Raw genomic sequence first — 57,671 nt, forward strand, 5'->3', positions numbered from 1 at the left:
AAACGCGCCGGAATAGTCCAGAACACGCCCGCAGCCGATTGCAGGAAGAATCCGCAGCCGACCAGCGCGGCATAAGCCAGCCAGACGTTATTTTTCAGCGCCACAGAGAGGAACATGCACAGGGCAAAGCCAATCAGCGGCAGGCAGACGAACAGCTTGCGTTTACCGGTGCGGTCAGAGAGAGAAGAGAACAGGAACATCCCGGCAATTGCGCCGACGTAAGGCAGAATGGCGAGCATGCCGACCTGCCCCATGCTGCTGTGAGTCAACTCTTTGAGAATGGTCGGCAGCCACAGGGTGTAACCGTAAATCCCGGTCTGATAGAAGAAGTTCAGCGCGATTAGCTGCCACATAGTTTTATCGGAAAGTACTGCGCCCAGAGAGGCATTTTTGACTTCGGTTCCGGCAATGGCTTTTTGCTCGGCGGCCAGCGTTTCCACCAGGTAATTTTTCTCGGCGTCAGAGATCCAGCGCGCTTCCTGCGGACGGTCGTAAACGGTATAGGCCCACAGCACCAGGACGACGACAGACAGTAAACCTTCAATGATAAACAGCCAGCGCCAGTCGAGCACGGTGATGATCCAACCCGAGAGCGGGGCGGTAATGATCCCGGCAATCGGCACAAACATAATCACAATCGCATTGGCGCGACCGCGTTCGGCATCGGGGAACCAATTACTGATCATCGTCAGCACGACCGGCAGCATGCCGCCTTCGGCAACGCCGAGTAAGAAGCGCAAAACCAGCAGTTGATACTGATTCGTGATCAACCCCGTCAAAACGGAAATGACCGCCCAGGCAACCAACGACCAGCCGATAAATTTCTTGCCGCTGCCGTGTACGGCAATTTTTCCGCCGGGAACCTGTAAAAACAGATAGCCGATAAAGAAAATACCACCGGCCAGACCGGCCATGGTGGCGGAAATACCTAATTCCTCATCCATTCCGCCGGGCATCGCGAATGCGATATTGACGCGGTCCATATAAGAAATAATACAGGCGATGAGAATAGGTGGAATAATCCGTAGCCAGCGCTGACGGGGTATATCTTGAAGTGTAGGGCGAGAGGTCATGTTCATATTAATATTCTCGTAGAGTAGTATTTTATTTTTATAGTTTTGCTTTATTTAATGCGGCGATACCGTCGCGCAATATTGCTACACGATGAGCCACATCTGCATTGGCATTTATTTCCAGTAATTTAATGCCGGCAAATTGCAATGGCTCGGTTCCTGCGCAGGCGAATAATTCGCGGGCATGCTCTGTGGCCATCAAACCTTCTGGACAGAAAGGGGCAAACGGTGCGTGTAAGTCCTGCCACTCGCCGTATTCCCCCGCAAGCGTGGTACCGGAAAACATCAGTGCGCCCAGTTTTCCAGCCCGTTGGGCCTGCTGCGTGTGGGTCAGCGGTAGGGTGAGGTTCCGTCCTTCAATGGCCGATCGCGCCCAGTTAATGCACACGCTGATGTCATACCCGGCAATGACCTCCAGCACGTTGTCCAACGGCAGAAAACCTTTGCGCGGCGCAATACCGGTCATGGCATCACAATGTTCAAGCACCAGATCGCAGGACCAGTCCCAATTGGCTATCTCTTTAAGCGAACGGGCGAATGCGTCGGTGGCCTGCGCAACATCTGGATTGCTGGCACGGGGGGCGGCATGCAGCTCCAGCGCAATCACTTTTCCGGCGTGGGACGCATTGATATGGTTGATTTTCTGCTGCAGATGACGGTAATACGCCACGCAGGCTTTACGTTGTTCTTCGTCGCTGGAAGCCAGCCCAAAAGCGCTGTTTGCGCCACGACGGCGCATGGTTTCCATTATAGCTGTGACCACGATTTGCCAGTCGCCCGGTGTATGACGTAATAACCATTCGTCGCCTAACGGGTGAAGATGTTCAAGGCAGGGCTGCTCCAGTCCGCGAATATCCGGGGTATCGGCGAGTTGTCGCCAGAAATCCTTCTCTTCCTCTTCACTCTTTTGGTGAAATGAGGGTGCACAGGGGTACGCACCGATAATATAACCGGCATTATTAACGCTCATGTTGTGCTCCTTTTTATAAAACTGAAATAGCGACCTTCACAACTATTTTACGGATCGGCGTGGCGACAGTTTTATGACATGCAGGGCGGTGAACATCCTGCGGGAAAAATATGGCATAACTTCCCGGAATCATTTCAATGAAAGATTCATTTTCGCTGGCGTGATAAAAAATAATATCGCGCTGTTCTAATAACGATTCACTGGTTTGGTTATTCCCGGTATCAATGGCGATCCCGATTTTCTCTTCACCCCAGGCCAGAAACTGAATATCCAGATAGCGGCGATGCACCTCAGGACGATTTTCGGCAACGTCACGGGTGGTTAAATCGATAATTTGCGCGAAGATATTTTTACCGTCGATCTCCACCACGCCCGGCTCCAGTTTTTGAAAATCTGTGGTGCGCAGAAAGTCGAGCGCCCTTTCAATCGCAGCGGGCAAACGGCATGGGTTAGGTTGAGCAATATGTCCGAAGATCATGGTGTTGCTCCTTACAGGGCCTGAATTTTTGCCCAGACGCTGTCGTCAACGGTGATACCGTTCCGGCGATTTTCTTCCAGTAGCTTTGTAAACTCGTGGCCCGGCAGACGGACAGGCGTGTTTTCATCTGCGCGTTCGGCGGTAGTGATGAAATCCATAATCCGCTGTAGCTTGGCATCGCGGGTGGCACCGTCGATCAGCTTATCCACTTCAATGGCGATAAAAATCTGTGAAACGCCATATTCATCGCTGTTATCCTGGGTGACTTCCGCAACGGAGGAGCCATCAGAAAGCAGGGTGGCAATCATATCCAGCACAATCGACAGACCTGAACCTTTCCAGTAGCCCATTGGCAAAATGCGGCGGTTTTTTTCGATAACGCCCGGCTCTTTGGTGAGATTGCCTTCATCATCAAAGCCACCATCTACCGGCAGTTGGCGACCGGCCAGGCGATTCACTTCCAGCATGCCGTAGGAGAACATCGACATCGACATATCAACCATGGTGATTGGTGATGAGGGGATCGCGACGATCAGCGGGTTAGTACCAATGCGGCACTCTTTCGAACCCCACGGTGGCATGACGGCAATCGAGTTAGTCCAGCAGATACCGATGTAACCTTTCTCCGCCGCCTGCCAGCCATAGCTACCGCCGCGCATCCAGTGGTTGGCGTTACGCAGTGCGACCAGGCCAATACCGTGATCGGAGGCCAGCTCAATGGCTCTGTCCATCATCTTTTTCGCCGTCAGGTTGCCGATCGAACGCTGGGCATCCCATTGTTCAATCGCCCCCAGGCTGGTAATGCGTTGCGGTTTGGCCTCAGGAATGATGTCGCCGTTATCCAGTTGCTGAATAAAACGAGGAAAACGATTCACACCGTGCGAATAAACGCCGGACTCGGTGGTGCGCGCAAACATTTCGGCACAGGCATCGGCGGTTTCAACGGCAATACCGCGTGCCAGCAGTACCCGCTTGAACGCATCTTTCAACTGCTCAAAAGTGACTTTCATTCCTGTTTCCTTGTTTAAATTTGATCGCTTTTTTATCTCTAAATTTCACTATGCGAAATCTGATTTCAAATATAGCGATCAAATTTTGACAGATCAACGGGGTGGTCTATTTTTTAAAATCATCAAAATCAAATAGTTGTGTTTTTTCGGTTCAGATCGTGAACTGAAACACACTTTGCGCTACCATCAGAGCGCGACGAAAAGGGGAGCGGAAGCGATGGGCACAAAAGAGAGTGAAATGACGCAAGACAAAGAGAGGCCAGCCGGAAGTCAGAGCCTGTTCCGTGGTTTAATGTTGATTGAGATTCTGAGTAACTATCCGAATGGGTGCCCACTGGCCCATCTGTCTGAACTGGCCGGGCTGAACAAAAGTACTGTGCATCGACTCCTGCAAGGGCTGCAGTCCTGCGGATATGTCACGCCTGCACCTGCTGCGGGTAGCTATAGGTTAACCACTAAATTTATCGCCGTGGGTCAGAAGGCACTATCCTCACTGAATATCATCCATGTTGCCGCACCGCACCTCGAAGCGTTGAATATTGCCACGGGTGAAACAATCAACTTCTCAAGCCGTGAAGATGACCACGCGATTCTGATTTATAAGCTGGAACCGACGACGGGCATGCTGCGTACCCGCGCTTATATCGGTCAACATATGCCGCTGTATTGCTCCGCGATGGGTAAAATTTACATGGCGTTTGGACATGCGGATTATGTGGAATCTTATTGGGAGAGCCATCAGGATCTTATTCAGCCGCTGACCCGCAATACCATTACCGGTTTGCCGGCGATGTACGACGAATTGGCGCAGATCCGCGAAAGCAGTATGGCGATGGATCGTGAAGAGAACGAACTGGGCGTTTCCTGTATTGCTGTACCGGTGTTTGATATTCATGGTCGGGTGCCGTACGCGGTGTCAATTTCACTCTCTACTTCGCGACTTAAGCAGATAGGGGAAAAAAATCTACTCAAGCCGCTACGGGAAACCGCGCAGGCGATTTCCAATGAGCTGGGCTTTACCGTTCGCGATTAGGCGGATCGCCATAGTTGTTCAGGCACCTGACAATATTTAACCGTTTCCCCTGTCCGATCAAGGCGTCAGGGGCAACCTCTCTGGCACTCTGTGGTTTTCACGCAGACGGAGGGAGCAATGAACGAGTTTATTATGGCGGATGCGGCAAAATGTATTGGGTGTCGTACCTGCGAAGTTGCTTGCGTCGTCGCGCACCAGCAAAACCAGGACTGCGCGTCGGTCTCTTCCACTGCGTTTACCCCGCGCATCCGCGTGATCAAAGACGACGCCTTTACGACGGCAGTCGCCTGCCATCAATGCGAGGACGCTCCCTGTGCAAATGTCTGCCCGACGCACGCAATTCGTCGTGAACATGGGCATATCTTCGTTGAACAGACGCGTTGTATTGGCTGTAAAAGTTGTATGCTGGCCTGCCCGTTTGGGGCAATGAATGTCGTCGCCCGCTCGTCACGGGTGCAGGCGATAAAATGCGATTTATGCTGGCACCGTGATGCGGGACCCGCGTGTGTCGAAGCCTGCCCGACCAGCGCGTTGCAGTGTATAGATGCCGTCAGTATTCAGCGCCAGCGTCTGTGTTCACTTCCACAGTAATGTGAGTCCCGACCTGTGGTTAGGTCGGGACTTGCGTTAGCCTTCCTGCCAGGCGCGTTCGATCTCTTCAGCCAGAATCTTCACTCCAGCTTCGATTTTCTCCGGTTCTGGCACGTAGTTCATCCGCATACACTGATGGGTATGCGGCCAGGGTTTATCCAGACCCGGGAAGAAGTAGTCACCGGGAACCATGAGCACGCCGCGCGCTTTCAGACGCTGATACAACAGTTCGGTGCTGATAGGCAAATCTTTGAACCATAACCACAGGAAAATCGCGCCCTCCGGTTTATGAATAAGGCACCGATCTTCAGATAAATAGCGGCGAATGATCGCAATCGTCTCCTGAACGCGCTGATAATAAAACGGCTTGATCACCGTCTCGGACAGGCGCAGAAGGTCGTTGCGCTTAATCATTTCGCACATGATTGCCGGGCCCATTCCGCCAGGCGCGAGGCTGATAATGCCGTTCATGTTGGTGATGGCGGTGATGATTTTTTCATTCGCGATAATGATGCCGCAGCGGGAGCCTGGCAGACCCAGCTTGGAAAGGCTCATGCACAGCACAATGTTGGGATTCCACAGCGGGCGCGCTTCGCTAAAGATGATGCCGGGGAACGGTACGCCATAGGCGTTATCAATCACCAGCGGGATCCCATGCTGGTTGGCCAGCCGGTCCAGCTTCATCAGCTCTTCATCGGTGATCACGTTGCCTGTCGGATTTGTCGGACGTGACACGCAGATCATGCCCGTCTCTTCACCGATGTGCAGGTGTTCAAAATCAACGTGATACTTAAACTGACCTTCTGGTAACAGTTCGATGTTTGGACGCGCGGAGACAAAAAGATCCTCTTCCAGCCCGGAATCAGCATAGCCAATGTATTCCGGAGCTAACGGGAACAACACTTTTTGCGTTGTTCCGTCGGCGCGGCGTCCGGCGAACAGATTGAATAAGTAGAAAAACGCGCTCTGACTGCCATTTGTCAGTGCAATATTTTGTGGCTCGATATCCCAACCCTGCTTCTCACGTAGCAGTTTCGCCAGCTCAGTCAGCAGCTCGGTTTTACCTTGTGGACCATCGTAATTGCAAAGCGCATCAGTGGCTTTGCCGTTTTCCAGCATATCTGCCAGCAGAGACTGAAAGTAATTTTGCATCTCTGGAATTTGCGCCGGATTGCCGCCACCGAGCATGATGGCGCCTGGGGTGCGTAAACCGTCGTTAAGGTCCTCCATCAGGCGTGTGATGCCTGAATGGCGGGTAAATTTGTCGCCAAAAAGTGAGAATGTCATAGCAGGTGGTCTGTCGAACTGAGTAATAAAGTGGCTAACCATAGCGCTACCCATGGCAGGGTGCAAATCAGGGGTATCAGGCCGGATTGAGATTTTGTGCTACTGATTTTTATTTGGCTGGTTTTTAATGTTGAGTAAGGCTTCCCGCTGCGTGCACAGCGAGAAGCCTGCCGGGATCAGGGCTGACCGGCCCATACCACCATCACCTTATCGTCGCCATGCTCACGAATAAATCCGTATCCCTGCGTCAGCGGCAGCGTGATTTGTTTACCGGCGCCAATGGCGGGATGTCTGGCCCTGAACTGACTGATTCGCTGCCAGTGGGCGACGCTGGCGGCAGATTTCCCGGTCACATCCTGCCAGTTCATCTCTGAGCGCGTACCCTGTAATGGGTCTGAGCCGGTTGGGCCAAAGGGGCGGTCCGACTCGTCGCCATAAAAGAGTTGAACCGCGCCAGGTGCCAGCAGCAATAGCTCGGCGGCTTTGTCTCCACCTTCGCGGAACAGACGTGTATCGTGCGAGGAGAGATAGCTCAGGACGTTGAAGTCCTGCAATTTATCCGCCATCTGCTGCCAGGTGGGGTCCATATTTGCCAGACAATCAACGGCCTTTGCCGCCTGCTCCTGGTAGTCGAAATTGATCATCGCATCGAAGCCGTGACGGTAATAGTCGCTTTGCATCACACCGTGACCCCAGGCCTCGCCAGTCATCCAGAAGGGGTTATCATCCAGCGCTTTTTCCGGATTGGCTTTCTTCCATTCGACCAGCGCCGCGCTGGCTTGTGTTTTTAGCTGCTGCCAGGCGGGAAGCTCGACGTGTTTAGCGGTGTCGACCCGAAATCCGTCAATTCCATAATCACGCACCCACTGACTGAGCCAGTGCGTCAGATAATCCCGGGGCGTGTAACCGGCGATGGCTTTGGCGTGCGTATCCGGCTTGTGCTGATAAAAGTTTGGCAGCCCGGAAGGCGTGGTGGATTCGGTTTTCAGATCGGGCAGGAAGGCCAGCGACATCGTCAGGTCGTCAAAGCCAGGATTGTCGTAATCGCCAATATCGGTGCGGACCCAGTTTTTCCCCCACCATTTTTCCCAGCCAGCTTTATCGCTAAAGTTGATGTAATCATTGAAACTGTGCCAGCTTTGCCCGGCGGATGGCTGCCAGTCCGTCCAGCGTTCCCCGAGCGTTTTTTTCAGTTCATCGCCCGATAGGTACAGTGCCCCAAACTGATACTCCTGCATATCCGCCAGCGTGGCGTAGCCGGTATGGTTCATCACCACATCAAACAAGACACGGATGCCGCGCTGGTGTGCGCCATCAACCAGCGCACGCAGGTCCGCTTCGTTTCCCATATTGGCGTCAAGCGTGGTCCAGTCCTGGGTGTAGTAGCCGTGGTAAGCGTAGTGGGGGAAGTCCCCTTTGGAGCCACCGCCGACCCAGCCGTGGATTTGCTCAAACGGCGCGCTGATCCACAGGGCGTTGACGCCTAACTGTTGCAGGTAGTCGAGTTTGCTGGCGAGCCCGCGCAAATCGCCACCGTGGAACGTGCCAATTTCCTGCATGCCGTCGTTGCGACGCCCATAGCTGTGGTCGTTACTCGGATCGCCATTCACAAAGCGGTCCGTCAGGACGAAATACACCGTGGCGTTATGCCAGTCGAAAGCTGTGGGGGCATCGGTTTCCGCCCGTTCCAGTAGCAACAGCCCGTTACTGGTTGCGGCGGGCTGTAGGGTAATCGACCCGTTTTTTACCGTTGCCGTTTGCTGGCTGTAGAAATCACGCACCACGGCACCTTCCGGGAAGGTCTGGCTCACGTCCAGCGTTAATGGTGAACCGTCCCATTTCGGGCATTGGCGAATCTGGGTGGTGACGGTGTCCTTAGCACTTTTTACCAACAGCATCAGCGTCGGCGTACCGGAGCGGGTATCGATTTCCAGCGTGTAATCGCCGTCTTTGAATAAACGCCACTGTGGCGGCGCGCCTTCACAAGGTTTTAGCGACAGCATCTGGTTGAGTTTTATCGCATCAGCAGGCTGCCAGCACTGTTGGTCAAAATTCAGGGTTAAAGGACGGGTACCCTTCGTCAACGCTGCATGGCTGACGAATTTACCCGTACCTTCCGCTTCGAAGGTGGGAAGTCCTTGAGACGTCCATGATGAGGCGATGGCAATGCCGGGCATTAGCGCCAGCGCAACGGCGGCAAGTTTCATAGTGCTGTCCTTGATGCTGCGATTTTCGCCAGTTTGCCAGTGAAATCAGGCCGGAAACTCCTCCTTTGAGTTGATTCCGCCAGGAGGAGATGTGAGGGTGAGCGATCGCGCGCAAAAAATGAACTGATTTTGCGATAACCTCCACATTTTCTTCGAATTAATGGCACCCAGAACCGTTAATACGTGACATAGTTTCAGAATTGGACTATTCCTGTGGGTGCTCTTGACGGCTATTTTTGATATGATTTGAGATTCATCTCTCATTTTTGTGAAAAATATAAGGTGTTGGAATGTATAAATCCGACCAGGAGACCTAATGATATTGACTCCCATTCGACGATATGGGGCAATGATTCTTATGTTACTCACCGTTGCATTTTCGGGTGAGGTGCTGGCAAAGACACACACGGCGACAACGAGTCACAAGCCCCAGATAACCAAGGCAAGTAATAAACAGGTTAGCAGTAAACAAGAGTATTCTCGCAATAGTGCAAAGAGTAGTTCACTTCCTGATTTGCGAAAATACCCTTCCGGAACACCAAGGAAAAAAGCGTTTCTCCGGACGGTTATGCCTTATATTACCAGTCAAAATGCTGCCATTACGGCGGACCGTAACTGGCTGATTTCAAAACAGTACCAGAACCGCTGGTCACCGACTGAGCGTACGCGTATGAAAGACATCGCGAAGCGCTACAAGGTGAACTGGTCTGGTAACACGCGTAAAATTCCGTGGAATACGCTGCTTGAGCGTGTAGACATTATCCCGACCAGTATGGTGGCAACCATGGCTGCGGCAGAAAGCGGCTGGGGTACGTCGAAGCTGGCGCGTAGCAACAACAACCTGTTTGGCATGAAATGCGGCAAGGGTCGTTGTAACAATGCACCGGGTAAGGTCAAAGGCTACTCACAATTTGAATCAGTGAAAGAGTCGGTGAATGCTTACGTCATTAATTTGAATACGCATCCGGCCTACTCTTCCTTCCGTAAGTCACGTGCGCAGTTGCGTAAAGCCGATCAGGAAGTCACCGCCACCGCGATGATCCATAAGCTGAAGGGTTATTCCACTAAGGGACAGAGTTATAACAACTATCTGTTCGCAATGTATCAGGACAACCAGCGTTTAATCGCCGCGCATATGTAATTTCGAGTGCCGGATGGCAACTTCGCCATCCGGCTATCATCCTATAGCAACACTTCACTGTTCACATCGCGATACTCTTTTGGCGTCGTGTCGTACTCTTTCTTGAATACCGAATAGAAATACTGCAGAGACGGATAGCCGCACATCTGTGAAATTTCGTTGATTGAAAGCGTGGTAGAAATCAACAGACTGCGCGCCTTTTCCAGCTTTTCGGCATGAATCACGGCGTGAATGGTCTCTCCGACCTCTTCTTTAAAGCGCTTCTCCAGATTCGAACGTGAAATCCCTACTGAGTCCAACACTTGATCAACCTTGATACCTTTGCAGGCATGGTTGCGAATGTAATGCATCGCCTGAATAACGGCAGGATCGGTAAGTGAACGATAATCTGTAGACTGACGCGCAACAACGCGTACAGGAGGAACCAGAATGCGCTGTAAGGGTATCTCTTCGTGAGCCAGCAGGCGGTGGAGTAGTTTGGCTGCCTGATACCCCATTTGTCTGGCTCCCTGAGCGACGGAGGACAAGGCGACTCGTGACAGATAACGGGTCAGCTCTTCGTTATCGATACCAATGACGCACAGTTTTTCCGGTACCGGAATATGCAGATGTTCACAGGCCTGCAGAACGTGCCGCGCACGTGCGTCGGTGACGGCGATAATCCCGGTTTGCGGCGGCAGAGTTTGCAGCCAGTCCGCCAACCTATTTTGCGCGTGCTGCCAGTTTTCTGGCGCGGTTTCCAGACCTTGATACACCACGCCGCGGTACTTCTCTTTGGCAACCAACTGGCAAAACGCATATTCACGTTCTGCGGCCCAGCGTTTACCGCTTGAAGCCGGAAGACCATAAAATGCAAACCGGTTAATCCCTTTCTCTTTCAGATGCAGGAAGGCGCTTTCTACCAGCGCGTGGTTGTCGGTGGCAATGTAATGTACTGGTGGATAATCTTGCTGCAGATGGTAGGAACCCCCAACGCCAATGATCGGAACATCCACATCGACAAGTAATTGCGCAATATCATCATCGTCATAATCGGCAATAACGCCGTCGCCTAACCACTCTTTAATGTTATCAATGCGAGCACGAAAATCTTCTTCTATGAAGATATCCCACTCCGATTGCGACGCTTGCAGATACTCGCCAACCCCTTCAACCACCTGACGGTCGTAGGCTTTATTGGCATTAAATAACAACGTAATACGATGACGTTTATAAAACATGGTTCTTTTCCTGCTGAATCATGTAGATAAGACAATGCCGGTTGCATTAACCGGCATTGAGATACACCCACTTCTTTAATTCAGGAACGACGTTTGGTTGCTGAGTCCATCCATACCGCCAACAACAATATCGCCCCTTTCACTATGTATTGCCAGAAGGTGGGGACGTCCATCATACTCATTCCATTATCGAGAGAAGCCATAATGAATGCGCCCATGACGGCGCCGGCAACACTCCCGACCCCTCCCGCCAGGCTGGTTCCCCCGATGACACATGCGGCAATGGCATCCAGTTCTGCAATGTTCCCTGCGGAAGGGGAACCTGCGCCAAGCCGGGAGCTAAGAATGAGCCCGGCAATGGCGACCATCAAACCATTAATAGCGAAGACGGCAAGTTTGGTGCGTTCAACGTTGATACCTGAAAGGCGGGCGGCTTCCAGGTTCCCGCCAATGGCGTAAATTCTCCGACCGAATGCAGTGCGCGTGGCCATAAACATCCCACCGAGCAGCAGCAGCGTCAGCAGCAGGACGGGCGTTGGAACACCACGATAATCGTTTAATAGCCAGATTGCCCCTAAGACGACAATGGCTGTGAATGCCTGGCGACCCACAGCCGACGTTGATGCGGGAGTGGCAAGGCCTAACGCCTGGCGACGCATACGGCCTCGCCATTGCCAGCCAACAAACGCCATTAAGCCGAGAGCACCGATGACAAAGCCTGTGCCATCAGACAAGTAGCTCTGACCAATCTGAGACATTGCTGCGCTGGTGGGTGATACGGTGGTGCCGTTGGTGATGCCAATCAGAATACCGCGGAAAGCCAGCATTCCCGCAAGGGTGACGATAAACGACGGAACCTTGCGGTAAGCAACCCACCATCCATTCCATGCCCCGAGGAGCAATCCCAGAGTCAGGGTAACGATCACCGTCAGCGGTAAAGGCCAGCCTAGCCACACATCACAGATCGCCGCTACGCCGCCCAATAATCCCATCATGGAACCGACAGAGAGATCGATTTCAGCGGAAATGATCACAAACACCATACCCACGGCAAGAATACCGGTAATCGCAGTCTGTCGAAGCAGGTTCGAGACATTACGTGCGCTCAGGTATGCGCCATCAGTGGTCCACGTGAAAAACAGCATAATCACGATAATCGCCGCAATCATGACGAAGACTTGCAAGTTAAGCGATTTTATTGCTGGGAAACCACCTGTGATAGAGGGAGAAAGTTTCGCTTCAGACGGATTGTTTTTCGACATGATGTTCGCTCCTTAATGCGGCTTCCATCACCTGCTCCTGAGTCAGGTTATGATTTACCAGGTTAGCTTTCAGTTTTCCTTCATGCATCACGAGGATGCGATCGCTTAGTCCGAGCACTTCAGGTAATTCAGAGGAGATGACAATCACGGCAATGCCTTCCTGGACGAGCTGGTTGATGAGTTTGTAGATTTCATATTTGGCGCCGATATCAATACCCCTGGTGGGTTCATCAAGAATGAGAATCCGGGGATTTAACAGGAGGCAACGCGCGAGAATCGCTTTTTGCTGATTCCCTCCGCTCAGACGCCCGATCGCAAGGTCGGGGGACGATGTTTTTACTTTGAGCTGTTGAAGCGATTCCAGAATGCATTTTTGTTCAGCGGCATCATCAAGATGGCTCATGCCCCCGGTAAATTTATCGAGTGCAGCCAGCGTGATATTTTTCCCCACAGCCATCACCGGAACAATGCCATCTTTTTTTCTGTCTTCAGGCACCATGGCGATGCCATGAGCAATAGCTTGCTGGCAGTTATGGATATGCACCTGAGTGCCTTCAATAAAAATCTTTCCCTCCCAACGACCAGACCAGACGCCAAACAGACACTGTACGGCTTCGGTACGTCCTGCACCGACGAGTCCGGCAATACCAAGAATTTCGCCCTGCTTGAGTGAGAAAGAAATGTCGTTGACGCGTTTTATATGGCGATTGACGGGATGCCAGGCTGTCAGATTCTCAACCCGTAAAATCTCTTCTCCCGTGGTATGAGGCTCGCTGGGGTAAAGTGCGGTGAGCTCACGACCAACCATCATGGTGATAATATCGTCTTCAGTCATGTTGGTCGCATCGCGTGTGCCGATGTGTTTACCGTCGCGAATAACGCAAATGGTATTCGAGATGGCCTTAACTTCATTCAATTTGTGTGAAATATAAATGCAGGCGATATCATGCTGTTGCAGGTCACGTATAATATTCAGCAGTATTGCAGTTTCCTGCTCGGTGAGGGAGGCCGTTGGTTCATCCAGAATAAGTAAGCGGACCTGCTTATTCAGCGCTTTTGCAATTTCTACCAGCTGTTGTTGCCCTAATCCTAAATCGCCCACGCGCGTATCTGGCGAAATAGACAAACTGACCTGATCGAGTAATTTTTGACAGCGTAACGTCATCATCTCGTAATCAAGAACGCCGTTACGGGTCATTTCGTTACCGAGGAAAATATTTTCCAGTATTGTTAACTCTTTCACCAGGGCTAATTCCTGGTGGATGATCGCAATACCCTTACGTTCGGTATCACGAATATGGCTGGCACGGATGGCTTCGCCAGCAAAAATGATCTCGCCTTCGTAGGTTCCATGCGGATAAATTCCGCACAGAACTTTCATTAGTGTCGATTTACCCGAACCATTTTCACCGCATAATGAAATGATTTCGCCAGCATTGATCCTAAGGCTAACGTTATCAACCGCCTTCACTACGCCGAATGTCTTGGTAATGTTTTTCATTTCAAGAAGATATGGCATAACTGCTCCACATAAGCCAATAAGAGAACCCTGCGTGGACATTCACGTATATCCGTGGCGAATTTGACACCACGTTTTATTGCCCTCTGATTTGCAGAGGGCACATGGCTTACAGATCGCTTTTCTTGTGGAATCCGTCTTTAATGACGGTCTCGTTAATATTGTCTTTGTTAACATCAATAGGTGTGAGTAGTCGGGAAGGGACATCTTTCAGGCCATTATTCAGCGAAGTATCTGCTTTAGGCTGTTGATCATTTCCCAGTTCGACGGCGATTTCCGCAGCGGTATTTGCGAGCAATGTAATAGGTTTATAAACCGTCATGGTTTGAGTCCCGGCGACAATGCGCTTGATGCCTGCAAGGTCTGCATCTTGTCCGGAAATAGCGACTTTTCCTGATAATCCTTGCGCACTCAGCGCCTGAATCGCACCGCCAGCTGTGGCGTCATTTGAGGCAACTACTGCGTCAATTTTGTTATTGTTGGCGGTTAGCGCATTTTCCATAATCTTCAACGCATTCTCCGGTAACCAGCCGTCAACCCATTGATCGCCCACTACCTTAATTTTTCCGCTGTCGATATAAGGTTTTAATACTTTCATTTGTCCAGCGCGGAACAGCTTCGCGTTGTTATCAACGGGTGAGCCACCCATCAGGAAATAATTCCCTTCGGGAACAATATTGACTAATGATTGAGCCTGTAATTCACCTACTTTTTCATTATCGAAAGAGATATAAAAATCGATGTCAGCATCATTGATCATGCGATCGTAAGCCAGCACCTTGATCCCTTCTTGTTTTGCTTCTTTGATAACATTGCTTAATACCTGACCGTTGTAAGGGATTATCACAAGGACATCCACGCCCCGGTTTATCATGTTTTCAATCTGCGACATTTGGGTTTCTTCATTACCATTCGCCGATTGTACAAATACTTTCGCACCAAGCGATTCAGCTTTGTTGACGAAAATATCGCGATCTTTCTGCCAGCGTTCCAGGCGGAGATCATCAATCGCCATACCGATTTTTACTTCTTTGGCATAACCTGCGACACTGGTGAGTAAAAGGGATGTGCAAACAGCAAGTAAAATGTTCTTCATCTTCATAATCGTGATGCCTTTTGTAGGGGAGAAATAGCAGTAAAAGTAACAATCACAGCATAAGACGTAGCAGAGTTTTAACAGGTAACGGCGGGAAGGCAATTATAGATTTTTATCTTCCAATTACGTTTTTTGGTTTATTTCTTGATTTATGACCGGGATCGTATTTTAAATGATTCGTTACCTGGGTTGCATTTAAGTTTGATAAGTAACAATTTTTAAATTGTTCAGATTTTATTTTGAGAAGTAGCGCACACTTGTGAATTATCTCAATGGCAGTATGAAATAACATAATTGAGCAATAGGTGGGGAGTGCCCAATATTACGACATTATCCATCACCCGCCGCATTACCTGATTATGGAGTTCATTATGCCAGCCTATTTTGACCAGCTTGAGCGCGTTCGTTATGAAGGCACCAAATCAACTAATCCATTAGCATTTCGCCACTACAACTCTGATGAGTTAGTGTTAGGTAAGCGTATGGAAGATCACCTGCGGTTTGCTGCCTGCTACTGGCACACTTTCTGCTGGAATGGTGCAGATATGTTTGGTGTTGGTGCATTTAATCGCCCGTGGCAGCAGCCCGGTGAAGCGCTGGAATTAGCGAAGCGCAAGGCGGACGTGGCGTTCGAGTTTTTCCACAAACTGAACGTGCCCTACTACTGCTTCCATGACGTGGATGTCTCCCCGGAAGGCGCGTCGCTGAAAGAGTACAAAAACAATTTTGCGCAGATGGTTGATGTACTGGCGGCAAAACAGGAACAGAGCGGCGTGAAGCTGCTGTGGGGAACGGCAAACTGCTTCACCAACCCACGTTACGGCGCGGGCGCGGCCACGAACCCGGATCCGGAAGTGTTCAGCTGGGCCGCCACGCAGGTGGTTACGGCTATGGATGCCACGCATAAATTAGGCGGTGAAAACTACGTTCTGTGGGGCGGTCGTGAAGGCTATGAAACGCTGCTGAATACCGATCTGCGTCAGGAACGTGAGCAAATTGGTCGCTTCATGCAACTGGTCGTGGAACACAAACACAAAACTGGTTTCCAGGGCACTTTGCTTATCGAGCCGAAGCCGCAGGAACCGACCAAGCACCAGTACGATTACGATGCGGCGACCGTATACGGATTCCTCAAGCAGTTCGGTCTGGAAAAAGAGATCAAACTGAATATCGAAGCCAACCACGCCACGCTGGCGGGTCACTCGTTCCATCACGAAATCGCCACCGCTATCGCGCTGGGTCTGTTTGGCTCTGTCGATGCCAACCGTGGGGACGCACAATTGGGCTGGGATACTGACCAGTTCCCGAACAGCGTAGAAGAGAATGCGTTGGTGATGTACGAAATCCTGAAAGCCGGCGGCTTCACCACCGGTGGCCTGAACTTCGATGCCAAGGTTCGTCGTCAGAGTACCGATAAATACGATCTGTTCTATGGTCATATTGGTGCGATGGATACCATGGCGCTGTCGCTGAAAATTGCGGCGCGTATGATTGAAGACGGTGGTCTGGATCAGCGCGTGGCTAAACGTTATGCCGGTTGGAATGGTGAGCTGGGCCAGCAAATTCTGAAAGGGCAGATGACGCTGACGGAAATTGCGCAGTACGCTGAACAACACAACCTGGCGCCAGTGCACCAGAGCGGTCATCAGGAATTGCTGGAAAATCTGGTGAACCATTATTTGTTCGACAAATAACGGGTCTCTGAGAATGTCCGTAAGCCCGGTCAGCTCGCGCGACCGGGCCTTTCTTTAAGGAACGATGCCCTATGTATATCGGGATAGATCTTGGCACATCAGGCGTAAAGGCCATTCTGCTCAACGAGCAGGGCGATGTGGTCGCTTCGCAAACGGAGAAACTCACCGTCTCGCGCCCGCACCCGTTATGGTCAGAACAAGACCCTGAGCAGTGGTGGCTGGCAACGGATCGCGCTGTGAAAGCTCTGGGTCGGCAGCATTCACTTCGCGAGGTGAAAGCGTTGGGAATTGCCGGACAGATGCACGGCGCGACGCTACTGGATGAACAACAGAAGGTATTGCGCCCGGCTATCCTGTGGAACGATGGTCGCTGCGCCGAAGAGTGCGTCATGCTGGAGAGCCTGGTTCCGCAGTCTCGTGCCATCACCGGCAACCTAATGATGCCTGGCTTTACCGCGCCAAAGCTGCTGTGGGTACAGCGCCACGAACCGGAGATTTTTAGCCGGGTTGATAAAGTCCTGCTGCCGAAAGATTACCTGCGCCTGCGTATGACCGGCGATTTCGCCAGCGATATGTCTGATGCGGCTGGTACCCTGTGGCTGGATGTTGCGAAGCGTGACTGGAGTGATGTCATGCTGGAAGCCTGTAAGCTGACTCGTGCGCATATGCCTGCGCTCTATGAAGGCAGTGAGATTACCGGAACATTGTTGCCAGCAGTCGCCAGGGCCTGGGGAATGCAGGAGGTTGCGGTGGTCGCCGGAGGTGGGGATAACGCAGCGGGGGCGGTTGGCGTGGGCATGATGAATGCCGGTCAGGCGATGCTATCGCTGGGTACTTCCGGGGTCTATTTTGCGGTCAGCGACGGCTTTCTCAGCAAACCGGAAAGCGCGGTCCATAGCTTTTGCCATGCCTTGCCTGAACGATGGCACCTGATGTCTGTGATGCTAAGTGCGGCATCCTGCCTGGACTGGGCGGCAAAATTAACCGGACTGGCGAGCGTTCCTGCGTTGATTGCCGCAGCGCAACAGGCGGATGAACACGCTGAGCCGGTCTGGTTTTTACCCTATCTGTCCGGTGAACGTACGCCGCACAACAACCCGCAGGCGAAGGGCGTATTTTTCGGTCTGACGCATCAGCATGGTCCGGCGGAGCTGGCACAGGCGGTGCTGGAAGGCGTTGGTTTTGCATTGGCTGAGGGTATGGACGTGGTACACGCCTGCGGCGTGCAGCCCTCCAGCATTACGCTGATTGGCGGCGGGGCGCGCAGCGAATACTGGCGTCAGATGCTGTCTGACATCAGCGGATTGCAGTTGGATTACCGTACCGGCGGCGATGTTGGTCCTGCTCTCGGTGCGGCGCGTCTGGCGCAAATTGCCATTAATCCGCAGCAGCCATTATCAGACCTTCTACCTCAGCTTACGCTGGAGCAGGCGCATTATCCTGATGTCGAGCGCCATGCCCTTTACCAACAGCGTCGGGAAACCTTCCGCCGAATCTATCAGCAATTACACCCGCTGATGTCCTGACCCTAAATCCCCTCTGGTAAACAGAGGGGATTTATCAAATATATATTTCAATCTAATTAATAATTAGCGCGCATGAATTTATTCTGAAAGTCCGGCGTAGTGACCTTTTCTGTGTTGTCTTTAGCGGGTTATTCATATTGTATCCATGATGGATAAGGAGGTCCCAATGAAGACGACAAGGCTGTTGCCATGGATATTATTCTTCTCTGGTGCATTTATTTACGTTATTGGCTTATGGCGGGCATGCCCGTTATTGAGTAGCAAAGGCTATTTTTTTGCCGTGCTGATGACGGGAATGTTTGTGACGTACGTTTATCAGCGTGCAGAAAATCTCAATCAGAACGATGAACACTTCGCCTCTGTATGTCAGATGGTGGCGCTCATCACGGTCGGGGTGCTGTTGGTGGGCGTATTGAATGTCCCATTATCCCCCCTCGAAAAGGGGCTGTTCCCGGTGGCATTCATCGTATGTTTACTGGGGCAAGTTTTACTCATGCGTTCAGCAGAATATTTATCTAAAGGACAGGACCTCTAAATGGAAAACAGGACATCAACTTATTCACCGGCATTTAGTATTGTGTCATGGGTCGCGCTTCTCGGCGGCATTGTGGTTTATCTGCTGGGGTTGTGGAATGCCGATATGCAGTTGAACGAAAAGGGGTATTACTTTGCTGTTTTGGTGCTTGGTTTGTTTTCTGCTGCGTCGTATCAAAAGACGGTACGGGATAAATATGAGGGGATCCCGACAACGCCGATTTACTACATAACCTGTCTTGCCGCGTTTATTATTGCGGTTGCATTGTTGGTTATCGGTTTGTGGAATGCCACGCTGCTGCTAAACGAGAAAGGGTTTTACGGCCTGGCCTTCTTTTTAAGCCTGTTTGGTACCGTTGCGGTGCAGAAAAATATCCGTGATAGTGGCTTTGAGCATCCAAAAGAAACGCTGGCAGTCGCAGACGATTTTACGGAGTGATCGTATGCCCTCGATGGTTGCCGATCGAGGGCTTTTATTGTTAGCTCACCAGTCTGCGCGTATCGATGCGCTGCAACAATACAGACAACAGTAAACTTCCCGCCAGTGTGGCGCTAAAAATCCATAGCATATCCAGCGGCGGCCAGTTTTTGAGTTCTACACCGTTGGTGCGTAGCGCGTGAATGATCAGCGCATGAAAGCCATAAATGCCCAGGGAGTGGCGGGAAATAAGGCCCAGTAACGGCAGAGTGCGCGTACTGAGCGTATTTTTGACCAGCGTCAGGAGGGAGGCAGCACAAATAAACACCGCCGGGCCGCAATAGAGATACCAGGTATCGGCAAAATTGCCTCGCCAACGCAGTTCATGCAACGTGCCTCGAGAAATAATAAACACTGCGGTGATAAACAACGCCGCACAGAGCCAGGTAAGCGCGCGCTTGTGCGTATCCATCATACCAATCGCTCGGCCTAGCATACCGTACACGATGTAGTAGAACGTGTCGCCACTGATGTACAGGTTGATGGGAAGCCACTCAAAACCGCCAATTTTTTGTGAGACGGTATTGGGATTGGCAATTACCCCAATCACTACCATAAGCGCCAGCAGCATCTTGCCGCTGATATTTTTTACCTGTATCAGCGGGGAAACCAGGTAGATTACGGCGATCGCGAAGAAAAACCACAGGTGATAGAACACCGGCTTTTGCAGCAGGTTTTTCAGCGACAGCTCAGCGTTGATCGAGGTAAACAGCAGGATGTAGGCCAGCGCCACGCTGCTGTAAAACAGGATGCAGAGCGCAATGCGCATGAAATGGCGCGGTTTGGCGCTGCGCTCGCCAAAAAACAGATAGCCCGAAATCATAAAGAACAACGGGACGCTGACGCGAGAAGCTGAATTGAGCACATTGGCCAGATCCCAATTCAATGGGCTGACGTTTTGCGCATTGGTGATGTACCAGGCCGTGGTGTGGATCATCACAACCATGAGACAGGCTATCCCGCGCAGGTTATCAATCCAGAATATTTTGGGCTGCATCAGTTCCTCTGTATTCATTAAAAAAAGTCTGACCGAAATTTTGCGAGCGTAGCTCACTGGAAAAATCCGAGTTCTTACGCTAAAGCTTGAGATGGTCTGATGAGATTCTCAAAATAGCATCCGTTTCCAGACACTTAATAATAAGACTGACCAGCAAACCAGGCGGTAATAAAATGATGATGAAGTATTTCTTTTCCGCGATCGTTACCCTTTTACTGGTTGCGTGCGCCGACACCCAGCCGCCTGCACCCGCGCAGAAGGCGCAAAAGATCAAAGTCAGTGCAACACGTTCGCTGGATATGGAGTCACTGTGTAAAAATGAGGCGGCACAAATCTACAACACTGGTGTGCAGAAAATTGATATCTCCGGTCTGGAACAATTTCAGGGCAGCTATGAGATGCGTGGTTCTACCTTCCGTAAAGAGAGTTTTGTCTGCTCTTTTGATGCAGACGGGCAGTTTTTACACCTTTCCATGCGCTAAGTTCCCCCTTTTTCCCGTTTCGTACTGTATATCTTGCAGCCAGCGGGTATACTGACCGCTTCCTTTAAATCCACACGTATCCAGCACGAAATAATATGCAAAAGTTTGATACCAGGACCTTCCAGGGCTTGATCCTGACCTTACAGGATTACTGGGCTCGCCAGGGCTGCACCATCGTTCAACCATTGGACATGGAAGTCGGCGCGGGGACATCTCACCCAATGACCTGCCTGCGGGCGCTGGGGCCGGAACCGATGGCGACTGCTTATGTGCAGCCTTCTCGTCGTCCGACCGACGGCCGCTATGGCGAAAACCCGAACCGCTTACAACACTACTATCAGTTCCAGGTAGTGATTAAGCCGTCTCCGGACAACATTCAGGAGCTGTACCTGGGTTCTCTGAAAGAGCTGGGTATGGACCCGACCATTCACGATATCCGTTTCGTAGAAGATAACTGGGAAAACCCAACGCTGGGTGCCTGGGGTCTGGGTTGGGAAGTGTGGCTGAACGGCATGGAAGTCACGCAGTTCACCTACTTCCAGCAGGTTGGTGGTCTGGAATGTAAACCAGTGACCGGGGAAATTACCTACGGTCTGGAACGTCTGGCCATGTACATTCAGGGCGTAGACAGCGTTTACGACCTGGTCTGGAGCGACGGCCCGCTGGGTAAAACCACTTACGGCGACGTGTTCCATCAGAACGAAGTGGAGCAATCCACCTACAACTTCGAATACGCCGACGTGGACTTCCTGTTCACCTGCTTCGAGCAGTACGAGAAAGAAGCGCAGCAGCTGCTGGCGCTGGAAAATCCGCTGCCGCTGCCTGCGTATGAACGTATTCTGAAAGCCGCCCATAGCTTCAACCTGCTGGATGCGCGTAAAGCCATCTCCGTCACCGAGCGTCAGCGCTATATCCTGCGTATTCGCACCCTGACCAAAGCAGTGGCAGAAGCTTACTACGCTTCCCGTGAAGCCCTTGGCTTCCCGATGTGCAACAAAGACAAATAAGAGGCGGCCATGTCTGAGAAAACTTTTCTGGTGGAAATCGGCACTGAAGAGCTGCCACCAAAAGCACTGCGCAGCCTGGCTCAGTCCTTTGCTGCGAACTTTACCGCGGAGCTGGATAATGCTGGCATCGCGCACGGCAACGTGGAGTGGTTCGCCGCGCCGCGTCGTCTGGCGTTGAAAGTCGCTGCCCTGGCTGAAGCACAACCCGACCGTGAAGTAGAAAAACGCGGCCCGGCCATTGCCCAGGCGTTTGACGCCGAAGGTAAACCGAGCAAAGCGGCCGAAGGTTGGGCGCGTGGCTGTGGCATCACGGTTGATCAGGCTGAGCGTCTGACCACCGACAAAGGCGAGTGGCTGCTGTATCGCGCGCATGTGAAAGGCGAAAGCGCTGAAGCGTTGCTGCCGAATATGATCGCCACCTCACTGGCGAAGCTGCCGATCCCGAAACTGATGCGCTGGGGCGCGTCTGACGTTCACTTCGTGCGTCCGGTTCACACCGTGACGTTGCTGCTGGGCGACAAAGTTATTCCGGCAACTATTCTGGGGATTCAGTCCGATCGCGTGATCCGCGGGCATCGCTTTATGGGCGAGCCGGAGTTCACTATCGATAATGCCGATCAGTACCCAGAAATTCTGCGTGAGCGCGGCAAAGTGATTGCGGATTACGCTGAGCGTAAAGCCAAAATCAAAGCCGATGCCGAAGACGCGGCGCGTAAAATTGGCGGCAACGCCGATCTGAGTGAAAGCCTGCTGGAAGAAGTCACCTCGCTGGTGGAATGGCCGGTCGTGCTGACCGCGAAGTTCGAAGAGAAATTCCTCGCTGTTCCGTCCGAAGCGCTGGTACACACCATGAAAGGTGACCAGAAGTACTTCCCGGTATACGCGAACGACGGCAAACTGCTGCCGAATTTTATCTTCGTTGCCAACATCGAATCCAAAGACCCGCAGCAAATCATCTCCGGTAACGAGAAGGTGGTTCGTCCGCGTCTGGCGGATGCCGAATTCTTCTTCAATACTGACCGTAAAAAACGTCTGGAAGACCATCTGCCACGTCTGCAAACCGTGCTGTTCCAACAGCAACTGGGTACGCTACGCGACAAAACTGACCGTATCCAGGCGCTGGCGGGCTGGATTGCTGGTCAAATTGGCGCTGACGTTAACCACGCAACGCGTGCTGGCCTGCTGTCCAAGTGCGACCTGATGACCAACATGGTCTTCGAGTTCACCGATACTCAGGGCGTGATGGGCATGCACTACGCGCGTCACGATGGTGAAGCGGAAGATGTCGCTGTGGCGCTGAACGAGCAGTATCAGCCGCGTTTTGCCGGTGATGACCTGCCGTCTAACCCGGTTGCCTGTGCCGTGGCGATTGCCGATAAGATGGACACACTGGCGGGTATCTTCGGTATCGGTCAGCATCCGAAAGGCGACAAAGACCCGTTTGCGCTGCGTCGTGCCGCGCTGGGCGTACTGCGTATCATCGTTGAGAAGAACCTGAATCTGGATCTACAAACGTTGACCGAAGAAGCGGTTCGTCTGTATGGCGACAAGCTGACTAACGCCAACGTGGTGGATGATGTGATCGACTTTATGCTCGGTCGCTTCCGCGCCTGGTATCAGGATGAAGGTTACACCGTCGATACTATTCAGGCAGTACTGGCGCGTCGTCCGACTCGTCCGGCTGATTTCGACGCACGTATGAAGGCGGTTTCGCACTTCCGTACGCTGGAAGCCGCGTCCGCACTGGCTGCAGCGAACAAGCGTGTATCGAACATCCTGGCGAAGTCTGAAGAGACGCTGAATGACCGTGTAAATTCGGCAACGCTGAAAGAGCCGGAAGAAATTGCGCTGGCGCTGCAGGTTGTGGTGCTGCGCGATAAGCTGGAGCCTGTCTTTGCAGCTGGTCGTTACCAGGAAGCGCTGGTTGAGTTGGCGGAACTGCGTGAACCGGTTGATGCGTTCTTCGAGAAAGTGATGGTCAACGTGGAAGATAAAGATCTGCGTATTAACCGTCTGTCTATGCTCGCAAAACTGCGCGAACTGTTCCTGCGCGTAGCGGATATTTCTCTGCTGCAGTAACGCTCCTGAGCTGACTTTGAAAAGCCGGATAAGCATTGTGCCATCCGGCTTTTTTGTATGTAGTTAGCGCAGCTGTAATTTTGTCAGGCAGGTCTGGCTGTCTTCCATCGTCTTGATGGGATACTCCGCCGTTTTACCGTTGTAACTTACCGCGATTGTGCCTGCCATATTGCGCGGTAGCCATACCCCGACGAAGCCATTTCGACCGCTCTTCATCACTTTTTGTACCACCACCTCACCCTTGTTATCCGTCACTTTGACATTGAATGCCTTCTCCGGCATTTCGCCCTGGCAGCCAGAAAGGCTGTGGTTGAAGCAAGGATGTGTTTGCCATTCATAAGGGGCAAATGACAGATAGAACTTGTCACCGAGCGGTAGGGTATAAATCTGATCGCCCGAAGAGAGCTTCAGTTCGGTACTGGTGATAGATGCTGAGTACGGCAGCGGGCGGTTCTGTGGCGACTGGTCAATGGTCTCGACGATTTGCTCGACGGATTTACCGCTGAGCCCGTGTTCCGCCAGAAAAGCAGCTTCCGGAGTTGCTGCGAACGCGCTACCGGTTGTGAGCAAACCTAAAACCAGCAGCAGTGAGGATTTCGACATAACTTCAATTCCTTGTGAATATTGTGGAATACAGACTGGCTCACTATAAAGCTTGCCCTTAGGGAAAGGTCAAAGGGAGGACGGGTAAAGTAATGCAAAGAAGCGTTTGGGCGGGGAGTCTCGCGAAGTACAGATAAAAAAAATCCCCGCCGTTTGGCAGGGATTCAGAATTTTGAGCTTTTTAAGCTTACAGGCTGGTTACGTTGCCAGCTGCCGGGCCTTTAGCGCCGCTTTCGATGGTGAAGGAAACTTTCTGACCTTCGTCCAGAGATTTGTAGCCATCGTTCTGGATAGCAGAGAAGTGTACGAACACGTCTTTAGAGCCATCGTCAGGAGTGATGAAGCCGAAACCTTTGTCAGCGTTGAACCATTTTACGATACCAGTCATTTTACCGGACATAGTGTATTACCTTTTAAAAAATAAGTGTGCCTTTCGGCGATATGGCGTGCTTTACAGATTTTTTAACAGTAAAGGAAATGCTCACTACGAAGGGTATCAACGATAACTCTTGAAGGGACTTGCCTTACTAACTGCTGTAATGGTCTGTACGTCAAACCGTTGAGGGCATTAACTCATTTTACGCATGTGGATGCAACTACTATTTTCTTTTTTGTGGATAACCCCCTTAAGGGAACGGCCCTTTTACAGGACCGTTCATAAGTAAAATTAAAAAATAGTTCAATCCATCAGTTGCTTACTTAATCTTGGGTCTGCCTGAATCAGGCGCATTAACTTCAATTCGGTATTGGAAGGCTTTACGCGTTTAGACTCCCATTCATGAACCGTCGCGACCGTCACGCCCATCACTCGGGCAAAATCATCTGTTTTTAAACCTGTCCCTCGTCGTAGCTGTTCAAATTCGGTGAAAGGGTTGGTTTTTTGCGTCAGAGTAACCGTCTGCGATACATCTTTAAAAACAATCTGCTCCAGACTGCTCAGCAGTTCAAACATAGGATCTTTGTATTCCATTGAGAACTCCTACAAATCACACAGCGGGATCGTGAATTTCATCGAAGCTCATTAAGAGTAGTCGGAAAAAATGAAGCCGGATTTTAGGTTTGCGTGATGGATTCGTTTCAGCGGATCGGGGTCGACAATCTTTTGCAGGCTAACGAACTGATAAAGGTCGGGATCTGCGAACGATCGATCCCGATTGTAAAGATGACTAAAATATGACGTCGTGTGGTAAATGGCGCATTGTTTAGCAAAACGATGGGTGGCGGGAGCGGTTATTTTCCCCCACAAGATTACGCGGAAAGGGTATCTTGCGGGGCTGACCTGGACTATCCTTGTCAACGTCAGGCACGCGGGTGTCGTTGTGCGCATTTTTGGGTGAAAGGAGTATTAAAATGGCGACAGGTAAGTCCTGCTCTCGCTGGTTTGCGCCTGTTTTGGCGCTCTTAATGGTAGTTGGCCTGAGTGGGTGTTTTGATAAAGAAGGCGATCAACGCAAAGCGTTTATCGATTTTCTGCAGAATACTGCAATGCGTAGCGGAGAGCGTTTACCAACGCTGACCGCCGATCAGAAAAAACAGTTTGGCCCGTTTGTGTCCGATTACGCGATTCTGTATGGCTATTCGCAGCAGGTTAATCAGGCAATGGACTCCGGTCTGCGCCCGGTGGTTGATAGCGTAAATGCGATTCGTGTTCCTCAGGATTATGTGACTCAGCGTGAACCGCTGCGTCAGGCAAATGGTGCGTTGGGCGTATTAGGGCAACAGTTGCAGAATGCGAAACTGCAGGCAGATGCTGCGCATGGCGCGCTGAAGCAGGGCGAGGATCTGAAGCCGGTCTTTGACCAGGTCTACAATAAAGTCGTCACTGTACCTTCAGAGGCGCTACAGCCGCTGATCCCTGCCGCGCAAATCTTCACGCAGCAGTTAGTGCAGGTCGGTGATTTTGTGGCACAGCAGGATACGCAGGTGAGCTTTGTCGCTAACGGTATCCAGTTCCCAACTTCACAGCAGGCAAGTCAGTACAACACGCTGATTGGCCCGTTGGCCTCTCAGCATCAGGCATTTAATCAGGCCTGGACTGCGGCGGTGAATGCCGCTCAGTAATGAAGGCGATGTAATACATAAAAGGCCGGGTAAGCGTAAGCGCTACCCGGCCTTTTGTTTATGGCGCGACCTGCGGGTTCACGCAATTCTTCTCAACGCGTCCTTGCAGCGCATCGATTAAGTTATCCACCGCACAGGCCGCCATGTTATAGCGCGTTTCATGCGTCGCTGAACCTATGTGCGGTACGGCTACCACGTTTGGCAGCGCCAATAACGGTGAGTCTGCCGGTAATGGCTCCTGCTCAAACACATCCAGGCCTGCGGCATGAATTTCCCCGCTTTGCAGGGCGGTAATCAGCGCTTTTTCATCGACCACTGGCCCACGCCCGGCGTTAATGAAAATGGCGGAGGACTTCATTTTGGCAAACTGTTCGGTACTAAACAGATGATGCGTTTCTGCGGTTAACGGCAGGATCAGACAGACAAAATCGGACTCCTGCAACAGCGTATCGAGGTCGCAGTAACGCGCGTTGAAGCGTTCTTCCGCCTCCTGGTGATGACGGCGCGCGTTATAAAGAATCGGCATGCTAAAACCAAAATGCGCGCGTTGCGCCAGCGCCAGACCAATACGGCCCATGCCGACAATCCCCAGCGTTTTGTGGTGTACATCCGTACCAAACCAGTCCGGCCCGATACTTTTGGTCCATTCGCCAATTTTCACCCGTTCAGCAACTTCTACCACGCGGCGAGCGGTGCTTAACACCAGCGCCATTACCGTATCGGCGACAGTTTCCGTCAGCACGGTTGGCGTGTGCATCAACAGCACCTTGCGCGCGTTGAGGGCATCGACGTCGAAGTTGTCATAGCCTACGGAAATCGTGGATGTCGCACGTAGCCTGGGCATTCTCTCCAGTAGGGCGGTATTGACGGCTTCACTGGAACCCAGCAGACCTTCCGCGTTGGCAAAAGCCTCGGCGTGCTGTGCGACCGTTTCCGGGCGCAGGTTAGGCACATGAGTCACAGTAAAATGCTCTTCCAGGCGATGCAGTAAATCGTCAGGTAACGCTTTATAGAGAATAATGGACGGCTTCATGCGAATCTCCGTAAGTTAAAATTTAAGCGTGGCGTGCGCCAATAGGTAATTGCTGATTATTAGCAGGCTTAACAATTAAAGTTAGCCATACTGAGACAAAAAGCGCTACCCCCATAAAAATGTACGAGGCGGATGGGCTGCCGGTTGCGCCATTGAGGTAGCCGACAAACCATGAACCAAAGAATGAGCCTAGCGCGCCCATGCTGTTAATCAGCGCCATTGCACCCCCGGCGACGTTGCGCGGCAACATTTCCGGGATGATGGCGAAGAAGGGGCCATATGGGGCGTACATTGCCGCACCCGCAATAACTAACAGCGTGTAAGAAATCCAGAAGTGGTCTGCACCCACGGCCCAGGAGCCGATAAAAGCGAAAGCGGCTATCAATAACAGCGGCCAGACAAACAGTTTACGGTTTTGCAGCTTATCGGAGGCCCAGGAGACAAGGATCATCGCCGCCGTCGCCGCCAGATAAGGTACGGATGACAGCCAGCCAACCTCTACCATGCCCAGATTTGCGCCGCCGTTGCGGATAATCGACGGTAGCCACAGGACAAAACCATAGACGCCAATACTCCAGGCGAAATACTGCATGCACAGCAGGATGACGTTACGTGAGCGGAAGGCCTCGCTATAGTTACGCACGGCTTTGATGCCCTGCTGCTCTTTTTCCAGTTGCGCCTGAAGGGCGGCTTTTTCAGATTCTGACAGCCAGCCGACCTGAGACGGTTTGTCTTTTACCAATACCCACCAGCAGAACGCCCAGATGATGGCCGGGAAGCCCTCAATGATAAACATTTCCCGCCAGCCCAGCGCCTGGATCAGATAACCGGAAACCACAGACATCCACAGGACGGTAACCGGGTTACCGAGGATCAGGAAAGTGTTAGCGCGCGAGCGTTCGGATTTCGTAAACCAGTTGCTGATATAAATCAGCATTGCGGGCATCACCGCGGCTTCAACGACGCCAAGAATAAAGCGGATGGCGGCAAGCATTGGAATATTGCTGACCATACCGGTTAACGACGCGCATGCGCCCCAGAGGATCAGACAGACAAAAATCAGTTTTCGTACGCTGCGCCGTTCTGCGTAAATCGCGCCTGGGATCTGAAAGAAGAAATAGCCGAGGAAAAACAGAGCGCCCAGCAGGGAAGAGATCCCTTTGGTAATGCCGAGGTCCTCGTTGATACCGGCGGCGGAGGCGAAGCTGAAGTTCGCACGGTCAAGGTACGCCAGGCTATACGTGATAAACACGATTGGCATAATGTACCACCAGCGTTTTGCTGCATTAGTTGAGCTATTCATAGACTGCCCTCTGGTTATGCTGATACGCCGCCTCTGTATGTAGGGTACAGAGACAGAGTTGGCCGGGAGTTTATTCCCCTAATTGTTCACGTGTGGGTAATCCTTCGCTGTCGCCCTGAACCTGAATGGCCAGTGCGCCGATTTTATTGCCGCGGGTCACCGCCTGATGCAGCGAACGGCCTTCCAGCAGGGCGCTGATAACGCCCACGGCAAAGCCATCGCCTGCGCCGACCGTATCGACCACGTTGTCGACTTTTACCGGTGCAACGCAACCTTGTTCACCGCTGGCTGTTTTGTACCAGGCGCCATCAGCCCCGGTTTTGATGATCACGGCCTTCACTCCGTGACGCAGATAAAAGTCGGCGATGGCTTCAGGCGTCTGTTGGCCGGTTAAAATCATCCCCTCTTTTAATCCAGGTAAAACCCAGTCAGCCTGGAATGCCAGCCGGTTCAGTTTTTCCACCATCTCGGCTTCGCTTTTCCACAGCACCGGACGCAAATTTGGGTCGAACGAGATGGTTTTCCCCTGGGCTTTCAGCGTGCGGGCGGTGTGCGCCAGTAGTTCATAGGAGCTGGCAGAAAGCGCTGCCGCCACGCCGCTCAGGTGTAAGTGGCGCGCGCTGGCGAAATAGTCCTCGTGATAATCCTCAACGCTGAGGTGGCTGGCGGCGGACCCTTTGCGGAAATACTCCACAATGGGATCGGTTCCATTTTCGACCTTAGATTTAAGCTGAAAGCCGGTAGTGTAACGCCCGTCCTGGGTAACTCCCTGCGCATCTATCCCTTCTTTTTCCAGCGACTTAACGATAAAACGACCAAAACTGTCGTTGCCTACGCGGCTCACCCAGCCGACCTTCAGGCCCAGACGAGCAAGACCGGTCGCCACGTTGAGTTCAGCGCCTGCAACGCGCTTGATAAACTGCTCTACATCCGTCAGTTCGCCGGTTTGCGTGGCGACAAACATCGCCATCGCTTCACCAATAGTGACCGCATCCAGTGAATTTTTCATGTGTTACTCCTTGCGTAACAGCTCGACGTAGTGGCGGGTAACCGCCGTCAAATCCTGCCCTTCCAGGGGGAACTCAATACCGCGCGGAACATCGTTGGGCAGCGTTTTTAACAGCGCCAGCCAGCGTGAATCTGCTTCATCAGGCGGTACGGCACGGTAGCTATCGCGATGCGTAACTGCGGCTTTGACATGGATATATCCGACGGTTGGCGCCAGGTTCTGCGCGGCCTGTTCCGGGGAGTCGCCAACCCACAGCCAGTTGCCCATATCGAAAGTCAGAGATATCGGCAGGTTTTGCGTCTGACAGGCTTCATTAAAGCGTTGCATCGGCTGCAGGCGTCCGCAGGCGGTCTGATCGTTTTCCACAACCAGCTCCATACCGCTGTTGTCCAGCCATTCACGTAAATCGTCGAACTGTTCGGTATGGGAAAAATGACCGAGAGAGACTTTTAACCACAGCGCCTGTAGGGCCTGCGCTTCTTCGAGAAGCTGCGGAAGTCGGGGATTCAGGTTCCCATCCTCAAGGAATAACGGTTCAGGCGCTGAATAACAGGCCAGCAGGCCGAAGAGTTCGATAGCAGAGGCCATTGTGGACAGCGTTTTCAGCTCGGCGTCGGTTAATAACTCGCGGCGGATTTCGACGCCGTCAGCACCGGCTTCGGCAATGATGGGCAACATTGCCGTTTGCCCGCCTGCTGCCCGCACCTGGTCGTAGCCGTAGGCGGCGGTAACCACCATAATTTTTCTTTTCATGGAAACTCCAGACTAGCATTCTTGTTATAACGCTAGATGGAACCGGTTCCAAAGAAAAGCTCATGATGTCGAATTTATGATCACCATCACGAAGGAAATTTAACGGGCGGTTGAGCCGCGCACGATCAGCTCGCCGGAGAATACCTGTTCCTGAATGGCAGCAGAGCCGCCATCAATTCGGCGTACAACCTGCTCAACGGCGGTGTAGCCAATCTGCCATGTGGGTTGTTTCAACGTGGTGATACCGACGCCCGCCAGCTCCGCCCATTCCAGTTCGTCAAAACCGAGCAGGCCGATATCGCTGCCCCAGTTAAGGCCAATGCGCTTCAGGGCGCGGGCAACCTGCAGCGTGAGAGCGCCGTTGGCAGAGATAACGGCTTTGCGCATCCCCCGATGCTGCTGGTGAAACTGGCGCAGCGTGTCATCCAGTTGCGTATTGTCCGTTAGCGGGACTTCGGCATTTTGCGCGATAACGCCGGGGTACTGTGCGAGCGTGGCGCGAAAAGCGCTCAGGCGTTCGCGGCGGGTATTCACCATGCCCAGCGGCTCGCTGAGGAACAGGATGGCTTCAAAACCTTGCTCGACCAGATGTTCAGTGGCAACCGTTGCCGCCTGGGTGTTATCCAGCCCGACCATATCACAGGCAAAATCGGGAATTTTACGGTCAATCAGAACCATCGGCAGCGCAGACTGTTGCAGGCGGTTCAGCCCCTCTTCGCGCATTCCAACGGCGTTGACCACAATCCCTTCGACCTGGTAGCTGCGCAGCAGGTCGAGATAATGCAGCTCCTGATCCACTTCGTTGTTGGTGTTACACACCAGCGGGGTAAAGCCCTTATCGCGACAGGCGGCTTCAATCCCGCTTAACACGTTGACGGAGTAGGGATTAGTAATATCGGCGATGATCAGACCAATCAGACGGGTACGACCGTGTTTCAGGCCTCTTGCCATCAGGCTGGGACGGTAGTCGAGATCGGCAATGGCTTGTTCAATGCGGGCCAGTAGCGCGTCGGAAAGCAGGTGCTTTTCACCGTTGAGGTAGCGTGAAATGCTGGTCTTGCCGGTTTTTGCGGCTTTCGCCACATCGCTGATGGTTGCCCGTGTTGATTTGCTCATCGCTGATTTCCCTAAATTTGGTGACAACACCTTAACGCGAAAATCAACGATGGCAAGTGCTTCATGCCGGATAAGACGCTGCCATTATCCGGCACAAAACGTTACTGGAGCGGGCTTAAGGTGATCTCTACGCGGCGGTTTTGCGCTTTACCTTCCGCCGTGCTGTTGCTGGCGATCGGATTTGCCGGGCCCATACCCTGAGTACGGATACGGTTAGCGGCGACGCCTTGAGTGATTAAGGCGCTGGCCACGGAGTCCGCGCGCTGCTGCGACAGGCGCATATTCAGATCCTGACTGCCGGTGCTGTCGGTGAAGCCGAGCACGTTGACGGCGGTTTTATTGTACTCTTTCAGTACCATTGCCACGCCGGTCAGGGTGTTGGCACCCGCAGGTTTCAGGTTGCTGCTGTTGCTGTCGAAGGTGACGTTATTTGGCATATTCAGGATGATGTTATCGCCACTGCGCGTCACGCTGACGCCCGTTCCCTGCATTTTGTCGCGCAGTTTTGCTTCCTGCACGTCCATGTAATAGCCGACACCGCCGCCAACGGCCGCGCCAGCCGCCGCACCAATCAGCGCGCCTTTGCCGCGATCTTTCTTCGAAGAAGAGAGTGCGCCAATACCCGCGCCGACCAGAGAGCCAATACCCGCGCCAATGCCGGATTTACCCGCTTCGCGTTCTCCGGTGTAAGGGTTTGTTGTGCAGCCAGAAACCGCCAGGGCGCCGCTCACGATGGCAGCAATAACAAAAACACGTTTCTTCATCTTAATTCCTTAATGACTTTTTCTTCTTTGCCACAGCGACCGTGGCGGTTGATTATGACGTGTGAACATGAAGAAAATTCCAGGGAAGACTCTGAAATTTGTAAGTAACATTGAACGGCATAATAAATAAGCCGTCACATCGCATTCAGGAGCGCCATCTTGGCTAATTCACCCGCACATTACTCGGTGTTAACCGCCGCCCACTGGGGACCTATTCTCGTCGAAACCGATGGCGAGACGGTTTTCTCCTCTCGCGGCGCGCTGCCCACCGCCCATCCCAACTCATTGCAAACCGTGGTGCGCGACCAGGTACACAGTAAAACGCGGGTACGTTTTCCCATGGTGCGTAAAGGCTTTCTCGCCTCGCCGGAGAATCCGCAGGGAGTGCGCGGGAAAGATGAATTTGTTCGTGTCAGTTGGGACGACGCGCTGAATCTTATCCATACGCAGCATAAACGCATCCGTGACAGCTACGGCCCGGCCTCGATTTTTGCCGGTTCCTACGGCTGGCGTTCCAACGGCGTGTTACACAAAGCCGCAACCCTGCTACAGCGTTATATGGCGCTGGCGGGTGGTTATACCGGGCATCTGGGGGATTACTCGACAGGCGCTGCGCAGGCCATCATGCCGTACGTGGTGGGCGGTAACGAAGTTTACCAGCAGCAGACCAGTTGGCCGGTGGTGCTGGAGAACAGCGAAGTGGTGGTGTTATGGAGCGCCAATCCGCTGAATACCCTGAAAATTGCCTGGAACGCCTCCGACGAGCAGGGCCTCGCTTACTTTGAGGCACTGCGTGGCAGCGGGAAGCGGTTGATCTGTATCGATCCGATGCGATCGGAAAGCGTCGATTTCTTTGGCGAGAAGATGGAATGGATCGCTCCGCATATGGGGACCGACGTGGCGCTGATGCTGGGTATCGCGCATACGCTGGTGGAAAACGGCTGGCACGACGCGGACTTTCTCGCCCGGTGTACGACCGGATATGACCGTTTTGCCGACTATCTGCTGGGCAAATCTGACGATGTTGCAAAAACGGCAGAATGGGCCGCTGAAATTTGTGGTGTTCCGGCGGCTAAAATACGTGAACTTGCGGCGATATTTCACCAAAACACCACCATGCTGATGGCGGGATGGGGTATGCAACGCCAGCAGTATGGCGAGCAGAAACACTGGATGATTGTCACGCTGGCTGCCATGCTCGGGCAAATCGGGACGCCTGGCGGCGGCTTTGGGCTGTCGTATCATTTTGCCAACGGCGGCAACCCAACGCGCCGTGCTGCGGTGCTGGCTTCAATGCAGGGCAGCGTTAAAAACGGCACCGACGCGGTGGATAAAATCCCGGTGGCGCGAATTGTTGAAGCGCTGGAGAATCCGGGTGGTTTTTATCAGCACAACGGTATGGACCGCCATTTCCCGGACATCCGTATGCTGTGGTGGGCGGGCGGCGCTAACTTCACCCATCATCAGGACACCAACCGTCTGATTCGCGCCTGGCAAAAACCGGAGCTGGTGGTTATCTCAGAGTGTTTCTGGACAGCCGCAGCGAAGCATGCCGATATCGTGCTGCCGGCGACGACGTCTTTTGAGCGTAATGATTTGACTATGACCGGCGATTACAGCAACCAGCATCTGGTGCCGATGAAGCAGGTTGTACCGCCGCAGGGTGAAGCGCGAAATGATTTTGATGTCTTTGCCGAGCTGAGTGAACGCTGGGAGAAGGGCGGGTATGAGCGATTTACCGAAGGCAAAAGCGAGCTGGAATGGCTGGAGACTTTTTACAACATTGCCGGGCAGCGTGGGGCTAGCCAGCAGGTGACGTTGCCGCCATTCACCGAGTTTTGGCAGCGGAATGCGCTGATCGAAATGCCGGAAAACGCCGCCAGCGCGGAGTTTATCCGTTTCGCGGATTTTCGCCGCAACCCACAGGCGCATCCGCTGAAAACGGACAGCGGTAAAATTGAAATCTACTCCGCGAGGATTGCCGGTTACGGTTACGCGGACTGTGCGGGGCATCCGATGTGGCTGGAGCCGGATGAGTGGTTCGGTAACGCCGAGCCGGGCCAGTTACAGCTGCTTTCCGCCCATCCGGCGCACCGTTTGCACAGTCAGCTTAATTACAGCGCGTTGCGCGAACAGTATGCGGTAGCGGATCGTGAGCCCGTCACGATTCATCCGCAGGATGCCAAAGCGCGCGGTATTGCGGATGGCGACACGGTCAGGGTGTGGAACCAGCGTGGGCACGTTCTGGCGGGAGCAGTCGTGACGACGGGAATTAAACCCGGTGTCATCTGTATTCATGAGGGCGCCTGGCCTGATTTGGACCTCGCCGCCAACGGTATTTGTAAAAATGGCGCCGTCAACGTGCTGACCAAAGATCTCCCCAGCTCGAAGCTGGGGAATGGCTGTGCGGGCAACACTGCGCTGGCGTGGCTCGAAAAATACAGCGGACCAACGTTGACGCTTACGGCGTTTGATCCGCCTGCCAGCCCATAATCCACGTAGGATGGTGAGTCTCTTCCTGCCATGCGCCATCTTCAATGCGAAAACCCAGCGCATGGTAGAAGTTCACCGCTGATTGATTCTTCTGGTAAACCTCGAGGCTGAGTAACGAAAAGCGCTGCTGCACATGCTGCACCAGCGCTTTGCCGATCCCGCTTCTGATGGCGGCAGGCGCGACGAACAGCGCGCCGAGAAAGCGGTCGTCAATGACGCTGGCAAAGCCTTTGAGCACCCCTTCTTCTTCCCATACCCAGGTTTGTGCGGCTGGCAGGTAAACATCCCGCACGATGGATTCACTTTCGCGCCAGTAGCGTTCTTCGATAAACGGATGGGCATGGATCGTGCTTTCCATCCACAGCGCCAGAATCGACGGTAGATCGTCAGCCTTTGATTCACGAATCATGTTGTTCTCCCGGGTAACAGATACAGCTGGTGACATGGTCGTTGACCAGGCCGCATGCCTGCATAAAGGAGTAACAGATGGTGGTGCCGACAAACTTAAATCCGCGTTTTTTTAACGCTTTAGACAGTGCATCTGACGCCGGTGTAGAGGTGGGGATATCGCTCAGGTTGGCGGCGCGGGTCAGTTGCGGTTGGTTATCAACAAACGACCAGACGAACTCGCTAAACGATTCTCCGTTTTGCGCCATGGTCAGAAAGGCGCGAGCGTTGCCGATAATGGCCTGAATTTTTCCTCTATGGCGAATAATGCCGGCATCCAGTACCAGTCTTTCCACATCCTCTTCGGTCATGGCCGCCACTTTTTCCGGGTCAAAATGGTGGAAGGCGTGGCGATAATTTTCCCGTTTCTTTAGCACGGTGATCCACGATAAACCGGCCTGTTGGCCTTCCAGACAGATCATTTCGAACAGCTTGTTGCCATCTGTTTCGGGGACGCCCCATTCCTTGTCGTGGTAGGCAATGTAAAGTGGGTCCTGGCTGACCCATCCGCAACGCTGCATATTCTTCCTCGCTGTTTTTACTGGCGTAAAAATTTCATTCGGCCCGCCTTGACGCGCCAGCTAAAAAGACAATATTTAATACAGGGCCTGATGGGCCCGATATCCTTCACACAATGACAATAATATCGCCGAATTCGGCTCTTTTCTGGAGTCGCGTTGATGATTATAAGAAACAGTAGTGGTCGCCAAAGGTTAACTCTGGCGAGCGTCGTAGTTTGTGCGCTGTTCATCAATACAGCATATGGCTGGCAACAAGAATATATCGTTGATGCAATGTCAGGGCATACGGCTGAACGTTATACATGGGACAGCGATCACCAACCACGTTATAACGACATTCTGGAAGAACGTATTCGCTCCACTCAAAACGTGGCGGGTCCCGTGGTGAATCTGGCGGATGAAACGCCTATGGATGCGACCAGCGGCATGAGTATGGGCTGGAACTTTCCGCTTTCAAGGCAGGTGATGACCGGTCCGGTGGCCGCGCTGCATTATGACGGTTCGACCACGTCTACTTACAACGAATTTGGCGATAGCGTGACGTCGGTAACGCAGAACGATCCGCTGTGGCATGCCAGCGTCAGCACGTTAGGCTGGCGAGTCAATTCTCAGTTCGGTGATGTGCGACCGTGGGCGCAAATCAGCTATAACCAGCAGTTTGGCGAGAATATCTGGAAAGCGCAGTCGGGCCTCAGTCGCATGACGGCGGCGGGTCAAGACGGTAACTGGCTGGATGTTACCGTTGGCGCAGATATGCTGTTGAACCGGCACATGGCGGCTTACGCGGCGCTTTCGCAGGCGGAAAATAGCACCAATAACAGCGACTATATGTACACCATGGGAGTGAGTGCCAAATTTTAACGCAAACAATCATCATATAAACATCTCTGTTACATATTGAGATCAACAATCACAAGCCCCTCAGCGATAGCGTGTACTAACTCTTACGATAAAATTCAGTAACCCGACTTTTTGTCTCGTCATTCATTCCGCATTCCAGGCATTTCATTCCGTCCTGGCGGCATTTCATGCCGTTTTCTCCTAGCCATAAAAGCGCTTCGGTATGGTTGTTGGCAGAGAATTTCCCATTTTGCTTATGCAGGAAGACTGCCATGAAAACTTCTGATTATCAGCGCACTCGCTGGCTAACACTGATCGGCACGATTATTACCCAATTTGCTTTAGGTTCTGTTTATACCTGGAGCCTGTTTAATGGCGCGCTCTCTTCTAAGCTCGATGCGCCGGTAAGTCAGGTGGCATTTTCCTTTGGCTTGCTGAGCCTCGGGCTGGCGATTTCCTCTTCCGTTGCCGGCAAGCTGCAGGAACGTTTTGGCGTGAAACGCGTCACCATGGCCTCCGGTATTTTACTCGGCGTCGGTTTCTTCTTAACCGCCCATTCCAACAGCCTGATTATGCTGTGGCTGAGCGCCGGTGTGCTGGTTGGTCTGGCGGATGGTGCAGGTTACCTGTTAACGCTTTCCAACTGCGTAAAATGGTTCCCTGAGCGTAAAGGGCTGATTTCCGCCTTTGCCATCGGTTCTTATGGCCTTGGCAGCCTCGGTTTTAAATTTATCGACAGCCAACTGCTGAGCACCGTGGGCCTGGAAAAAACCTTCATGATTTGGGGCGCAATCGTACTGGTGATGATCGTCTTTGGCTCCACGCTGATGAAAGATGCGCCGAATCAGGAAGTGAAAGCGAAGAATGGCGTAGTTGAGAACGACTACACCCTGGCGCAGTCCATGCGCAAACCGCAGTACTGGATGCTGGCAGTCATGTTCCTGACGGCGTGTATGAGCGGTCTGTACGTCATTGGCGTGGCGAAAGATATCGCACAAAGCCTGGCGCATATGGATGTGGCGACGGCGGCGAATGCGGTTACCGTCATTTCTATCGCGAACCTGTCGGGTCGTCTGGTGCTGGGGATTCTGTCCGATAAAATCTCCCGTATTCGCGTGATCACCATTGGTCAGGTCGTTTCGCTGGTCGGTATGGCTGCACTGTTGTTCGCGCCGCTGAATGACGTAACCTTCTTTATGGCAATTGCCTGTGTCGCATTTAACTTTGGCGGCACCATCACCGTATTCCCGTCACTGGTCAGCGAGTTCTTCGGTCTGAATAACCTGGCTAAAAACTACGGTGTTATTTACCTGGGCTTCGGTATCGGTAGCATTTGCGGTTCCATTATCGCCTCGCTGTTTGGCGGGTTCTATGTGACCTTCTGCGTTATCTTTGCGCTGTTAATCATTTCGCTGGCGCTTTCTACCACTATTCGTCAGCCACAACGTAGCGTCTATACCGAGGCGCACGCCTAAATCTATTAGTAGTATGATTAATACCTGGCGCATATATTTACAAAAATTTATGCGCCATTTTCATTCTCTATAAGCACTTTTGCTCCCTCCTGTGGTCTACTTACCCGCGCCCGTAGACATTTCACTTCTGCTGTTGTCGCATTTTTCCTCTGTCAGGTCTGATTGATCGCTGCTCAGGGTTTTTTATCCCGATTTCCAGGGTTTGTTTGCATGAGATACATTAAGTCGATGACGCAGCAGAAACTCAGTTTCTTGCTGGCAATCTATATCGGTTTGTTTATGAACTGTGCTGTATTTTTCCGTCGCTTTAGCGGATATGCGCACGATTTTACCGTCTGGAAAGGACTCTCCGCGGTTGTTGAATTGGCCGGCACTGTGCTGGTGACCTTCTTTTTACTACGCCTTCTCTCTTTGTTTGGCCGCCGCGCCTGGCGTGTCCTGGCAACCTGTTTGGTGCTGTGTTCTGCCGGCGCCAGTTATTATATGACCTTCCTGAACGTGGTAATTGGTTACGGTATTATCGCCTCCGTAATGACCACGGATATTGATTTATCGAAAGAAGTCGTCGGCTGGCATTTCATCGTGTGGCTGGTTTCGGTCAGTATTATTCCCTTGGTGCTGATTTGGAGTAACCGCTGCCGCTACACGTTGATGAGACAAATTCGTACACCGGGCATGAGGTGGCGTAGCGTAGCGGTAGTTTTACTGGCCGGCCTGATGGTGTGGGCGCCGATTCGCCTGCTGAGCATGCAACAGAGAAGCGTAGAGCGAGAAACAGGTATCGATTTACCCAGCTATGGAGGGGTTGTGGCGAACTCTTACTTGCCGTCAAACTGGCTCTCTGCGCTGGGTTTGTACGCCTGGGCACAGGTGGATGAATCCTCAGACAACAAATCGCTGATGAACCCGGCGAAGAAATTTACCTATGTTGAGCCTAAGAATCTCGACGACACCTATGTGGTCTTTATTATCGGCGAAACCACCCGCTGGGACCATATGGGGATTTTTGGCTATGAGCGAAATACCACGCCAAGGCTCGCCCAGGAGAAAAACCTGGCCGCGTTCCGTGGATATTCCTGTGACACGGCGACCAAGCTTTCGCTGCGCTGTATGTTTGTGCGTGAAGGTGGGGCGGAAGAAAACCCGCAGCGTACCCTGAAAGAACAAAACGTCTTTTCCGTGCTCGGTCAGTTAGGGTTCAAGACAGACCTCTACGCGATGCAAAGCGAGATGTGGTTCTACAGCAATACCATGGCGGAGAACATCGCTTACCGAGAGCAGATTGGCGCAGAGCCGCGTAACCGTGGCAAGAACGTTGACGATATGCTGTTGATTACCGAAATGCAGCAGTCTCTGCAACCGACGGATGATGATGGCAAACGTCTGATTATTCTGCATACCAAAGGTTCGCATTTTAACTACACGCAGCGCTACACCCGCGAATATGCGCAGTGGAAGCCGGAGTGTGTCAATGTGGATAGCGGTTGCTCGAAAGCCGAGATGATTAACTCTTTTGATAACTCGGTAACCTATGTTGATCACTTTATTACCAAAGTGTTTGATCAACTGCGGGATAAGAAAGCGATAGTGTTCTACGCCGCCGATCACGGTGAGTCGATTAACGAGCGTGAGCACCTGCACGGTACGCCGCGTAAAATGGCTCCGCCAGAGCAGTTCCGCGTTCCTATGCTGGTGTGGATGTCAGATAAATATCTGGAAGACCCAGACCATGCGAAGGCGTTTGCACACCTGAAGCAAGAAGCTGATATGAAGGTGCCGCGTCGTCATGTGGAACTGTACGACACTATCTTGGGTTGCCTCGGTTATACCTCGCCAAATGGCGGTATTAACGAGAATAACAACTGGTGCCGTATCCCGGACGCGAAGAAGGTTACGGCTCAGTAATTGGGCTGCTGACTTTCTCGCCGATCAAATGGCATTTTGATACTAAGGGATTGACGGGGGCGCGGCTGAGCAGTAAGATGCGCCCCGCATTCGGTGATTGGCGCAGCCTGGTAGCGCACTTCGTTCGGGACGAAGGGGTCGGAGGTTCGAATCCTCTATCACCGACCAAATTCAAAACCCTGCTCAACGAGCAGGGTTTTTTGCATTTGAAACCCACGAGGATGAGAACCTCCGGGGGTAAGAGGTTCGACTCGAGCGCAGCGAGAGAACGTTGCGTTAGCAACGGCCCGTAGGGCGAGCCACGTCAGTGGCGAGTAATCCTCTCTCACCGACCAAAATTGACCTTCCTTTTATCTGCAAAAATTGTGCACCACTTCCCACTGACTGTTAACGATTCTGTGACATATTCCATTGCCTTTTTTTATATTTGCTTGAAACTTTTTTTGCGCTACTTATGGCTGAACCTGGCATTTTCCGCTGTGCGCTTTAGCGTTCATGGCATTAATCGCTCAGATATGCAGCATTAATTTAGAAAGTTTTAATAATTTGCATAAATGTTAATCACCAAATGTTGCGAAATATGAAGATGTTTATTCTGGCATAGTGCGCGTAGCACAAATTTCCCTGCTGAAAATGTCCTTCTGCACTTTTTTTAATCTTTGTTTGCGAATTCTCACCGTTGGTGTAAATCACGGTTACCTGTATTGACGTTTTCACATTCTGTTGACAGATTGTAGGGCATGAGGGGCATTTCATGGAGAATCCGCACTGCAACTCAGTCGCTTATGTGAACGGAATCCCTATCCTCTTAACGCCGACCCGGCCGGGTAAAAAACAAAAAAGGCCAGGCGGTGCAAACCCACTGCAAAGGGTAAAACAACAAACATCACATTTGGAGCAGAAGAATGAGTATTTCCTTGAAGAAGTCAGGGATGCTGAAGCTTGGTCTGAGCCTGGTGGCTATGACCTGTGCCGCAAGCGTACAGGCTAAAACTCTGGTTTATTGTTCAGAAGGATCTCCTGAAGGCTTTAACCCACAGCTTTTCACCTCTGGCACGACCTATGATGCCAGCTCCGTGCCGATCTATAACCGCCTGGTCGAGTTCAAAACCGGTACAACTGAAGTGATCCCGGGCCTTGCTGAGAAGTGGGAAATCAGCGAAGACGGTAAAACCTATACCTTCCACCTGCGCCAGGGCGTGAAGTGGCAGGACAACAAAGATTTCAAACCGACGCGCGATTTAAACGCCGATGACGTGGTGTTCTCTTTCGATCGTCAGAAAAATGCCCAGAACCCGTACCACAAAGTCTCTGGCGGTAGCTATGAATACTTCGAAGGGATGGGTCTGCCAGATCTGATCTCCGAAGTGAAAAAAGTGGACGATAAAACCGTTCAGTTCGTGCTGACTCGCCCGGAAGCGCCTTTCCTGGCTGACCTGGCGATGGACTTCGCTTCTATTCTTTCCAAAGAATATGCAGACAACATGCTGAAAGCCGGTTCCCCGGAGAAAGTGGATCTGAACCCAATTGGGACCGGTCCGTTCCAGCTGCAGCAGTACCAGAAAGACTCCCGTATTCTGTATAAAGCATTCGAAGGTTACTGGGGCACCAAGCCACAGATTGACCGTCTGGTCTTCTCCATTACGCCTGACGCTTCCGTGCGTTACGCCAAACTGCAGAAGAACGAGTGCCAGGTGATGCCGTACCCGAACCCGGCAGATATCGCGCGCATGAAGCAGGATAAAAACATTAACCTGATGGAGCAGGCCGGTCTGAACGTTGGCTACCTCTCTTTCAACACCGAGAAGAAACCGTTTGATGACGTGAAAGTCCGTCAGGCGCTGACCTACGCGGTGAACAAAGAAGCCATCATTAAAGCGGTATATCAGGGCGCTGGCGTTGCCGCGAAAAACCTGATCCCACCGACCATGTGGGGCTATAACGACGACGTTAAAGACTACACCTACGATCCTGAAAAGGCTAAAGCGCTGCTGAAGGAAGCGGGTCAGGATAAAGGCTTTACCGTTGAGCTGTGGGCCATGCCGGTACAGCGTCCTTACAACCCGAACGCCCGCCGTATGGCGGAAATGGTTCAGGCTGACTGGGCGAAAATCGGCGTTCAGGCCAAGATTGTGACCTACGAGTGGGGCGAATATCTGAAACGCGCCAAAGCAGGTGAGCATCAGGCGGTGATGATGGGTTGGACCGGTGACAACGGGGATCCGGACAACTTCTTCGCCACCCTGTTCAGCTGTGCGGCAGCGAAAGACGGTTCCAACTACTCTCGCTGGTGCTACAAGCCGTTTGAAGATCTGATCCAGCCGGCGCGTGCGACCGACGATCACAACAAACGTATTGAACTGTACAAGCAAGCTCAGGTTGTTATGCACGATCAGGCCCCGGCTCTGATTGTTGCTCACTCCACCGTGTATGAACCAGTGCGTAAAGAAGTGAAAGGCTATGTGGTTGATCCATTAGGCAAACATCACTTCGAAAACGTCTCTGTCGAATAATTAAAAGCAAGCCAGGCAGCGCTACGGACCGTTAAGTCGGGTCACCGTAGCGCCACCTGACAGTAATGCTTTATCTCCCTCTCGCTGGAGGGGGAGATAAGATTTGTGAGCAATACAGATTCACGGTTCCAGGCCGTGCGTCATTAGAGAGAATCCGGGTTATGTTGCAGTTCATTCTCCGACGTTTGGGACTCGTCATCCCCACGTTTATCGGTATCACTCTTCTCACCTTTGCTTTCGTTCATATGATCCCCGGCGATCCGGTAATGATCATGGCGGGTGAGCGTGGAATTTCCCCTGAGCGTCATGCTCAACTGTTGGCTGAACTCGGTCTGGATAAACCGATGTGGCAGCAGTACCTCCATTACATCTGGGGGGTTATGCATGGTGATTTAGGTATCTCGCTGAAAAGCCGATTACCGGTGTGGGAAGAGTTCGTTCCTCGCTTTAAAGCAACGCTGGAACTTGGCGTCTGCGCGATGATTTTCGCCGTTGCGGTGGGTATTCCGGTGGGGGTACTTGCTGCCGTTAAGCGCGGCTCAATTTTCGATCACACTGCCGTTGGCCTGGCGCTGACCGGTTACTCCATGCCGATTTTCTGGTGGGGCATGATGCTGATCATGCTGGTTTCCGTGCAGTGGAACCTGACGCCGGTTTCCGGTCGGGTGAGCGACATGGTGTTCCTTGATGATTCCAATCCCCTGACCGGTTTCATGCTGATTGACACCGCCATTTGGGGTGAAGAGGGCAACTTTATCGATGCGCTGGCGCATATGATCCTGCCGGCAATGGTGCTTGGCACCATTCCTCTGGCGGTAATTGTGCGTATGACTCGTTCATCAATGCTGGAAGTACTGGGTGAAGATTACATTCGTACCGCACGCGCCAAAGGCCTGACCCGTATGCGCGTCATCATCATTCACGCTCTGCGTAACGCGATGCTTCCCGTTGTGACCGTTATCGGCCTGCAGGTCGGTACGTTATTGGCTGGGGCGATCCTGACCGAGACTATTTTCTCGTGGCCGGGACTGGGACGCTGGTTGATCGATGCGCTACAACGCCGTGATTATCCAGTGGTACAGGGCGGGGTGCTGCTGGTCGCGACGATGATTATCCTCGTCAACCTGCTGGTAGACCTGCTGTACGGCGTGGTGAACCCGCGTATTCGGCATAGGAAGTAAGGGGCCATCATGTCACAGGTTACTGAAAATAAAGTTATTGCTGCACCGGTGCCCATGACCCCGCTGCAGGAGTTCTGGCACTATTTTAAACGCAACAAAGGTGCGGTTGTTGGGCTGGTGTACGTTGTCGTGATGATCCTGATTGCGGTCTTTGCCAACGTCCTCGCGCCGTACAACCCGGCAGAGCAGTTCCGCGATACGCTGCTGGCTCCTCCTGCGTGGCAGGAAGGCGGTACCATGGCGCATCTGTTTGGTACTGATGATGTGGGCCGCGATGTGCTGTCCCGCCTGATGTACGGTGCGCGTCTGTCTCTGTTGGTCGGCTGTCTGGTGGTGGTGCTCTCCCTGCTGATGGGCGTGATTCTCGGGCTGATTGCCGGTTACTTTGGCGGGATTGTCGATAACGTCATCATGCGTGTGGTCGATATCATGCTGGCACTGCCGAGCCTGTTACTGGCGCTGGTGCTGGTGGCGGTATTTGGGCCCTCGATTGGCAACGCCGCGCTGGCGCTGACGTTCGTGGCATTGCCGCACTATGTGCGTTTGACGCGCGCCGCCGTCCTGGTGGAGGTTAACCGCGACTACGTTACCGCATCCCGCGTGGCCGGAGCCGGTGCGATGCGCCAGATGTTCGTCAATATTCTTCCTAACTGTCTTGCGCCGCTGATTGTTCAGGCGTCGCTTGGCTTCTCTAACGCCATTCTCGATATGGCTGCCCTCGGCTTCCTGGGGATGGGCGCACAGCCGCCTACGCCGGAATGGGGCACCATGCTCTCTGACGTGTTGCAATTTGCCCAAAGCGCCTGGTGGGTCGTGACCTTCCCGGGGCTGGCAATCCTGCTGACGGTGCTGGCATTTAACCTGATGGGTGACGGTCTGCGTGACGCGCTCGATCCCAAACTGAAGCAGTAAGAGGTTCGAGATGGCGTTATTAAATGTAGATAAATTATCGGTGCACTTCGGCGATGTGGGGTCCGAATTCCGTGCCGTAGACCGCATTAGTTACAGCGTGAACCAGGGTGAAGTGGTTGGCATTGTAGGGGAGTCCGGCTCTGGTAAGTCCGTCAGCTCGCTGGCGATTATGGGACTGATTGACTACCCAGGTCGCGTTATGGCCGAAAATCTGGAGTTTAATGGTCGTGACCTGAAGCGCATCTCTGAGAAAGAGCGTCGCCAGTTAGTGGGCGCGGAAGTGGCGATGATCTTCCAGGACCCGATGACCAGCCTTAACCCGTGCTACACCGTCGGCTACCAGATTATGGAAGCCATTAAGGTGCACCAGGGCGGCAACAAAAAAACGCGTATTCAGCGGGCGATTGACCTGCTGACGCTGGTGGGGATCCCCGACCCGGCCTCGCGTCTGGATGTCTATCCGCACCAGTTGTCCGGTGGGATGAGCCAGCGCGTGATGATCGCGATGGCGATTGCCTGTCGTCCAAAGCTGTTGATTGCCGACGAACCGACAACGGCGCTGGATGTGACCATTCAGGCGCAGATCATCGAGCTACTGCTGGAATTGCAGCAAAAAGAGAACATGGCGCTGGTCTTAATCACGCACGACCTGGCGCTGGTGGCCGAAGCGGCGCACAAGATCATTGTGATGTACGCCGGGCAGGTAGTGGAAACCGGGGCCGCGCAGGATATTTTCCGCGCGCCGCGTCATCCGTATACTCAGGCGTTGCTGCGCGCGTTGCCGGAGTTCGCTCAGGATAAAGCGCGTTTGGCTTCGTTGCCGGGCGTGGTGCCTGGTAAATATGACCGCCCGACCGGTTGTTTACTGAACCCGCGCTGCCCCTATGCGACTGACAAATGCCGCGCTGAAGAACCTGAACTGAACCTGCTGGAAGGCGGTCGTCAGTCGAAATGCCACTACCCACTTGATGATGCCGGGAGGCCTGGGCTATGAGTACGCAAAAGGCCGCTTTGCCACAGCCGCTGTTGCAGGCAATTGACCTGAAAAAACACTACCCGGTGAAGAAGGGGATGTTCGCCCCGGAACGCCTGGTGAAAGCGCTGGACGGCGTCTCCTTTACCCTGGAACGCGGCAAAACGCTGGCGGTGGTAGGCGAGTCGGGCTGTGGGAAATCCACCCTTGGTCGCCTGCTGACGATGATTGAAGTCCCGACCGGCGGTGAGCTGTATTATCAGGGGCAGGATCTGCTTAAGCACGACCCGCAGGCGCAGAAGCTGCGCCGGCAGAAAATCCAGATTGTGTTCCAGAACCCGTACGGTTCCCTGAACCCGCGCAAGAAAGTAGGGCAGATTCTGGAAGAGCCGCTGCTGATCAACTCCACGCTAAGTAAAGAGGAGCGTCGTGAAAAAGCGCTGGCGATGATGGCGAAAGTGGGGCTGAAAACCGAGCACTACGACCGCTATCCGCACATGTTCTCCGGCGGTCAGCGTCAGCGTATTGCCATCGCTCGCGGGCTGATGCTTGATCCAGACGTGGTGATCGCCGACGAACCGGTCTCGGCGCTGGACGTTTCTGTTCGTGCGCAGGTGCTGAACCTGATGATGGACTTGCAGCAGGAACTGGGGCTGTCATACGTCTTTATCTCGCATGACCTGTCGGTGGTAGAGCACATTGCCGATGAGGTGATGGTGATGTATTTAGGCCGTTGCGTGGAAAAAGGAACGAAGGATCAGATCTTCAATAATCCGCGTCATCCGTATACGCAGGCGCTGCTCTCTGCGACGCCGCGCCTGAACCCGGACGATCGCCGCGAGCGTATCAAGCTGACCGGTGAGCTGCCAAGCCCGCTGAATCCACCGCCGGGCTGTGCGTTCAATGCCCGCTGCCGTCGGCGTTTTGGTCCGTGTACCCAGCTTCAGCCGCAGTTGAAGGATTACGGTGGACAACTCGTGGCCTGTTTCGCTGTTGACCAGGATGAAAATCCACAGCAATAAACGTGGGTTATGACCTGATAACCGGAGCCTTGTGCTCCGGTTTTTTTATATTTTGTTTTTACGTCCACAATGTGAGTCCTCTGGCAGAACATTATTCCACAGCGTCTAAAATGTAGTCAGATTTCCTCTCGTCACAGAAATATCTATTTCGCAGTTGCTAACTGTCAGGAGCAAATGTGGTCACGATACGCTGGGATATTAAAACAATTGATCGTCTGTCGATGGTTGAGGATGTCCTGAAGGAATTTTCCTGCTGCGATATCAATATCATCTCTATGAAAGTCACGCCTGGACGGATTCTGATTAAATCCTGGTGCCGCCAGTTACAGGATATTTCCTGCGTGCAATCCTGTTTAGGCCGGCGCGCCGATATTATTAACGTCGCTTACCTGTGTGAAGAGATAAGCGAACTGTCAACGCCTGAGCCGGAACGCCCGCGCTATTTCTCTGACATTATTTGTAGCAGCCAGAGCATGCACTCGCTTATCGAAAAGGCGATAAAAATTGCCGACAGCAAATATACCGTTTTGATCCGCGGCGATACGGGTACTGGCAAAGAACTGCTTGCCCGGGCTATCCATAATTCCGGGCAGCGACGTTTTTATCCGTTTATTCCTGTCAACTGCTCTGCGCTACCTGAGTCGTTGATGGAGAGTGAATTCTTTGGCTATGAGAAAGGAGCTTTTAGCGGTGCAGATTGTAAAGGCAAAAAAGGGCTGTTTGAAATGGCCGATAAAGGCACCCTTTTTCTCGATGAATTTGGTGAAATGTCGCTGAGCTTACAGGCTAAATTACTGCGCGTACTTCAGGATGGCGGGATCCGTCGCGTTGGCGGGGCGCAAATTATTCCGGTCAATGTGCGCATTATTGTGGCAACCAACGCCAATCTGGAAGAGATGGTGGAACAACGTCTGCTGCGCGCCGATCTCTATTACCGCATCAATGTACTTTCACTGACCATTCCGCCCCTGCGGGAGCGCCCGCAGGATATCAGCCTATTGATTCGCCACTTTGTGCAGAAATACGCGAAGGAATTCCAACGACGGATCATTCTGGATAAAGCCTGCTTTGATACCCTGCATCATCACACCTGGCCGGGAAACGTTCGCGAACTGGAAAATACCATCATTCGCCTGATGCTGATGGCGGAATCCGATGTCATTACGCGGGAAGAATTAGGGATGGTGAATTTGCCTGCCGTTGAGCTGACGCCGACAGAGCGTCCTTTTAAAGAACAGGTTTTGTGTGCTGAACGCCAGCTTATTGAACAGATGGTGGAAGAGAATGTGTCGTCGCGGCATATCGCTAAAGCGCTGGGGGTGTCACATACCACGGTACTGAATAAAATTCGCAGCTATCAACTGGAGAGTGTGAGTTAAGCGCCGTCAGTCACTGACGGCGCTGTAAACGGATTAGTCAATCAGCTTCAATAATGGCGACAGGCACAGCAGGATCCCGTACAACAGGATTAGCCAGGTTTTCAGCCCGCGTAGTTTATCCAGTTGCGTTACTTTATAAATCAGGAAAAACGGAATAATACACGACACAATCCCGTAAAGTGGGCTACCCAACTGGAAGAACACCAGTACCGATACACGAAATGACACCCAGATCACCAGGGTGATAACAATAAAGGTGCAAATACCCAGCGTAAGCACCAGGGGATTAATTTTCGCCACATCAATAACGCGGCTCAGAACATTAAGAATAATACCCTTAATCGCCTCGTGGAACCCCAGATAAATACCAAAGAATGCGGTTAATACGGCGAAGATATTTAGCACCGTTGAGGTGATATGAATAATTTGGCCAGGAATGACTTGCGCTGCCAGCGCCAGTGCGGAAATATTTTGTTCGAAGGCCGAAACGGCCTCTTCATGACTAATAGAAAAGGTAAAAGAGAATGAGAAAAACAGAATGACCGCAATCAGCGTAATGTAACTGATGCGATGCGTGCGTATTGCCATGCGGGTGGCCAGAACCCGGTCCGCTACCCGTTTGCGGTAGGCGATGTTCATTGGGTTCAATACCTGAATAAACACCGCCGAGAAGAAGCAGAATGGGATGGTCAGCAGCACGTCGCGAAAGAAGACCGATGCTTCAGGGAATGCGCTGATATTAGAGAAGTTCCAGTGCGGAACCATCGCAAAACCAAACACGATGATGATCCCCACTTTGACTACCACCATCGGGCCGGAGATTTTAAACAGCAGCTTTTCTCCCCCGGAAGCAATGGCCACCAGCACGGCAAAAATGGCCACTTTATAGATTATCGATTGTGAAAGATCGGCATCGGTTAAGCCGAAGGTTTTGATATATGAGGCACTGTCAAAAACCACGGATAAGGAATAGATAAATATGCCGTGAATAATCATCAAAAAATAGATGACGCCAAGAAATACACCCCAGTTTTTTCCCAAGTAATGACTGATAATATCGGTATAGTCATTACAAGTTTCACTTTCTGATAATGTTTTTAAATAAATATCCTGCACAATATAGGTTGCTGGATAGGCAATAATAAAGGCGACGATAAATACCCAAATGCCTGTTAAGCCTATTTGTACCGGCATCAGTACCGTTCCAGCACCAATTGCCATACCGATACACAGTAATACCCAGCCAAAGTCGTATTTCGTAAACGGTATTTTCTTTGAGAATGGTACGGTGGTTGCTGTATTGTTGCTTAGTTGTAATGTGTCGTCCTGCATAGAACCCCCTGCCCAAAATACGCGCTCTCCCCGAAACAGGATTGCGCGTATTACCAGACTGTTGTGCCTTGATTCTCAACAACCTGAACCGATCGGCGTCGGTTCAGGTCATAATGGTCAGAATGTTGCCTTTCTGATGGCGTGTTCAAGGTCGTTAATAATATCTTCTGGATCTTCAAGACCCACAGAAAGACGGATAAGCCCGTCGGTAATACCTGCTTTAAGCCGTTCCTCTGGCGCAACGGGCGAATGTGTCATAGACGCTGGGTGCTGAATGAGGGTTTCGGTATCACCGAGACTGACCGCGAGGAGGCACAATTCTACAGAATTGATCATCCGTCTGCCAGCCTCGAGGCCGCCGGCGATTTCGAAGCTGATAATTCCTCCTGGCAGGCTCATCTGTCGCTGGCCCAGCTCATACTGCGGGTGTGAAGATAAGCCAGGATAATAAACGCGGGTAATGGATGGATGCCCCTCGAGGAAGCGGGCGATTTTCAATGCGTTTTCACAGTGGCGTTCCATACGTATACCCAGTGTTTTAACGCCGCGTAGAGTCAGCCACGCGTTGAAAGGACTCATGCAGCCGCCGGTGATATCTTTCAGACCAACAAACCGCGCCTGGTCAATAAACTCCTGCTTACCAACAATGATCCCGCCAATCACGTCTCCGTGACCGTTGATATATTTAGTGACGCTGTGTACCACAATATCCGCGCCTAACTGTAAAGGCTGCTGGCAGTACGGTGACATAAAGGTGTTATCCACCACCAGCAATGCGCCTTGTTGATGGGCGATACCGGCTACCGTTTCAATGTCGACCAGCGACAGCGTCGGGTTAGCGGGCGTTTCGATATACACTACTTTGGTTTCCGGGCGCATGGCGGCGCGGATTTCTTCAGGCTTTGCCGCATCGACGAAGCTGACGTTAATCCCAAACTTCGGCATGCTGTGCGACAAAAACGCGTGGGTGCAGCCGTAAATTGCGCTGGCGGAAACGATATGGTCGCCCTGCTGGCACAACGTCAGCAGCGTGGTGGTGATGGCAGAAATACCGGATGCGGTTGCCAGCCCGGCTTCACCTCTTTCCAGTACCGCCAGCTTTTTCTCCAGCGCATCGGTGGTGGGGTTACCCAAACGGGTGTAAATGTACCCGGACTCCTCGAGCGCAAAGCGGGCGGCACCTTGTTCGGCGCTGTCAAAAACAAACGTTGAAGTCTGGAAAATAGGCGTACTGAGCGCGCCAGTTGAAGGGTCGGGTTGTTGCCCCGCGTGAACGATCTGGGTGTTGAATCCGTAAGTACGACAGTCAGACATGATATCTCCTTTGATTCGGAACAGAACAGCTCACAGTCAAATAGCAATCGCTGTGCCAGAAAATGAAGGCATAGATATCAATGAGATATGTCTTTTTCAGTATTGAAGAGCGGCAGGAATGTTGCCAACTGGCAAGAATCTTTCCAGCGTAATGGTGAGAAAACAGGTGAAATGCGAGGCGCTACGCAGAGCCGTGTATTGCGCAGTGATATGGCAAGAGGGCTACCGTAGAATCTGCGGCAAGCCGGTAATTCCCGGTGAGGCGCAATGTTGCGGGGGCTTGATCCCCGGCGGCATCGGTTGCTGGAAAGAGAAAACCCCCGCACGTTGTTCGGTATAAACCTGGCAACAAAACGGGGGCTAACTTGAACCTGAACAACTCAAGAATAGCCGTGAACAGTTGCCATTGCAACACAGGCGGCTATATGACGCTCGCACAGTTAGGCGTGGCCTTCTGGCACGATTTAGCGGCTCCGATCATCGCTGGCATTATTGCCAGCCTGATTGTGAGCTGGCTGCGTAACAGGAAGTAATGCACCTTGCGGGCGTCTGTCTGCCGTGATGGCAACATGCGCCCGAACCAGGACGCAGGGGGAAACCTTGCGGCCTTTTTCGGCTTAAATGCAGATAAATCTCGTCGCCAGGTGCCTATCCTGTCGGGATAATGCATGCTGGGAAGTTTTCAGATACCGCCTCTCTTAATACCGCTACGATCGGGTATACTCTGACGGCAGTTTCGTCTATCCGTGGAGAGTCAGTTTGCGTGTCAGTCGCTCGTTAACAATTAAGCAGATGGCAATGGTTGCGGCCGTTGTCATGGTGTTTGTGTTTATTTTTTGCACCGTTTTGTTGTTCCATCTGGTCCAGCAGAATCGCTACAACACGGCTACGCAACTGGAAAGTATCGCTCGCTCCGTCCGTGAGCCTCTGTCGGGCACGATCCTGAAAGGGGATATTCCCGAAGCAGAAGCTATTTTAAGAAGTATTCGACCAGCAGGCGTGGTCAGCCGCGCCGATGTGGTACTTCCCAATCAGTTTCAGGCGCTGCGGATGAGCTTTATTCCTGAACGCCCGGTTCCGGTTACGGTGACTCGCCTGTTTGAACTTCCGGTACAAATTTCGCTGCCGGTCTATTCTCTTGAGCGTTCAGCGAATCCGCAACCGCTGGCGTATCTGGTGCTGCAGGCGGATTCGTACCGTATGTACAAGTTCGTGATGAGTATGCTCTCAACGTTAGTGACCATTTACTTACTTCTCTCGTTAATACTCTCGGTAGCCATCTCATGGTGTATTAACAGATTGATTTTGCATCCATTACGTAAAATAGCGCGTGAGCTGAACGACATTCCCCAGCAGGATCTGATTGGCTATCAGCTGGCATTGCCGCGTCTGCATCAGGACGACGAGATTGGCCTGCTGGTGCGTAGCTACAACCTCAATCAGCAACTGATTCAGCGCCGCAGTGAAGAGCAAAGCGACCATTCAATGCGGTTCCCGGTTTCTGAGCTGCCCAACAAGTCGTTTCTGATGGCGCTGCTGGAGCAGGTTGTGAATCGTCAGCAGACTACGGCGTTGATGATTGTCACCTGCGAAACTCTGCGTGATACCGCGGGTGTGTTATCCGAGACCCAGCGGGAAATCCTGCTGCTTACGCTGGTTGAAAAGCTGAAGTCAGTATTGGCCCCCAGAATGGTGCTTACCCAGGTGAGCGGCTATGACTTTGCCATCATCGCACATGGTGTGAAAGAACCCTGGCACGCTATTACGCTAGGTCAGCAAGTGCTCACTATCGTTAACGAGCGATTACCGATTCAGGGCATTCAACTCCGTCCAACCTGTAACATTGGGGTGGCGATGTTTAATGGCGACTTGACCGCAGAACAGCTTTACCACCGCGCACTCTCAGCTGTGTTAACGTCGCGTCACAAGGGTAAAAACCGGATTCAGTTCTTTGACCCGTTGCAGATGGAAGAGGCGCAACAGCGTTTGACGGAAGAGAACGATATTCTTACCGCGCTGGATAACCATCAGTTTGCGCTCTGGATGCAGCCGCAGGTGGAGATGTCCAGCGGTAAGGTATTGAGCGCAGAAGCATTATTGCGAATGCAGCAGCCAGACGGAAGCTGGGAGCTGCCAGAAGGGTTAATCGACAGGATTGAGTCCTGTGGCCTGATGGTGACGGTCGGTTACTGGGTGCTGGAGGAGACATGCCGCCAGCTGTCAGCCTGGCAGGAACGCGGCCTGATGCTGCCGCTCTCGGTGAACCTGTCTGCACTACAGCTGATGCATCCGAGTATGGTGTCGGATCTGCTGGAGTTGCTAAACCGCTATCGCATCAAGCCTGGGACGTTGATTCTGGAAGTGACCGAAAGCCGGCACATTGATGATCCTAACGCCGCTGTGGCTATTTTACGCCCGCTGCGCAACGCGGGCGTGCGTATCGCGCTGGACGATTTTGGTATGGGCTATGCGGGCCTGCGGCAGCTGCAGCACATGAAGTCGCTCCCGGTGGATGTACTCAAAATTGATAAGATGTTTGTTGATGGCGTCCCTGAAGATTGCAGCATGATCTCCGCCATCATTCAGTTGGCGCATAGCCTCAATTTGCAGATGATCGCTGAGGGCGTCGAAACCGAAGCACAACGCGAATGGTTATCACAAGCGGGGGTAGAAGTGGCACAAGGGTTCCTGTTTGCCCGGCCGGTTCCGGCGAATATCTTCGAAGAACGTTATCTGACGCCGAAAAACGCTGATTACAAAAGTTAAAAAAGGTCTCGCTTGTGCGAGCCAGCTCAAAATTTTTAACATTTCTGTATCAATTATGATCCAGGCGCATTTCTGTCATGTTGTGTGGGTGTTACTTTAAGGCCGCAGGTTAAACAAAACCTTACAAGACCTGTGGTTTTTACTTTAAGGACACCCTATGAAAACCTCTATATTCAAAAGCCTTTACTTTCAGGTCCTGACAGCAATTGCCATAGGTATCCTCCTTGGCCATTACTACCCTGAATTAGGCGCCCAAATGAAGCCACTTGGTGATGCTTTCGTGAAGCTCATCAAAATGGTCATCGCACCTGTCATCTTCTGTACTGTCGTGACCGGCATTGCAGGCATGGAAAGTATGAAAGCCGTAGGCCGCACCGGTGCGGTTGCACTGCTTTATTTTGAAATTGTCAGTACGATTGCGCTGATCATCGGCCTTATCATCGTCAACGTGGTGCAACCCGGTGCCGGTATGAACGTCGATCCGGCGACGCTGGATGCCAAAGCGGTTGCGATTTACGCCGAACAGGCAAAAGACCAGGGGATCGTAGGCTTCCTGATGGATATTATCCCGGGTAGCGTCATTGGCGCGTTCGCTAGTGGCAACATCCTGCAGGTATTGCTGTTTGCGGTTATGTTTGGTTTTGCGCTGCATCGTTTAGGTAGCAAAGGCCAGATGATTTTCAACGTGATTGAAAGCTTCTCGCAGGTTATTTTTGGCATCATCAACATGATCATGCGCCTGGCGCCGATCGGTGCTTTCGGTGCCATGGCCTTTACCATCGGTAAATATGGCGTCGGGACGCTGGTGCAGTTGGGTCAGTTGATCATCTGTTTCTACATCACCTGTATTCTGTTTGTGGTTGTGGTGTTGGGCTCGATTGCGCGCGCAACCGGCTTCAGCATTTTCAAATTCATCCGTTATATCCGTGAAGAACTGCTGATCGTTCTGGGTACCTCTTCTTCCGAGTCCGCGCTGCCGCGTATGCTCGATAAGATGGAAAAACTGGGCTGTCGCAAGTCGGTAGTCGGGTTGGTTATACCCACGGGCTACTCGTTTAACCTTGATGGGACATCAATCTATCTGACGATGGCGGCGGTATTTATCGCTCAGGCCACCAACAGCCATATGGATATTTTCCATCAGATAACCCTGCTGGTGGTGCTCCTGCTCTCTTCAAAAGGTGCTGCGGGTGTGACCGGGAGTGGCTTCATTGTTCTGGCCGCGACTATCTCCGCTGTGGGCCATTTACCGGTTGCTGGTCTGGCGCTGATTCTCGGTATTGACCGCTTTATGTCTGAAGCCCGTGCGCTGACTAACCTGGTCGGTAACGGTGTGGCAACTGTTGTAGTAGCGAAATGGGTGAAAGAACTGGACCATAAAAAGCTGGATGATGTGCTGAATAATCGTGCGCCGGATGGCAAAACGCACGAAATATCCTCTTAATCTCTCCACTTATGCCCGTAGTCCCTTCCAGGACTGCGGGCGTTTGCGCATAATTAACCCCTGTGCCTGAAACCGCCGATTCGGCGGCGTCGGGATTTTTTCACTTCCTCCGTGACATTTTTATGTTCTTGCGGTCTAACACGAAGTGTTTTTAACGTCATATTCAGAGAGTCCTCTCGCGGGCTGTCTTTTTATTTCCAGGATAGTTGATCAGGGGTTCACATGCAGGGCACAAAAATTCGACTTTTAGCGGGCGGCTTGCTGATGATGGCCACTGCCGGCTATGTGCAGGCAGATGCGCTCCAGCCTGACCCGGCGTGGCAACAGGGCACGCTGGCAAATGGTTTACAGTGGCAAGTCTTAGCCACTCCCCAGCGCCCCAGCGACCGTATTGAGGTTCGCCTGCTGGTCAATACCGGTTCACTCACCGAAAGTACACAACAGAGTGGTTTCAGCCATGCGATCCCGCGTATCGCGCTGACGCAAAGCGGTGGCCTCGATGCTACGCAAGCCCGTTCTCTGTGGCAGCAGGGGTTCGATCCCAGTCGTCCCATGCCGCCCGTTATCGTTTCCTATGATTCCACGCTGTATAACCTCAGTCTGCCTAACAGCCGCAACGATCTGCTGAAAGAGTCACTTTCTTATCTGGCGAATATTTCCGGTAATCTGAGCATCACCCCTGAATCGGTCAATCATGCGCTGAGTAGCGAAGATATGGTTGCAACCTGGCCGTCAGATACCAAAGAGGGATGGTGGCGCTATCGTCTGAAGGGATCGACGCTGCTGGGTCACGATCCTGCCGATCCGCTCAAAACGCCTGTTGATGCGACGAAAATCCAGTCCTTCTACCAGAAATGGTATACCCCGGATGCGATGACGCTGATTATCGTCGGTAACGTAGATGCGCGCAGCGTGGCTGATCAAATCAATAAAACCTTCGGCGAATTAAAAGGTAAACGCGAAACGCCTGCGCCGGTACCCACGCTCTCTCCGCTGCGTGCAGAGGCCGTAAGCATAATGACCGATGCGGTACGTCAGGATCGCCTGTCTATTATGTGGGATACGCCGTGGCAGCCGATCCGTGAATCTGCCGCGCTGTTACGTTACTGGCGCGCTGATTTAGCCCGTGAAGCGTTGTTCTGGCACATTCAGCAGGAGCTCACCAAAAACAATGCCAAAGACATTGGCCTTGGCTTTGACTGTCGGGTGCTGTTCCTGCGCGCGCAATGTGCCATTAACGTTGAATCACCGAACGGTAAGCTGAACGCGAACCTCAGCACGGTTGCGCGTGAGCTGGCCAAAGTGCGCGATAAGGGGCTGCCGGAAGAAGAGTTTAATGCGCTGGTGGCGCAAAAGAATCTGGAACTGCAGAAGCTGTTTGCCACCTATGGTCGCACCGATACCGATATTTTGATCAGCCAGCGTTTGCGCTCGCTGCAAAACCAGGTCGTAGATATTGCGCCTGAACAGTATCAGCGTTTACGTCAGAGCTTCTTGAACAACCTGAGTGTTGAGATGCTGAATCAGGACCTGCGTCAGCAACTGTCGCAAGATATGGCGTTAATTCTGTTGCAGCCGAAGGGTGAACCTGAATTCAATATGAAGGATCTGCAGGCGACGTGGGATAGCATTATGGCGCCGGTTACCGCCGCGGCAACGTCGGTAGAAACGGATGAATCACATCCTGAAGTGACGGACATCCCGCCGGTGCAATAAGGGAATCGTGACCTGCAGGCCGGACGCGACGTTAACGTCTAATCCGGCCTGCCAGAACGCCAGATTACTGCGGCATGGCGTCGCGAGGAATAATCGCCCCGCGATGCTGAATAACGGTGCTTGCCGTCAGGTGCCCGCGTTTTGCGGCATCAGCGGCATCGCCACCGGTCAGACGTACCGCCAGATACCCGGCGCTGAAGGAGTCTCCCGCAGCGGTCGTATCGATAACCTTCTCTTTCGGTAGTTTTACGGCCGGAACGTCGATGAGTTCTTCGCCTGCGATGGAAACCAGGCAAGAGTCTGCACCGCGTTTCACAACCACTTCCTGTACGCCAGCCGCGTGAGTACGGGCAATCACCTCGGCAACCGGTTTTTCACCCCACAGCGCGTCTTCATCATCCAGCGTCAGAAACGCGATATCGGTGCATTCCAGCATTTGCTGATACACCTGCTGGGTCTCTTCTTTACTGCTCCACAGACGTGGGCGGTAGTTATTGTCAAAAATGACCTTTCCACCGTTGGCGCGGCATTCTTGCAGCAGCGACAGCAGCTTGTCACGACTTGCCGGGCTTAAAATAGCCAGGCTGATTCCGCTCAGATACAGATAGTCAAATGTCGCCAGTTCTTCGCAAATAGCGGCGGACTGTTCGCTCTCAAGCCAGAATTTTGCGGCGGCTTCATTACGCCAGTAATAGAAGGTGCGCTCGCCGGTGCTATCGGTTTCAATGTAATAGAGGCCCGGCAGGCGGTTTTCCATGCGTTGGGTTAATGAGGTATCCACATTTTCGCTCTGCCAGGATTCCAGCATTTGTTGGCTAAAACTGTCGGTACCCAGCGCAGTCACATAGTGTACGGAAAGTGCCGCAGCATCGACCTGACGGGCGATATAAACGGATGTATTCAACGTGTCGCCACCGAATCCGCGCTGAACGTCAGCGCCTTTCTGTGACAGCTCAATCATGCATTCGCCAATCACGGCAATCTTTCTGGACATAGTCGTAACCTGCTCTGAAAAAAATTAGCGTTAGTGTGCGCTGTGGGTGGTAAGTGGTCAACTATATTAAAACATCGTTCCATTATTTTTTTGAGCCAGCACGTGTTCTGCGTCGTTT

Annotated in this window: 51 protein-coding genes, 1 tRNA gene and 1 other RNA gene (1 of these 53 cut by a window edge); 27 read left to right on the forward strand and 26 right to left on the reverse strand. The window is 52.4% G+C overall.

Annotated elements, in window-relative coordinates; genetic code table 11:
• The 4 genes in view from HV311_RS00840 to yiaK are tightly spaced (at most 31 nt apart) and all read right to left on the reverse strand, a layout consistent with a single transcriptional unit that may run on beyond the window.
• Positions 1–1,079, reverse strand: partial view of an MFS transporter gene (locus HV311_RS00840; protein ID WP_016154938.1) — the 5' portion only. The gene continues 241 nt to the left of window position 1, outside the view; 1,079 of the gene's 1,320 nt are visible here — the first part of the coding sequence; it begins with the start codon at positions 1,077–1,079; its stop codon lies off the left edge, out of view.
• A 31-nt stretch (positions 1,080–1,110) separates the two neighbouring features.
• Complete coding sequence (locus tag HV311_RS00845; RefSeq protein ID WP_191220612.1) at positions 1,111–2,043, reverse strand: DUF4862 family protein; 933 nt, start codon at positions 2,041–2,043, stop codon at positions 1,111–1,113.
• Positions 2,044–2,056: 13 nt separating this feature from the next.
• A complete protein-coding gene (locus tag HV311_RS00850; protein WP_049042778.1) occupies positions 2,057–2,521 on the reverse strand; it encodes a YhcH/YjgK/YiaL family protein in 465 nt (154 codons plus the stop codon).
• 11 nt (positions 2,522–2,532) lie between these two features.
• Entirely contained in the window at positions 2,533–3,531 is a 999-nt protein-coding gene (gene yiaK, locus HV311_RS00855) for a 3-dehydro-L-gulonate 2-dehydrogenase (protein WP_016154935.1), read from the reverse strand.
• 217 nt (positions 3,532–3,748) lie between these two features.
• Between yiaK and yiaJ the strand changes: the two genes are divergently transcribed.
• Entirely contained in the window at positions 3,749–4,564 is an 816-nt protein-coding gene (yiaJ, locus tag HV311_RS00860; protein WP_016154934.1) for an IclR family transcriptional regulator YiaJ, read from the forward strand.
• A 117-nt stretch (positions 4,565–4,681) separates the two neighbouring features.
• On the forward strand, positions 4,682–5,155 hold the full coding sequence (locus tag HV311_RS00865; RefSeq protein ID WP_053388707.1) for a 4Fe-4S dicluster domain-containing protein: 474 nt from the start codon (positions 4,682–4,684) through the stop codon (positions 5,153–5,155).
• Positions 5,156–5,191: 36 nt separating this feature from the next.
• On the opposite strand, the gene avtA is transcribed toward HV311_RS00865, so the two are convergent.
• The gene (gene avtA, locus HV311_RS00870; RefSeq protein ID WP_032931931.1) at positions 5,192–6,442 is read right to left on the reverse strand and encodes a valine--pyruvate transaminase; all 1,251 of its coding nucleotides are present in this window, start codon (positions 6,440–6,442) and stop codon (positions 5,192–5,194) included.
• 176 nt (positions 6,443–6,618) lie between these two features.
• Positions 6,619–8,649: an alpha-amylase gene (malS, locus tag HV311_RS00875; protein ID WP_191220613.1), complete on the reverse strand. Its 2,031-nt coding sequence runs from the start codon at positions 8,647–8,649 to the stop codon at positions 6,619–6,621.
• 316 nt (positions 8,650–8,965) lie between these two features.
• On the opposite strand from malS, the gene HV311_RS00880 reads away from it, so the two are divergent.
• Positions 8,966–9,790 (forward strand): protein bax, encoded by an 825-nt coding sequence (locus HV311_RS00880; protein WP_016154930.1) that lies wholly within the window; start codon positions 8,966–8,968, stop codon positions 9,788–9,790.
• 41 nt (positions 9,791–9,831) lie between these two features.
• Here the strand turns inward: HV311_RS00880 and xylR are convergent, their stop codons facing one another.
• The 4 genes from xylR to xylF form a co-directional block, all read right to left on the reverse strand.
• Positions 9,832–11,010: a D-xylose utilization transcriptional activator XylR gene (gene xylR, locus HV311_RS00885; RefSeq protein WP_016154929.1), complete on the reverse strand. Its 1,179-nt coding sequence runs from the start codon at positions 11,008–11,010 to the stop codon at positions 9,832–9,834.
• An 80-nt stretch (positions 11,011–11,090) separates the two neighbouring features.
• The gene (gene xylH, locus HV311_RS00890) at positions 11,091–12,272 is read right to left on the reverse strand and encodes a xylose ABC transporter permease XylH (RefSeq protein ID WP_016154928.1); all 1,182 of its coding nucleotides are present in this window, start codon (positions 12,270–12,272) and stop codon (positions 11,091–11,093) included.
• Positions 12,250–13,791 carry a xylose ABC transporter ATP-binding protein gene (locus HV311_RS00895; RefSeq protein ID WP_046275786.1) on the reverse strand — a complete coding sequence of 514 codons (1,542 nt, stop codon included), beginning with the start codon at positions 13,789–13,791 and terminating at the stop codon, positions 12,250–12,252. The genes xylH and HV311_RS00895 overlap by 23 nt, the downstream gene beginning before the upstream one ends.
• Positions 13,792–13,900: 109 nt before the next feature.
• Positions 13,901–14,893, reverse strand: a complete 993-nt coding sequence (xylF, locus tag HV311_RS00900) for a D-xylose ABC transporter substrate-binding protein (RefSeq protein WP_191220614.1) — start codon at positions 14,891–14,893, stop codon at positions 13,901–13,903.
• Positions 14,894–15,258: 365 nt separating this feature from the next.
• Here xylF and xylA point away from each other — a divergent pair, with 365 nt between their 5' ends.
• The 4 genes from xylA (at position 15,259) to yiaA (ending at position 19,080) form a co-directional block, all read left to right on the forward strand.
• Complete coding sequence (gene xylA, locus HV311_RS00905) at positions 15,259–16,581, forward strand: xylose isomerase (protein WP_016154925.1); 1,323 nt, start codon at positions 15,259–15,261, stop codon at positions 16,579–16,581.
• 71 nt (positions 16,582–16,652) lie between these two features.
• Positions 16,653–18,107 (forward strand): xylulokinase, encoded by a 1,455-nt coding sequence (gene xylB / locus HV311_RS00910; RefSeq protein ID WP_149382176.1) that lies wholly within the window; start codon positions 16,653–16,655, stop codon positions 18,105–18,107.
• Between the two features lie 166 nt (positions 18,108–18,273).
• Positions 18,274–18,642, forward strand: a complete 369-nt coding sequence (gene yiaB / locus HV311_RS00915; protein ID WP_103766986.1) for an inner membrane protein YiaB — start codon at positions 18,274–18,276, stop codon at positions 18,640–18,642.
• Positions 18,643–19,080, forward strand: coding sequence for an inner membrane protein YiaA (gene yiaA / locus HV311_RS00920; RefSeq protein ID WP_016154922.1), 438 nt, complete (start codon positions 18,643–18,645; stop codon positions 19,078–19,080).
• Between the two features lie 40 nt (positions 19,081–19,120).
• On the opposite strand, the gene HV311_RS00925 is transcribed toward yiaA, so the two are convergent.
• Positions 19,121–20,116 (reverse strand): acyltransferase, encoded by a 996-nt coding sequence (locus HV311_RS00925; protein ID WP_191220615.1) that lies wholly within the window; start codon positions 20,114–20,116, stop codon positions 19,121–19,123.
• Between the two features lie 173 nt (positions 20,117–20,289).
• Between HV311_RS00925 and HV311_RS00930 the strand changes: the two genes are divergently transcribed.
• From HV311_RS00930 to glyS, 3 genes are all read left to right on the forward strand, one after another.
• A complete protein-coding gene (locus tag HV311_RS00930; RefSeq protein WP_016154920.1) occupies positions 20,290–20,598 on the forward strand; it encodes a YsaB family lipoprotein in 309 nt (102 codons plus the stop codon).
• A gap of 95 nt (positions 20,599–20,693) precedes the next feature.
• The gene (glyQ, locus tag HV311_RS00935; protein WP_001168551.1) at positions 20,694–21,605 is read left to right on the forward strand and encodes a glycine--tRNA ligase subunit alpha; all 912 of its coding nucleotides are present in this window, start codon (positions 20,694–20,696) and stop codon (positions 21,603–21,605) included.
• A 9-nt stretch (positions 21,606–21,614) separates the two neighbouring features.
• Complete coding sequence (glyS, locus tag HV311_RS00940) at positions 21,615–23,684, forward strand: glycine--tRNA ligase subunit beta (protein ID WP_094761605.1); 2,070 nt, start codon at positions 21,615–21,617, stop codon at positions 23,682–23,684.
• Between the two features lie 63 nt (positions 23,685–23,747).
• Here glyS and cueP read toward each other — a convergent pair whose 3' ends face one another.
• The 3 genes from cueP to HV311_RS00955 all read right to left on the reverse strand — a co-directional run bounded on the left by cueP (position 23,748) and on the right by HV311_RS00955 (position 25,257).
• Positions 23,748–24,287: a copper-binding periplasmic metallochaperone CueP gene (cueP, locus tag HV311_RS00945; protein WP_046275781.1), complete on the reverse strand. Its 540-nt coding sequence runs from the start codon at positions 24,285–24,287 to the stop codon at positions 23,748–23,750.
• Positions 24,288–24,474: 187 nt separating this feature from the next.
• Positions 24,475–24,687 (reverse strand): transcription antiterminator/RNA stability regulator CspE, encoded by a 213-nt coding sequence (gene cspE, locus HV311_RS00950; RefSeq protein ID WP_000014594.1) that lies wholly within the window; start codon positions 24,685–24,687, stop codon positions 24,475–24,477.
• A gap of 279 nt (positions 24,688–24,966) precedes the next feature.
• Entirely contained in the window at positions 24,967–25,257 is a 291-nt protein-coding gene (locus HV311_RS00955; RefSeq protein WP_016157726.1) for an HTH-type transcriptional regulator, read from the reverse strand.
• Between the two features lie 380 nt (positions 25,258–25,637).
• Between HV311_RS00955 and HV311_RS00960 the strand changes: the two genes are divergently transcribed.
• Complete coding sequence (locus tag HV311_RS00960; protein WP_016154915.1) at positions 25,638–26,348, forward strand: DUF3053 domain-containing protein; 711 nt, start codon at positions 25,638–25,640, stop codon at positions 26,346–26,348.
• A 58-nt stretch (positions 26,349–26,406) separates the two neighbouring features.
• Here HV311_RS00960 and ghrB read toward each other — a convergent pair whose 3' ends face one another.
• The 6 genes from ghrB to HV311_RS00990 all read right to left on the reverse strand — a co-directional run bounded on the left by ghrB (position 26,407) and on the right by HV311_RS00990 (position 32,326).
• Positions 26,407–27,381 (reverse strand): glyoxylate/hydroxypyruvate reductase GhrB, encoded by a 975-nt coding sequence (ghrB, locus tag HV311_RS00965; RefSeq protein WP_191220616.1) that lies wholly within the window; start codon positions 27,379–27,381, stop codon positions 26,407–26,409.
• Positions 27,382–27,403: 22 nt separating this feature from the next.
• Entirely contained in the window at positions 27,404–28,684 is a 1,281-nt protein-coding gene (locus HV311_RS00970) for an MFS transporter (protein WP_003827389.1), read from the reverse strand.
• A 70-nt stretch (positions 28,685–28,754) separates the two neighbouring features.
• Complete coding sequence (locus HV311_RS00975) at positions 28,755–29,693, reverse strand: sugar kinase (protein ID WP_191220617.1); 939 nt, start codon at positions 29,691–29,693, stop codon at positions 28,755–28,757.
• Between the two features lie 3 nt (positions 29,694–29,696).
• A complete protein-coding gene (locus tag HV311_RS00980; RefSeq protein ID WP_131351576.1) occupies positions 29,697–30,446 on the reverse strand; it encodes a sugar phosphate isomerase/epimerase family protein in 750 nt (249 codons plus the stop codon).
• A 99-nt stretch (positions 30,447–30,545) separates the two neighbouring features.
• Positions 30,546–31,562, reverse strand: a complete 1,017-nt coding sequence (locus HV311_RS00985; RefSeq protein ID WP_005133828.1) for a LacI family DNA-binding transcriptional regulator — start codon at positions 31,560–31,562, stop codon at positions 30,546–30,548.
• Between the two features lie 101 nt (positions 31,563–31,663).
• Positions 31,664–32,326, reverse strand: a complete 663-nt coding sequence (locus HV311_RS00990; RefSeq protein WP_016157720.1) for an OmpA family lipoprotein — start codon at positions 32,324–32,326, stop codon at positions 31,664–31,666.
• A gap of 159 nt (positions 32,327–32,485) precedes the next feature.
• Between HV311_RS00990 and HV311_RS00995 the strand changes: the two genes are divergently transcribed.
• Positions 32,486–34,819: a molybdopterin guanine dinucleotide-containing S/N-oxide reductase gene (locus tag HV311_RS00995; RefSeq protein WP_191220618.1), complete on the forward strand. Its 2,334-nt coding sequence runs from the start codon at positions 32,486–32,488 to the stop codon at positions 34,817–34,819.
• On the opposite strand, the gene HV311_RS01000 is transcribed toward HV311_RS00995, so the two are convergent.
• Both HV311_RS01000 and tag read right to left on the reverse strand, forming a co-directional pair.
• Positions 34,788–35,228, reverse strand: coding sequence for an N-acetyltransferase (locus HV311_RS01000; protein WP_016157718.1), 441 nt, complete (start codon positions 35,226–35,228; stop codon positions 34,788–34,790). The genes HV311_RS00995 and HV311_RS01000 overlap by 32 nt on opposite strands.
• Positions 35,218–35,787: a DNA-3-methyladenine glycosylase I gene (gene tag, locus HV311_RS01005; protein WP_047358205.1), complete on the reverse strand. Its 570-nt coding sequence runs from the start codon at positions 35,785–35,787 to the stop codon at positions 35,218–35,220. Before tag ends, HV311_RS01000 begins: the two co-directional genes overlap by 11 nt.
• Positions 35,788–35,946: 159 nt before the next feature.
• Here tag and HV311_RS01010 point away from each other — a divergent pair, with 159 nt between their 5' ends.
• Complete coding sequence (locus HV311_RS01010; RefSeq protein ID WP_016154907.1) at positions 35,947–36,648, forward strand: autotransporter outer membrane beta-barrel domain-containing protein; 702 nt, start codon at positions 35,947–35,949, stop codon at positions 36,646–36,648.
• A gap of 76 nt (positions 36,649–36,724) precedes the next feature.
• On the opposite strand, the gene HV311_RS01015 is transcribed toward HV311_RS01010, so the two are convergent.
• Positions 36,725–36,901, reverse strand: coding sequence for a hypothetical protein (locus tag HV311_RS01015; RefSeq protein ID WP_191220619.1), 177 nt, complete (start codon positions 36,899–36,901; stop codon positions 36,725–36,727).
• Here HV311_RS01015 and HV311_RS01020 point away from each other — a divergent pair.
• The 10 genes from HV311_RS01020 to HV311_RS01070 all read left to right on the forward strand — a co-directional run bounded on the left by HV311_RS01020 (position 36,900) and on the right by HV311_RS01070 (position 47,987).
• Positions 36,900–38,102, forward strand: a complete 1,203-nt coding sequence (locus HV311_RS01020) for an L-lactate MFS transporter (protein ID WP_016154906.1) — start codon at positions 36,900–36,902, stop codon at positions 38,100–38,102. The genes HV311_RS01015 and HV311_RS01020 overlap by 2 nt on opposite strands.
• A 210-nt stretch (positions 38,103–38,312) precedes the next feature.
• Positions 38,313–40,007: a kdo(2)-lipid A phosphoethanolamine 7''-transferase gene (eptB, locus tag HV311_RS01025; RefSeq protein WP_016157716.1), complete on the forward strand. Its 1,695-nt coding sequence runs from the start codon at positions 38,313–38,315 to the stop codon at positions 40,005–40,007.
• Positions 40,008–40,098: 91 nt separating this feature from the next.
• A tRNA-Pro gene (locus HV311_RS01030) sits at positions 40,099–40,175 on the forward strand.
• A gap of 33 nt (positions 40,176–40,208) precedes the next feature.
• A non-coding RNA gene (locus HV311_RS01035) (RtT sRNA) lies at positions 40,209–40,342 on the forward strand.
• A gap of 570 nt (positions 40,343–40,912) precedes the next feature.
• Positions 40,913–42,520 (forward strand): dipeptide ABC transporter periplasmic-binding protein DppA, encoded by a 1,608-nt coding sequence (gene dppA, locus HV311_RS01045; protein ID WP_016154904.1) that lies wholly within the window; start codon positions 40,913–40,915, stop codon positions 42,518–42,520.
• 161 nt (positions 42,521–42,681) lie between these two features.
• A complete protein-coding gene (gene dppB, locus HV311_RS01050) occupies positions 42,682–43,701 on the forward strand; it encodes a dipeptide ABC transporter permease DppB (RefSeq protein ID WP_016154903.1) in 1,020 nt (339 codons plus the stop codon).
• 9 nt (positions 43,702–43,710) lie between these two features.
• Positions 43,711–44,613 (forward strand): dipeptide ABC transporter permease DppC, encoded by a 903-nt coding sequence (dppC, locus tag HV311_RS01055; protein ID WP_016154902.1) that lies wholly within the window; start codon positions 43,711–43,713, stop codon positions 44,611–44,613.
• A gap of 10 nt (positions 44,614–44,623) precedes the next feature.
• Complete coding sequence (gene dppD / locus HV311_RS01060; RefSeq protein WP_019078085.1) at positions 44,624–45,607, forward strand: dipeptide ABC transporter ATP-binding protein; 984 nt, start codon at positions 44,624–44,626, stop codon at positions 45,605–45,607.
• Positions 45,604–46,608 carry a dipeptide ABC transporter ATP-binding subunit DppF gene (dppF, locus tag HV311_RS01065; RefSeq protein WP_003827418.1) on the forward strand — a complete coding sequence of 335 codons (1,005 nt, stop codon included), beginning with the start codon at positions 45,604–45,606 and terminating at the stop codon, positions 46,606–46,608. The genes dppD and dppF overlap by 4 nt, the downstream gene beginning before the upstream one ends.
• Positions 46,609–46,784: 176 nt before the next feature.
• Positions 46,785–47,987: a sigma-54 interaction domain-containing protein gene (locus tag HV311_RS01070; protein ID WP_016157713.1), complete on the forward strand. Its 1,203-nt coding sequence runs from the start codon at positions 46,785–46,787 to the stop codon at positions 47,985–47,987.
• Between the two features lie 33 nt (positions 47,988–48,020).
• On the opposite strand, the gene HV311_RS01075 is transcribed toward HV311_RS01070, so the two are convergent.
• On the reverse strand, positions 48,021–49,319 hold the full coding sequence (locus HV311_RS01075; protein WP_191220620.1) for an amino acid permease: 1,299 nt from the start codon (positions 49,317–49,319) through the stop codon (positions 48,021–48,023).
• Positions 49,320–49,436: 117 nt separating this feature from the next.
• Complete coding sequence (gene megL / locus HV311_RS01080; protein WP_003023295.1) at positions 49,437–50,633, reverse strand: methionine gamma-lyase; 1,197 nt, start codon at positions 50,631–50,633, stop codon at positions 49,437–49,439.
• Between the two features lie 425 nt (positions 50,634–51,058).
• On the opposite strand from megL, the gene HV311_RS01085 reads away from it, so the two are divergent.
• The 4 genes from HV311_RS01085 (at position 51,059) to HV311_RS01100 (ending at position 56,559) form a co-directional block, all read left to right on the forward strand.
• Complete coding sequence (locus tag HV311_RS01085) at positions 51,059–51,166, forward strand: type I toxin-antitoxin system toxin Ldr family protein (RefSeq protein WP_016154898.1); 108 nt, start codon at positions 51,059–51,061, stop codon at positions 51,164–51,166.
• Positions 51,167–51,392: 226 nt separating this feature from the next.
• Positions 51,393–53,399, forward strand: a complete 2,007-nt coding sequence (gene hmsP, locus HV311_RS01090) for a biofilm formation regulator HmsP (RefSeq protein WP_191220621.1) — start codon at positions 51,393–51,395, stop codon at positions 53,397–53,399.
• A gap of 157 nt (positions 53,400–53,556) precedes the next feature.
• Positions 53,557–54,843: a C4-dicarboxylate transporter DctC gene (dctA, locus tag HV311_RS01095; protein WP_003023301.1), complete on the forward strand. Its 1,287-nt coding sequence runs from the start codon at positions 53,557–53,559 to the stop codon at positions 54,841–54,843.
• A 222-nt stretch (positions 54,844–55,065) separates the two neighbouring features.
• Positions 55,066–56,559, forward strand: a complete 1,494-nt coding sequence (locus HV311_RS01100) for a M16 family metallopeptidase (protein WP_016157710.1) — start codon at positions 55,066–55,068, stop codon at positions 56,557–56,559.
• Between the two features lie 64 nt (positions 56,560–56,623).
• Here the strand turns inward: HV311_RS01100 and HV311_RS01105 are convergent, their stop codons facing one another.
• Entirely contained in the window at positions 56,624–57,553 is a 930-nt protein-coding gene (locus HV311_RS01105; RefSeq protein ID WP_016157709.1) for a sugar kinase, read from the reverse strand.
• Between the last annotated feature and the right edge of the window lie 118 nt (positions 57,554–57,671).

This window comes from Citrobacter sp. RHBSTW-00881 (assembly GCF_013728515.1).
GTDB classification, from domain to species: domain Bacteria; phylum Pseudomonadota; class Gammaproteobacteria; order Enterobacterales; family Enterobacteriaceae; genus Citrobacter; species Citrobacter braakii.

What these genes read in the sequence shown, in the direction of transcription:
- HV311_RS00960 (WP_016154915.1), top strand. Translation starts at nt 25,638, where the DNA reads ATGGCGACAGGTAAGTCCTGCTCTCGCTGGTTTGCGCCTGTTTTGGCG.
- dctA (WP_003023301.1), top strand. Translation starts at nt 53,557, where the DNA reads ATGAAAACCTCTATATTCAAAAGCCTTTACTTTCAGGTCCTGACAGCA.
- glyS (WP_094761605.1), top strand. Translation starts at nt 21,615, where the DNA reads ATGTCTGAGAAAACTTTTCTGGTGGAAATCGGCACTGAAGAGCTGCCA.
- tag (WP_047358205.1), bottom strand. Translation starts at nt 35,787, where the DNA reads ATGCAGCGTTGCGGATGGGTCAGCCAGGACCCACTTTACATTGCCTAC.
- HV311_RS01100 (WP_016157710.1), top strand. Translation starts at nt 55,066, where the DNA reads ATGCAGGGCACAAAAATTCGACTTTTAGCGGGCGGCTTGCTGATGATG.
- HV311_RS00955 (WP_016157726.1), bottom strand. Translation starts at nt 25,257, where the DNA reads ATGGAATACAAAGATCCTATGTTTGAACTGCTGAGCAGTCTGGAGCAG.
- HV311_RS00980 (WP_131351576.1), bottom strand. Translation starts at nt 30,446, where the DNA reads ATGAAAAGAAAAATTATGGTGGTTACCGCCGCCTACGGCTACGACCAG.
- HV311_RS00850 (WP_049042778.1), bottom strand. Translation starts at nt 2,521, where the DNA reads ATGATCTTCGGACATATTGCTCAACCTAACCCATGCCGTTTGCCCGCT.
- cueP (WP_046275781.1), bottom strand. Translation starts at nt 24,287, where the DNA reads ATGTCGAAATCCTCACTGCTGCTGGTTTTAGGTTTGCTCACAACCGGT.
- yiaK (WP_016154935.1), bottom strand. Translation starts at nt 3,531, where the DNA reads ATGAAAGTCACTTTTGAGCAGTTGAAAGATGCGTTCAAGCGGGTACTG.
- HV311_RS01000 (WP_016157718.1), bottom strand. Translation starts at nt 35,228, where the DNA reads ATGATTCGTGAATCAAAGGCTGACGATCTACCGTCGATTCTGGCGCTG.
- HV311_RS00985 (WP_005133828.1), bottom strand. Translation starts at nt 31,562, where the DNA reads ATGAGCAAATCAACACGGGCAACCATCAGCGATGTGGCGAAAGCCGCA.
- HV311_RS00925 (WP_191220615.1), bottom strand. Translation starts at nt 20,116, where the DNA reads ATGCAGCCCAAAATATTCTGGATTGATAACCTGCGCGGGATAGCCTGT.
- xylR (WP_016154929.1), bottom strand. Translation starts at nt 11,010, where the DNA reads ATGTTTTATAAACGTCATCGTATTACGTTGTTATTTAATGCCAATAAA.
- avtA (WP_032931931.1), bottom strand. Translation starts at nt 6,442, where the DNA reads ATGACATTCTCACTTTTTGGCGACAAATTTACCCGCCATTCAGGCATC.
- HV311_RS01020 (WP_016154906.1), top strand. Translation starts at nt 36,900, where the DNA reads ATGAAAACTTCTGATTATCAGCGCACTCGCTGGCTAACACTGATCGGC.
- xylA (WP_016154925.1), top strand. Translation starts at nt 15,259, where the DNA reads ATGCCAGCCTATTTTGACCAGCTTGAGCGCGTTCGTTATGAAGGCACC.
- HV311_RS01105 (WP_016157709.1), bottom strand. Translation starts at nt 57,553, where the DNA reads ATGTCCAGAAAGATTGCCGTGATTGGCGAATGCATGATTGAGCTGTCA.
- yiaB (WP_103766986.1), top strand. Translation starts at nt 18,274, where the DNA reads ATGAAGACGACAAGGCTGTTGCCATGGATATTATTCTTCTCTGGTGCA.
- xylB (WP_149382176.1), top strand. Translation starts at nt 16,653, where the DNA reads ATGTATATCGGGATAGATCTTGGCACATCAGGCGTAAAGGCCATTCTG.
- ghrB (WP_191220616.1), bottom strand. Translation starts at nt 27,381, where the DNA reads ATGAAGCCGTCCATTATTCTCTATAAAGCGTTACCTGACGATTTACTG.
- HV311_RS00930 (WP_016154920.1), top strand. Translation starts at nt 20,290, where the DNA reads ATGATGATGAAGTATTTCTTTTCCGCGATCGTTACCCTTTTACTGGTT.
- dppB (WP_016154903.1), top strand. Translation starts at nt 42,682, where the DNA reads ATGTTGCAGTTCATTCTCCGACGTTTGGGACTCGTCATCCCCACGTTT.
- HV311_RS00865 (WP_053388707.1), top strand. Translation starts at nt 4,682, where the DNA reads ATGAACGAGTTTATTATGGCGGATGCGGCAAAATGTATTGGGTGTCGT.
- cspE (WP_000014594.1), bottom strand. Translation starts at nt 24,687, where the DNA reads ATGTCCGGTAAAATGACTGGTATCGTAAAATGGTTCAACGCTGACAAA.
- HV311_RS00895 (WP_046275786.1), bottom strand. Translation starts at nt 13,791, where the DNA reads ATGCCATATCTTCTTGAAATGAAAAACATTACCAAGACATTCGGCGTA.
- dppA (WP_016154904.1), top strand. Translation starts at nt 40,913, where the DNA reads ATGAGTATTTCCTTGAAGAAGTCAGGGATGCTGAAGCTTGGTCTGAGC.
- yiaJ (WP_016154934.1), top strand. Translation starts at nt 3,749, where the DNA reads ATGGGCACAAAAGAGAGTGAAATGACGCAAGACAAAGAGAGGCCAGCC.
- dppD (WP_019078085.1), top strand. Translation starts at nt 44,624, where the DNA reads ATGGCGTTATTAAATGTAGATAAATTATCGGTGCACTTCGGCGATGTG.
- HV311_RS01015 (WP_191220619.1), bottom strand. Translation starts at nt 36,901, where the DNA reads ATGGCAGTCTTCCTGCATAAGCAAAATGGGAAATTCTCTGCCAACAAC.
- xylF (WP_191220614.1), bottom strand. Translation starts at nt 14,893, where the DNA reads ATGAAGATGAAGAACATTTTACTTGCTGTTTGCACATCCCTTTTACTC.
- xylH (WP_016154928.1), bottom strand. Translation starts at nt 12,272, where the DNA reads ATGTCGAAAAACAATCCGTCTGAAGCGAAACTTTCTCCCTCTATCACA.
- HV311_RS01085 (WP_016154898.1), top strand. Translation starts at nt 51,059, where the DNA reads ATGACGCTCGCACAGTTAGGCGTGGCCTTCTGGCACGATTTAGCGGCT.
- HV311_RS00990 (WP_016157720.1), bottom strand. Translation starts at nt 32,326, where the DNA reads ATGAAGAAACGTGTTTTTGTTATTGCTGCCATCGTGAGCGGCGCCCTG.
- HV311_RS01075 (WP_191220620.1), bottom strand. Translation starts at nt 49,319, where the DNA reads ATGCAGGACGACACATTACAACTAAGCAACAATACAGCAACCACCGTA.
- yiaA (WP_016154922.1), top strand. Translation starts at nt 18,643, where the DNA reads ATGGAAAACAGGACATCAACTTATTCACCGGCATTTAGTATTGTGTCA.
- HV311_RS00845 (WP_191220612.1), bottom strand. Translation starts at nt 2,043, where the DNA reads ATGAGCGTTAATAATGCCGGTTATATTATCGGTGCGTACCCCTGTGCA.
- glyQ (WP_001168551.1), top strand. Translation starts at nt 20,694, where the DNA reads ATGCAAAAGTTTGATACCAGGACCTTCCAGGGCTTGATCCTGACCTTA.
- dppC (WP_016154902.1), top strand. Translation starts at nt 43,711, where the DNA reads ATGTCACAGGTTACTGAAAATAAAGTTATTGCTGCACCGGTGCCCATG.
- eptB (WP_016157716.1), top strand. Translation starts at nt 38,313, where the DNA reads ATGAGATACATTAAGTCGATGACGCAGCAGAAACTCAGTTTCTTGCTG.
- HV311_RS00970 (WP_003827389.1), bottom strand. Translation starts at nt 28,684, where the DNA reads ATGAATAGCTCAACTAATGCAGCAAAACGCTGGTGGTACATTATGCCA.
- HV311_RS00880 (WP_016154930.1), top strand. Translation starts at nt 8,966, where the DNA reads ATGATATTGACTCCCATTCGACGATATGGGGCAATGATTCTTATGTTA.
- HV311_RS01010 (WP_016154907.1), top strand. Translation starts at nt 35,947, where the DNA reads ATGATTATAAGAAACAGTAGTGGTCGCCAAAGGTTAACTCTGGCGAGC.
- megL (WP_003023295.1), bottom strand. Translation starts at nt 50,633, where the DNA reads ATGTCTGACTGTCGTACTTACGGATTCAACACCCAGATCGTTCACGCG.
- malS (WP_191220613.1), bottom strand. Translation starts at nt 8,649, where the DNA reads ATGAAACTTGCCGCCGTTGCGCTGGCGCTAATGCCCGGCATTGCCATC.
- HV311_RS00975 (WP_191220617.1), bottom strand. Translation starts at nt 29,693, where the DNA reads ATGAAAAATTCACTGGATGCGGTCACTATTGGTGAAGCGATGGCGATG.
- dppF (WP_003827418.1), top strand. Translation starts at nt 45,604, where the DNA reads ATGAGTACGCAAAAGGCCGCTTTGCCACAGCCGCTGTTGCAGGCAATT.